Origin of the sequence: Aeromonas sp. BIGb0405, from assembly GCF_024807335.1 — a bacterium.
In the GTDB taxonomy this organism is placed as follows: Bacteria; Pseudomonadota; Gammaproteobacteria; order Enterobacterales; family Aeromonadaceae; genus Aeromonas; species Aeromonas rivuli.
Window position 1 is genome coordinate 1 of sequence record NZ_JANUEP010000017.1, and the last position, 41,606, is coordinate 41,606.

The 41,606-nt window shown below is 60.6% G+C and carries 26 protein-coding genes, 3 tRNA genes, 1 rRNA gene and 1 pseudogene; 14 read left to right on the forward strand and 17 right to left on the reverse strand.

Annotation, left to right across the window (positions count from 1 at the left end; translation table 11 throughout):
* Positions 1 to 104 precede the first annotated feature (104 nt).
* The 6 genes and pseudogenes from M2366_RS19185 to gltX all read right to left on the reverse strand — a co-directional run bounded on the left by M2366_RS19185 (position 105) and on the right by gltX (position 2,368).
* A tRNA-Ala gene (locus M2366_RS19185) sits at positions 105 to 180 on the reverse strand.
* 60 nt (positions 181 to 240) lie between these two features.
* Positions 241 to 316 (reverse strand) — tRNA-Ala (locus M2366_RS19190).
* A gap of 28 nt (positions 317 to 344) precedes the next feature.
* Positions 345 to 420, reverse strand: a tRNA-Ala gene (locus M2366_RS19195).
* A 238-nt stretch (positions 421 to 658) separates the two neighbouring features.
* A complete protein-coding gene (locus tag M2366_RS19200; protein ID WP_259270428.1) occupies positions 659 to 790 on the reverse strand; it encodes a glutamyl-tRNA synthetase in 132 nt (43 codons plus the stop codon).
* Positions 791 to 805: 15 nt separating this feature from the next.
* Positions 806 to 910: pseudogene (locus M2366_RS19205) on the reverse strand (glutamyl-tRNA synthetase); the annotation flags it as partial.
* 42 nt (positions 911 to 952) lie between these two features.
* Complete coding sequence (gene gltX / locus M2366_RS19210; RefSeq protein ID WP_259270430.1) at positions 953 to 2,368, reverse strand: glutamate--tRNA ligase; 1,416 nt, start codon at positions 2,366 to 2,368, stop codon at positions 953 to 955.
* Between the two features lie 426 nt (positions 2,369 to 2,794).
* Between gltX and M2366_RS19215 the strand changes: the two genes are divergently transcribed.
* The 3 genes from M2366_RS19215 to M2366_RS19225 all read left to right on the forward strand — a co-directional run bounded on the left by M2366_RS19215 (position 2,795) and on the right by M2366_RS19225 (position 6,159).
* Positions 2,795 to 4,897, forward strand: a complete 2,103-nt coding sequence (locus M2366_RS19215; protein ID WP_259270431.1) for a methyl-accepting chemotaxis protein — start codon at positions 2,795 to 2,797, stop codon at positions 4,895 to 4,897.
* Between the two features lie 100 nt (positions 4,898 to 4,997).
* A complete protein-coding gene (locus M2366_RS19220; RefSeq protein WP_224432127.1) occupies positions 4,998 to 5,663 on the forward strand; it encodes a LysM-like peptidoglycan-binding domain-containing protein in 666 nt (221 codons plus the stop codon).
* Between the two features lie 286 nt (positions 5,664 to 5,949).
* Entirely contained in the window at positions 5,950 to 6,159 is a 210-nt protein-coding gene (locus M2366_RS19225; RefSeq protein WP_005317918.1) for a cold-shock protein, read from the forward strand.
* A gap of 205 nt (positions 6,160 to 6,364) precedes the next feature.
* Here M2366_RS19225 and M2366_RS19230 read toward each other — a convergent pair whose 3' ends face one another.
* From M2366_RS19230 to M2366_RS19240, 3 genes are all read right to left on the reverse strand, one after another.
* A complete protein-coding gene (locus M2366_RS19230) occupies positions 6,365 to 20,515 on the reverse strand; it encodes an Ig-like domain-containing protein (RefSeq protein WP_259270432.1) in 14,151 nt (4,716 codons plus the stop codon).
* 234 nt (positions 20,516 to 20,749) lie between these two features.
* The gene (locus tag M2366_RS19235) at positions 20,750 to 22,411 is read right to left on the reverse strand and encodes a putative transporter (RefSeq protein ID WP_259270433.1); all 1,662 of its coding nucleotides are present in this window, start codon (positions 22,409 to 22,411) and stop codon (positions 20,750 to 20,752) included.
* Positions 22,412 to 22,569: 158 nt separating this feature from the next.
* A complete protein-coding gene (locus M2366_RS19240; protein ID WP_259270434.1) occupies positions 22,570 to 23,202 on the reverse strand; it encodes a hemolysin III family protein in 633 nt (210 codons plus the stop codon).
* Positions 23,203 to 23,437: 235 nt separating this feature from the next.
* On the opposite strand from M2366_RS19240, the gene M2366_RS19245 reads away from it, so the two are divergent.
* From M2366_RS19245 to M2366_RS19255, 3 genes are all read left to right on the forward strand, one after another.
* Positions 23,438 to 24,949, forward strand: coding sequence for an aminotransferase class V-fold PLP-dependent enzyme (locus M2366_RS19245; RefSeq protein WP_042041274.1), 1,512 nt, complete (start codon positions 23,438 to 23,440; stop codon positions 24,947 to 24,949).
* A gap of 95 nt (positions 24,950 to 25,044) precedes the next feature.
* A complete protein-coding gene (locus M2366_RS19250; RefSeq protein WP_259270435.1) occupies positions 25,045 to 25,608 on the forward strand; it encodes a septation protein A in 564 nt (187 codons plus the stop codon).
* Between the two features lie 24 nt (positions 25,609 to 25,632).
* Positions 25,633 to 25,929: a YciI family protein gene (locus M2366_RS19255; RefSeq protein ID WP_259270436.1), complete on the forward strand. Its 297-nt coding sequence runs from the start codon at positions 25,633 to 25,635 to the stop codon at positions 25,927 to 25,929.
* A gap of 113 nt (positions 25,930 to 26,042) precedes the next feature.
* Here M2366_RS19255 and cysQ read toward each other — a convergent pair whose 3' ends face one another.
* Entirely contained in the window at positions 26,043 to 26,798 is a 756-nt protein-coding gene (cysQ, locus tag M2366_RS19260; protein WP_259270437.1) for a 3'(2'),5'-bisphosphate nucleotidase CysQ, read from the reverse strand.
* Between the two features lie 193 nt (positions 26,799 to 26,991).
* Here cysQ and M2366_RS19265 point away from each other — a divergent pair, with 193 nt between their 5' ends.
* The 3 genes from M2366_RS19265 to M2366_RS19275 all read left to right on the forward strand — a co-directional run bounded on the left by M2366_RS19265 (position 26,992) and on the right by M2366_RS19275 (position 29,928).
* Entirely contained in the window at positions 26,992 to 27,309 is a 318-nt protein-coding gene (locus M2366_RS19265) for a ComEA family DNA-binding protein (RefSeq protein ID WP_259238029.1), read from the forward strand.
* A 93-nt stretch (positions 27,310 to 27,402) separates the two neighbouring features.
* Positions 27,403 to 28,314, forward strand: a complete 912-nt coding sequence (gene galU, locus M2366_RS19270; protein ID WP_042041261.1) for a UTP--glucose-1-phosphate uridylyltransferase GalU — start codon at positions 27,403 to 27,405, stop codon at positions 28,312 to 28,314.
* A gap of 213 nt (positions 28,315 to 28,527) precedes the next feature.
* Positions 28,528 to 29,928, forward strand: coding sequence for a peptide MFS transporter (locus M2366_RS19275; RefSeq protein ID WP_259270438.1), 1,401 nt, complete (start codon positions 28,528 to 28,530; stop codon positions 29,926 to 29,928).
* 74 nt (positions 29,929 to 30,002) lie between these two features.
* Here M2366_RS19275 and M2366_RS19280 read toward each other — a convergent pair whose 3' ends face one another.
* On the reverse strand, positions 30,003 to 30,974 hold the full coding sequence (locus M2366_RS19280) for a response regulator (protein ID WP_224432119.1): 972 nt from the start codon (positions 30,972 to 30,974) through the stop codon (positions 30,003 to 30,005).
* A 222-nt stretch (positions 30,975 to 31,196) separates the two neighbouring features.
* Here M2366_RS19280 and M2366_RS19285 point away from each other — a divergent pair, with 222 nt between their 5' ends.
* The 3 genes from M2366_RS19285 (at position 31,197) to M2366_RS19295 (ending at position 33,529) form a co-directional block, all read left to right on the forward strand.
* Complete coding sequence (locus M2366_RS19285) at positions 31,197 to 31,871, forward strand: DnaT-like ssDNA-binding domain-containing protein (RefSeq protein ID WP_042041259.1); 675 nt, start codon at positions 31,197 to 31,199, stop codon at positions 31,869 to 31,871.
* Positions 31,872 to 31,924: 53 nt separating this feature from the next.
* Complete coding sequence (locus M2366_RS19290; RefSeq protein ID WP_042041258.1) at positions 31,925 to 32,779, forward strand: DnaA ATPase domain-containing protein; 855 nt, start codon at positions 31,925 to 31,927, stop codon at positions 32,777 to 32,779.
* 114 nt (positions 32,780 to 32,893) lie between these two features.
* Positions 32,894 to 33,529 carry an SDR family oxidoreductase gene (locus M2366_RS19295; RefSeq protein ID WP_259270439.1) on the forward strand — a complete coding sequence of 212 codons (636 nt, stop codon included), beginning with the start codon at positions 32,894 to 32,896 and terminating at the stop codon, positions 33,527 to 33,529.
* Positions 33,530 to 33,578: 49 nt separating this feature from the next.
* Here the strand turns inward: M2366_RS19295 and M2366_RS19300 are convergent, their stop codons facing one another.
* The 4 genes from M2366_RS19300 to M2366_RS19315 form a co-directional block, all read right to left on the reverse strand.
* The gene (locus tag M2366_RS19300; protein WP_259270440.1) at positions 33,579 to 34,733 is read right to left on the reverse strand and encodes an ABC transporter permease; all 1,155 of its coding nucleotides are present in this window, start codon (positions 34,731 to 34,733) and stop codon (positions 33,579 to 33,581) included.
* A complete protein-coding gene (locus tag M2366_RS19305) occupies positions 34,727 to 35,869 on the reverse strand; it encodes an ABC transporter permease (protein ID WP_259270441.1) in 1,143 nt (380 codons plus the stop codon). The genes M2366_RS19300 and M2366_RS19305 overlap by 7 nt, the downstream gene beginning before the upstream one ends.
* Positions 35,869 to 36,873, reverse strand: a complete 1,005-nt coding sequence (locus tag M2366_RS19310; RefSeq protein ID WP_224432114.1) for an HlyD family secretion protein — start codon at positions 36,871 to 36,873, stop codon at positions 35,869 to 35,871. The genes M2366_RS19305 and M2366_RS19310 overlap by 1 nt, the downstream gene beginning before the upstream one ends.
* A gap of 136 nt (positions 36,874 to 37,009) precedes the next feature.
* Complete coding sequence (locus tag M2366_RS19315; protein WP_259270442.1) at positions 37,010 to 38,368, reverse strand: TolC family protein; 1,359 nt, start codon at positions 38,366 to 38,368, stop codon at positions 37,010 to 37,012.
* 349 nt (positions 38,369 to 38,717) lie between these two features.
* On the opposite strand from M2366_RS19315, the gene dusB reads away from it, so the two are divergent.
* Both dusB and fis read left to right on the forward strand, forming a co-directional pair.
* On the forward strand, positions 38,718 to 39,683 hold the full coding sequence (gene dusB, locus M2366_RS19320; RefSeq protein ID WP_224432113.1) for a tRNA dihydrouridine synthase DusB: 966 nt from the start codon (positions 38,718 to 38,720) through the stop codon (positions 39,681 to 39,683).
* A gap of 25 nt (positions 39,684 to 39,708) precedes the next feature.
* Entirely contained in the window at positions 39,709 to 40,005 is a 297-nt protein-coding gene (gene fis / locus M2366_RS19325) for a DNA-binding transcriptional regulator Fis (protein ID WP_005309538.1), read from the forward strand.
* Positions 40,006 to 40,136: 131 nt separating this feature from the next.
* Here fis and M2366_RS19330 read toward each other — a convergent pair whose 3' ends face one another.
* Together M2366_RS19330 and rrf are read right to left on the reverse strand one after the other, a co-directional pair.
* Positions 40,137 to 40,766, reverse strand: a complete 630-nt coding sequence (locus M2366_RS19330; protein ID WP_259238039.1) for a LysE family translocator — start codon at positions 40,764 to 40,766, stop codon at positions 40,137 to 40,139.
* A gap of 558 nt (positions 40,767 to 41,324) precedes the next feature.
* A 5S ribosomal RNA gene (gene rrf, locus M2366_RS19335) occupies positions 41,325 to 41,439 on the reverse strand.
* Between the last annotated feature and the right edge of the window lie 167 nt (positions 41,440 to 41,606).

The following is a 41,606-nucleotide window of genomic DNA, read 5'->3' on the forward strand; positions in this document are numbered from 1 at the left end:
CCTCTTGCATGCCATGCAAGCGCTCTCCCAGCTGAGCTATAACCCCGAAATCTTTACTCTTTAGACAATCGGTTCTGGTGTCCGTTTGCCTTACTGCGAAATAGTGGTGGAGCTACGCGGGATCGAACCGCGGACCTCTTGCATGCCATGCAAGCGCTCTCCCAGCTGAGCTATAACCCCACAAAGGTCGGCCTGGGTGATACACACCGCACTGCCCTGGGTATTCGTCAATCAAGAATCTGGTGGAGCTACGCGGGATCGAACCGCGGACCTCTTGCATGCCATGCAAGCGCTCTCCCAGCTGAGCTATAACCCCTTAGATTCCAGATTGTTCGAGGAGAATTTGGTGGAGCTACGCGGGATCGAACCGCGGACCTCTTGCATGCCATGCAAGCGCTCTCCCAGCTGAGCTATAACCCCAACTCACCTCGGCGCTACCAAAGTTATCTCCGGCAACGGAGGCGCATGATAGGCATCGACCGCTTTGCTGTCAACCCAAAAATACCCCTCGTCGATGCGTTTAGTCAAAATTCAGGCAGTTAGCTGTTTTTACCGGCAACCCTGTCGCTATCTTGCTGTTTTTGGTCACAAATCACTCTTGGATACAAACAACAAGGGCCCCCGAACGGGAGCCCTTTTTCTATGGCAATGAATCGACTTATTCGGCGGCCATCCGCGCTGCGATGTAGGCCAGCGCGAGGTCGATGCGAGCTAGCACCCGCTCCTTGCCGACCTGGGCCATCACGGCGTCGATACCCGGGGAGAGATTATCCCAGACCGGTGACGGCAATGTCCGACGGCAAGCTTACTCGGCGGCCATACGCGCTTCGATATACGCCAGGGCGCGATCGATGCGAGCAAGTACCCGCTCCTTGCCAACCAGTGCCATCACGGCGTCGATACCCGGGGAGAGATTATCCCAGACCGGTGACGGCAATGTCCGACGGCAAGCTTACTCGGCGGCCATCCGCGCTGCGATGTAGGCCAGGGCGCGGTCGATGCGAGCCAGTACCCGCTCCTTGCCGACCAAGGCCATCACGGCGTCGATGCCGGGGGACTGGCCCAGCCCGGTCACGGCGACGCGCAGCGGCATGCCGACTTTGCCCATGCCCTGACCCAGTTCGGCGGCGGTGGCTTCAATCAGCTCGTGCAGCGCCTCCGTGGTCCAGGTCTCCAGGGCCGCCAGCTTGGCCCTGGCCAGGGTCAGCGGCTCGGCCGCGACGCCGCGCAGGTGCTTCTTGGCAGCCGCTTCGTCCAGCGCTTCATACTCTTCGAACAGGTAGCGGCTCTGGGCGGCCATCTCCACCAGGGTGTTGCAGCGCTCGGCCAGCAGGGTCACCACCTCAGGCAAGGTCGGCCCCTTGCTGGTATCAATGTTCTGCTCCGCCATGTGCCATGCCAGATGCTTGGCGACATAGGCCGGATCCAGGCTGCGCATGTAGTGGTTGTTGAGCCACAACAGCTTGTCGGTGTTGAAGGCGGATGCCGACTTGGAGATGGCATCCAGGCTGAACAGCTTGATCATCTCGTCCAGGGTGAAGATCTCCTGATCGCCGTGGGACCAGCCCAGACGCACCAGGTAGTTCAGCAGGGCTTCCGGCAGGTAGCCGTCGTCGCGGTACTGCATCACGGACACGGCGCCGTGACGCTTGGAGAGCTTGGCGCCGTCGTCGCCCAGGATCATGGATACGTGGGCAAACTCAGGCACAGGTGCGTTCAGGGCCTTATAGATGTTGATCTGGCGCGGGGTGTTGTTGATGTGGTCTTCGCCACGCACCACGTGGGTGATCTCCATGTCCCAGTCATCGACCACCACGCAGAAGTTATAGGTGGGGGCGCCGTCGGTGCGGCGAATGATGAGATCGTCCAGCTCGCTGTTGGCGAACTCGATGCGGCCACGGACGTGATCATCGAACACCACTGAGCCTTCGGTCGGGTTGCGGAAGCGAATGACGTGGGGCGCATCGGCCGGGTGATCGTGAGCGGCATCCCGGCACTTGCCGTCATAGCGCGGCTTCTCGCCGCTGGCCATCTGACCTTCACGCAGCGCGTCCAACCGCTCCCGCGAGCAGAAGCACTTGTAGGCGCGGCTGTCGGCCAGCATCTCGTCGATCAGGGCGTTGTAGCGATCGAAACGCTTGGTCTGGTAATAGGGACCCTCATCCCAGTTCAGCTCCAGCCATTCCATGCCCTCGATGATGGCGTCGATCGCCTCCTGGGTGGAACGTTCCAGATCGGTATCCTCGATACGCAACACGAACTCACCGCCCTGGCTTTTCGCATAGAGCCAGGAGTAGAGCGCGGTACGGGCACCGCCGACATGCAGGAAACCGGTCGGGCTGGGCGCAAAACGGGTTTTGACTTTCATCTTTAAGCCTTGTGTAGAGGGCCTTGGGCCAATGCGTTAGAAAAACCGCCGCATTTTAGCACTCCCGCCCCCGGATGGGAAAACTGGACATTGATCACCCCCTTCAAGATGAGCAACCCGGATATGCAACAGGCTCTCCCCCGGGAGAATCGAACCTAAACCCCAGCAACGGGGCCGAACAACAGGACGGTAACGCTCAGCGCTCCCAATGGGGAAATCTGGGCCTGCGCAGGGTGCAGGGTGCAGGGTGCAGGGTGCAGGGTGCAGGGTGCAGGGTGCAGGGCAAGCATGAATCCCTTTCTCCCCGGACATGAGGAGGATCGCAAAACATCTCGCTATTTTCGGCTCTACTGCTAACAAAAGCTGGAGCTTTCAGCTAATCCGCCGATATTTCAGCCAACTTCACCCTACAACAAGGAACGCATGATGCAGTTTCGTTCTATTTCACACCGCATACTGGTGATGGCCGGGATCGCCATGACCCTCGCACTGGTGATCCTCATCTTGCAGACCCAATATTCGGGCCGCCAGACTCAGCAACTGACCGTCAGTTCCAGCCGTGAAGCCCTGCAAGAAGAGGCATGGCAGAAAGTCAGTGCCGAGGCCCGCGCCGAGGCGGCCGCCATCACACAACTGCTGCAAAAGGGGCTCTCTTATACCCAGCAGATGGCCAGTGTACTGACCCTGCAACAGGAGGGGCTGCTCAGCCTCAGCCGTCCACAGGTCAATGATCTGCTCAAGGCCCAGCTCGCCCTCGAGCCACAGCTCTATGGTGCCTTCGCCGGTTTCGAGCCCAATGGCTTTGCTGGCGATGATGCCCTCTTCGCCGGTCAGACTGAACTGGGCAGTGACCCCCAAGGCCGCTTCGTGCCCTACTTCTATCGTGATGGCACCAAGATAGGCTCGGATCTGCTGCTCTCCATCGAGAAAAGCGACACAGACAGCTTCGGCAACCCGGCCAACGACTACTATGCCTGCCCGAAACAGCAAGGCCAGGCCTGCCTCATCGACCCTTTCAAGGTCGACATCAACGGTCAGCAGGTGTTGGTGAGCACCATCACCAGCCCCATCATGGTCAAGGGTCAGTTCAAGGGGATAGCGGCGCTGGATCTGACGGTAGACTCCATCAATCAGCAGGCCAGGCACCTCAACAGCAACATCTATGACGGCAAGGGTGAGACATTGATCGTCAGCGCCGCCGGGGTGATCACCGGCACCAGTGGCGATGCGGCCCTGCTCGGTGGCCCGGCCGCACAACGGCTCGGTCAGGAGTGGCGTCAATACCTCAAGCCAGAGGTGCAGCGCCAGGAACTCAACGAGGCATTTCGGATCTCTGTGCCCATTCAGGTACCTGGCATGCACCGCAACTGGGCCATCATCGTCACCCTGCCCTATCAGGTGGTGCTGGCCCGTGCCGATCAGCTCGAAGCTCAGCTCAACGAGCTGAACCGTGCCGCCATGAGCCAGCAGCTGATAGGCGCCCTGCTGGTGCTGGGCTTGGCCCTGGCCGCCATGCTGTTTATTGCGCGCAGCATCACGGGTCCTATCCGGCAGATGGTCAGCCTGGTGGATGACATCGCCGATGGCGAAGGAGACTTGACCAAGCGACTCCAGGCTCACTCAGTCGACGAACTGGGGGATCTGGCCAAAGGCATCAACCGCTTCATCGACAAGCTACAGGGGTTGCTCGGCGATGTACTCGGTACCGCCAGCGAGGTGAACCGTCACGCCGGTGATACCGATCGCATCGCGGGTCAGACGGATCGCAACCTGCAATCTCATCAGGCGGAGATGGAGCAGATGCTGACCGCGGTCCAGGAGATGTCGTATGTCAGTCAGGAGGTAGCGACCCATGCCAACAACACCGCCGACTCCGCCAAGCAGGCCCAGAGCGCGGCCGATGAGGGCAAGGTACGCTTCCAGCAGGTGATCCAGTCGATGCACAAGGTCGCGACGGAGGCTGGCCGGGGGGCCGAGGTGGTCGAAGGGCTGGCCCGGGACAGCGCGCAGATCACCAGCATTCTCACCGTCATTCAGAATATTGCCGATCAGACCAACTTGCTGGCACTCAATGCCGCCATCGAAGCGGCCCGGGCCGGGGATCAGGGCCGTGGCTTTGCCGTGGTGGCCGATGAGGTGCGCCAGCTGGCCCGCAACACTCAGCAGGCGGTACAGAACACTCAGGAGCTGCTCGAGAAGATACGTCACAGCTCGACCAATGCCGTCTGTGCCATCAGTCTCAGCCAGCAATTGACGCAACAGGCCGTGACAGAGGCGGATCTGGCAGAGGCCGCCCTTGGCAGCATCTATCAGGCAATCGCCACCATCAATGACATGACCTACCAGATAGCCTCCGCCGCCGAGGAGCAAAGCTCTGTCTCCGAGACGGTCTCTGGCAATCTGGCCCAGACCAACGTCCTGGCAAATGACATCGCCCAGGATGCAGCCGAGACCGCCAACGCCAGTCAGGCGCTGCGTCAGGCGGCGGAACGATTACAGCAATTACTGGGACAATTCCGACTACGCTGATAATTTTCCTGTCACGGGCTCTCCCCCTCGGGGGCGAGTCCGTTTACCATAGGCGCCTGATTTGCCTGATGGCAGGCAATTGTAGTGAGAGGTAACTGCCGTGCCCACCCCGGATCGTCGCCCCCGTGGCCATAACAGACGAGCACAGCGTCATAAAGACGAGTCTCAAGGATCCCTGCTTGAACGTATCAACGCCGCCAGCCTGCCCCTGCGCCAGCAACTTGGCCAGACTCTGGGACAGCTGAGAAACCGGGATGCCAGCCGGCCCAAGACGGATCAGGGCCGCAAGTGGCAAACCCCTCTGCCCCGCAAGCACTGCATCGCACTGCTGATCCTGGTGCCAGTCTGGTTGATCCTGCTGGCCTGGGAACCTGCGCCCAGCGCGCCGCAAGCAGCCCCCTCCGGCGTGCTCAGCGTGCCCGTCGCCATCCCGGTCCAAGCCCAGAACGCGCTGCGACAGCCGCAAAATCAGGCAAAGGTTGCCGTCGAACCCGAACCGGTCAATGGCAAGTGGCTGCGGCACAAGGTGGCAGCGGGCGAAACCCTGTTCTCCCTGTTCCGCCAGTTTCAGTTACCCGGGGTCGAGTTGAGCCGCCTCATTGCCATTGAGGGGCCGGACAGACCGCTGACCCGGATGCAAACCGGCAAGTCACTCAACATCCTGGTCGGAGACGATCAACGGATCCAGCGTGTCGAGATCCGGGACGACTTCCAGGTACTCTATCGTTACGATCGCCAGGGTGAGGGTTTTGCGCTCAAGGAGTAAGGCATTCAAGGCGCCGAACAGAAAAAGGAGGCTTGATGCCTCCTTTTTCATGCTCAATCCCTGCCGACAACGGCTTGATTGACCAATAGTTTTACCTTGCTCAAAAAATGAATCCTCGAAAATTGACAAGGATCCGCGCTCACGTACAATCGTTTTTGCTTTAAACAGGGACTGTTGAGCACGACTGAGACGGTTAAACAGGTCAGTCATGCCCTCCCCCTGTCTTCTAGGCAAACCCTGCCTGTACCAGGCGTTAGTTTCATTTTGTTATAGATAGGACTTACACATGTCTGACATTCGCACCGGCCAAGTCAAATGGTTCAACGAGACCAAGGGTTTCGGCTTCATCGAGCAATCCCAGGGCCCGGACGTTTTCGTTCACTTCTCCTCCATCCAGAGCACTGGTTTCAAGACCCTGGCCGAAGGCCAGAAGGTTCAGTTCACCGTGACTCAGGGTCAGAAAGGTCCGCAGGCTGAGAACGTTACCCTTCTCTAAGCTGCCGCCTTGCTAGGAGGAGATCTCTCCTCCTATTTTGCTTCTATTGCCTTCCTATATTGCCTTCCGACTCCCCTCTTCTACCTGATGCTGTTCCTTGCCATGCAAGGCTCAAGTCACTGCTGCTCGCTCTCTCTTCCTGCTTGGCACCATGAAAAACGGTGGCCTGAGCCACCGTCTTGATACTTGCGGGTCCAGCACAGCCTTATTTATCGATCTCCAGCATATGGTTGTTCAACATGAAGTCGATCACCTGGGTCGAGGTCGCGCCCGCATTGCCCGTCAGGGTATCGAAGCTGTGATTCATCAGCACTATCTCCTGAGTCACCGGCGCCGCGCTGCTCTCCTTCACCTGCAGGTGCACCCCTTCGCTGTCCTGGAACACAGAGAGCAGGCTCTTCAGGGAGCTCTGGTTCTTGCTGCCATCGCTGTCGAGCAGATCGCTCAGGTCCAGCTTGTCCCCTTCGGACTTGGAGAAGTCGAGCACATAGTCCTTGGCGACCGAGCCTGCGACCGTATCCCCCTTCAGCCAGGTGAAGGCATCTGATCCCGCATCCCCCTTCAGAATGTCGTTGCCGAGGCCCCCAGTCAGGATGTCATTGCCCAAGCCACCGCTCAGGGTGTCGTTACCGGTACCGCCATAGAGGGCATCGTTGCCAGCGTCACCGGAGAGTTCGTCGTTACCTCCCTGGCCGAAGAGGATGTCGTCTCCCAGGCCGCCATACAGCTTGTCGTGCCCGCCACGAGTATCACCTGCGACATCAAATGACTTGGCATTGCCCTTGATATATTCGTACAGCTCTACGGTGCTGGGGGCATAGCCGTTCTTCAAGGTCAGGAACTGGGTCAAGCCATCCAGTCCCTTGCCATTGACCCAGTCCGTCGGCTTGGCCGGATTGCCCGCCGCGCCCCAGGGCAGATAATCGGTGTTAATGGCATCGCCAAACAGGATGTCGCTGCCTGCACCGCCCTTGACCGTATCCGAACCAACCTCTGCGGGAGTATTCGTCACCGAGCCACCCACAAGCACGGCCTGGAGATCCTCGGCCTTGGTGATAATGTCGGGTTGACCGATCGGCGGATAGTCCGTCACCTTGGCGAGGTTATCTATCACCAGCGTGGCCGACGTGTTATCCCAACCCCGACTCCAACTCCAACCGTCATCTATATCATTCAATGTAAAGACATAGCGATAATCGGCAGCGACTAAAGGACCACTGTCTATCATTCCGGTCGTATTTAAAGCACTACCGACATTGACCCAGCTCGAGCCATTCCAGCGCTGTAATTGCACCGAGAAACTGTCACCGGAAGAAAAATCGCTATCTGTAGACAAATCAAAGCGGATGCCATTACCCGCCGCCACCGCCAGTGTTGCACTGGTAAAGATCGACGCACCGGAAGAGGCTTTATCAGTCAACTCAATCTTGTCGTTGTCTCTCACAACGGTGCCGGAGCTATCACCAGCTTTACCCCAACTGCTCGCTCTCCACACACCACTATTACTCGAGAAGTCATTCAGTATTTGCGACTGGCCATATTGACTGCTCGCACCGGTCACCTGGGTATTGTCGAAATACTTCAGGTTACCCTCCGTCACACCGGTACCTATGCCAATCGCCTTGACCTCGCTCAATCCCGACAGAGACGTAAAGACATCGATGGCCTTCTGCATGTCGGCATCATTCGTGGTACCACCGGACGATGATTTGTCACCGTTGTACGTCGTGGGATCACCGTCGGTCAGGAAGTAGGTCAGGTTTTCGAATTTCAGGTCTGTCCCGCTCCCCGGCTTGGTATTGAACCACTCGGTCGCCTTGATGAAGGCATCCTCGTAGTTGGTGCCACCATCAGCAGACAAGGCCGTGATCTTGTTGATCAGCGTCTGCAGGTTTGCCGAGTTGAGATCTTCGATCTTCAACATATTGCTGGCCGACCCGGCGAAACCGATCAGCGTCACGTTGACCACGCCATCGTGGCTGGCCAGCTGGTTGGCCAACACTTTCAGTGCATTGATCGTCAATGTCATTCGATCCTGACCTCGGCTGGGCTCCTTATTCCCATCCAGGCCATATGCCATGCTGCCTGAGGTGTCCACAATCAGCGCGACATTGTAATTCTTGCCAGGCTCGACCGACGTCTTGATGCCACCTATATCCCCCAGCAGCACATCATCACCACCGCCGCCATCAAGGGTGTTGTCACCATTCGGATTGGCCGGTTTGATCATGAAGCCGGCGTCTGCCTCGGTAAATTTCACTTCACCCGAGATAGGTTGACCATTCATATCGTACTCTTGCGAGCCCGCCACAACGGTAACCTTGATATTCTGGCTACCGACCGGCAGTTCAATCTGCAGCGACAATTTGCCATCCTGATCCAGCATGCTGGCTGGCACCTTCCAACTGCCGTCAGCCTGCAGAGTACCGCCGGAGACCTCAGCCCCCTGCGGCAGTCCCTTGATGGTCAGCTCGGTAAAGCGCTCGCTACCGTCTGTGTCTATCAAGTCAGCATCAATCTTCAGGGTTGCAAGGTCGGCAACCTTGCTCAGCTGGCCACCCTCAAACTGGTACTTGCCATCTTGCAGATAGAGGGTTTCGACACTGTAGAAGTCATGGTTGGTCACCGCCCCAGTGACAGGGTCCGTATAGACAAGCCGGTAGTCGCAGCTGTTGGGCAAACCGGTCGTGACCAGTTTCAGCGCCTTCATCGAGCCGGGCATGTAGGCAACGTCCTGGCCGTCACCACCGTAATAGGAAGTGGTTGCCTTCAGACTTTGAGAGATAAGCGTATCGTTGCCCCCATCCCCCTGCAGCTTGACCGAGGACGTTGCATTCTTGCCACCGATCAGAATGTCATCTCCGTCACCGCCAATCAGGACCTCATTGACGCTGGCCCCACCGATCAGGGTGTCGTTGCCAGCCCCACCGATCGCCTGGAAGCTTGTACCGCTGCCGAACTTGATCGTGTCGTTGCCAGCCCCGCCATCTACCCAGCTGCCATTGCTGGACACCAGATAATCATTCCCTCCGGTCGGGTTCGATGATGGATTTTTGCCTTGCAAGGAGTCCAGGATCTCTTCCACCTTCGCCGCACCCTGAGTCAAACCGCCACTCACCAGCTCAACCTTGAGGGTCACGCCATCAACCACTGGCTTGATATCAATAACGAACTTGGCGTTGTCACTGGCATTGACACCATCGCTGACCAGGTAATCAAAGGCGGCATAATCGCCAAGCTTGTTGCCCGGAGTGCCGCCATTGTTGCCCGCAGCCGAGCTCGACTCATGAAGGTCAGGCAAGAACTGCAGCTTGCCTGCATCAATATCCCCCTTGCTGAATGTCAACCCGCTATTCACCAGAGCCTGTGTCACTGTCTGCCATTTACCCTCAGCATCCTTGTACTGGAGCAAGCCATCGGCTGGCAGTGAAGTGACCCTGATCGACAGCTGAGCATCTGGTGTATCGGCATCGCTGGCCTTGAAATCGCTCCACTTCAGGGAAAGCGGGGTGTCTTCGGCGCCACTGGCGTAGCCGCCGGAAGTGACGGGAACGGCCAATACCAGCGCAGTATCGCTGCCCGGCAGGGAGGTGTTGCCCGCCTGGTCGGTCTGGGTCGCGGTCACCGTCAACGATGTTCCATTGCCCGGCGTCGCTTCAGTCCAGCTGATAACGCCGTTCTGATAGCCATAGCTCTTGCCATTGTTCGATTGCAGCGTGCCATCGGCTTTCAACGTCAGCTCAACCGTACTGCTGACGGCACCATTGTTGATGGTCAGCGTCACCTTGCCGCCCGCAACCAAATCAGCATGGCTGACCCCGGCACGCACCTGGATCTGATCGTTGCCGATCTCGGCCTTGGTCAGCATCTGGTCGTTGTTCACGTCGTCCACGATAACTACCGTCGGCGCGCCGGTGGCGGTGGTATCGCCCATAGTCGCGCTGTCGCTACCCGGCAGGGATTCGTTGCCCGCCCCGTCGACGATGGTGGCGGTCACGGTGAGCTTCACCCCGTCCGCCGGACGGTCAAACTCGTAAGCCACCTTGCCCGCCGTGATGTCGGTATCGCTCAGCACCCGGTCGGCCTGGCCGCTCACCTTGAGGGTGTCGCCGGCCTTGGCTTCCGCTGGCAGACCCACCTCGACGTTTACGGGGCCTGAAATCTCGCTGTTGCTGATGGTGCCGTCGTTGTTGGCATCTTCGGTGATAACCACGGTCGGCGCGCCAGTGGCGGTGGTGTCGCCCATGGTGGCGCTGTCTTTACCTTCTGCCGAGACGTTACCGGCGGCATCGACGATGGTGGCAGTGACGGTAATCTTCTGGCCATCAGCCGGACGGTCAAACTCGTAAGCAACCTTGCCCGCCGTGATGTCGGCATCGGTCAGCACCCGGTCGGCCTGGCCGCTCACCTTGAGGGTGTCGCCGGCCTTGGCCTCGGCCGGCAGGCCGACCTCGACATTCACTTTGCCGTTGATTTCGGTGCGGTCGATGGTGCCGTCGTTGTTGGCATCTTCGGTGATGACCACGGTCGGCGCGCCGGTGGCGGTGGTATCGCCCATGGTCGCGCTGTCGCTACCCGGCAGGGATTCGTTGCCCGCCCCGTCGACGATGGTGGCGGTCACGGTGAGCTTCACCCCGTCCGCCGGACGGTCAAACTCGTAAGCCACCTTGCCCGCCGTGATGTCGGCATCGCTCAGCACCCGGTCGACCTGGCCACTCACCTTGAGGGTGTCGCCGGCCTTGGCATCGGTCGGCAGGCCGACGTTCACGTCTACCTTGCCGCTGATTTCGGTGCGGTCGATGGTGCCGTCGTTGTTGGTATCTTCGGTGATAACTACCGTCGGCGCGCCAGTGGCGGTGGTGTCGCCCATGGTGGCACTGTCGCTGCCCGGCAGGGATTCGTTGCCCGCACCGTCGACGAGGGTGGCGGTGACAGTCAGTTTCACGCCATCAGCCGGGCGGTCAAATTCGTAAGCCACCTTGCCCGCCGTGATGTCGGCATCGCTCAGCACCCGGTCAGCCTGGCCGCTCACCTTGAGGGTGTCGCCCGCCTTGGCTTCCGCCGGCAGACTCACCTCGACGTTGATTGCACCATTTATCTCGCTGTTGCTGATGGTGCCGTCGTTGTTGGCATCTTCGGTGATGGTCACGGTCGGCGCACCGGTGGCGGTGGTGTCGCCCATGGTGGCACTGTCGCTGCCTGGCAGGGATTCGTTGCCCGCCCCATCCACAATGGTGGCGGTGACAGTCAGACCGGCGCCGTCGGCCGGGCGGTCAAACTCGTAGCCCACCTTGCCCGCCGTGATGTCGGCATCGCTCAGCACCCGGTCGGCCTGGCCGCTCACCTTGAGGGTGTCACCCGCCTTGGCTTCCGCTGGCAGGCCTACCTCGACGTTGATTGCCCCATTTATCTCGCTGTTGCTGATGGTGCCGTCGTTGTTGGTATCTTCGGTGATGACCACAGTCGGCGCGCCGGTCGCGGTGGTGTCGCCCATGACCGCGCTGTCTTTACCTTCTGCCGAAACGTTACCGGCGGCATCGACGATGGTGGCGGTGACGGTGAGCTTCACCCCGTCCGCCGGACGGTCAAACTCGTAGCCCACCTTGCCTGCGCTGATGTCGGCATCGGTCAATACCCGGTCTGCCTGGCCGCTCACCTTGAGGGTGTCACCGGCCTTGGCATCCGCTGGCAGACCCACTTCCACGTTCACCTTGCCGCTGATCTCGGTGTTGCTGATGGTGCCGTCGTTGTTGGTATCCTCGGTGATGACTACCGTCGGCGCGCCAGTGGCGGTGGTGTCGCCCATGGTGGCACTGTCGCTGCCTTCGGCCGAAACGTTGCCGGCGGCATCGACGAGGGTGGCGGTGACGGTGAGCTTCACCCCGTCCGCCGGACGGTCAAACTCGTAGCCCACCTTGCCTGCGCTGATGTCGGCATCGCTCAGCACCCGATCGGCCTGGCCGCTCACCTTGAGGGTGTCGCCCGCCTTGGCATCGGTCGGCAGGCCGACGTTCACGTCTACCTTGCCGCTGATTTCGGTGCGGTCGATGGTGCCGTCGTTATCGATGTCCTCGGTAATGACCACGGTCGGCGCACCGGTCGCGGTGGTGTCACCCATGGTGGCACTGTCGCTGCCTGGCAGGGATTCGTTGCCCGCACCGTCGACGATGGTGGCGGTCACGGTCAGCGTCACGCCATCGGCCGGGCGGTCAAACTCGTAAGCCACCTTGCCCGCCGTGATGTCGGCATCGCTCAGCACCCGGTCGGCCTGGCCGCTCACCTTGAGGGTGTCGCCGGCCTTGGCTTCCGCTGGCAGACCCACTTCGACGTTGATTGCACCATTTATCTCGCTGTTGCTGATGGTGCCGTCGTTGTTGGCATCCTCGGTGATGACCACGGTCGGCGCACCGGTGGCAGTGGTGTCGCCCATCACTGCGCTGTCTTTACCTTCAGCCGAGACGTTGCCCGCCCCATCCACCAGGGTGGCGGTGACGGTCAGCTTCACGCCGTCCGCCGGGCGGTCAAACTCGTAAGCCACCTTGCCCGCCGTGATATCGGCATCGCTCAGCACCCGGTCTGCCTGGCCGCTCACCTTGAGGGTGTCACCGGCCTTGGCTTCCGCCGGCAGACCCACCTCGACGTTGATTGCACCATTTATCTCGCTGTTGCTGATAGTGCCGTCGTTGTTGGCATCTTCGGTGATGACCACGGTCGGCGCACCGGTGGCGGTGGTGTCGCCCATGGTGGCACTGTCGCTGCCTGGCAGGGATTCATTGCCCGCCCCATCCACAATGGTGGCGGTGACGGTCAGTTTCACGCCGTCGGCCGGACGGTCAAACTCGTAAGCCACCTTGCCGGCGCTGATGTCGGCATCGCTCAGCACCCGGTCGGCCTGGCCGCTCACCTTGAGGGTGTCGCCGGCCTTGGCTTCCGCTGGCAGGCCGACGTTAACGTCTACCTTGCCGCTAATCTCGCTGTTGCTAATGATGCCGTCATTGTTGGCATCTTCGGTGATGACCACGGTCGGCGCGCCAGTGGCGGTGGTGTCACCCATGACTGCGCTGTCGCTGCCTTCAGCCGAGACGTTACCCGCCCCATCCACAATGGTGGCGGTGACGGTGATCTTCTGGCCGTCGGCCGGGCGGTCAAACTCGTAAGCCACCTTGCCGGCGCTGATGTCGGCATCGCTCAGCACCCGGTCAGCCTGGCCGCTCACCTTGAGGGTGTCCCCGGCCTTGGCATCGGTCGGCAGGCCCACTTCGACATTCACTTTGCCGTTGATTTCGGTGCGGTCGATGGTGCCGTCGTTGTCGGCATCTTCGGTGATGACCACGGTCGGCGCGCCGGTGGCGGTGGTGTCACCCATGGTGGCACTGTCTTTGCCTTCAGCCGAGACGTTACCGGCGGCATCGACGATGGTGGCGGTGACGGTCAGCGTCACGCCATCGGCCGGGCGGTCAAACTCGTAAGCCACCTTGCCCGCCGTGATGTCGGCATCGCTCAGCACCCGGTCAGCCTGGCCGCTCACCTTGAGGGTGTCGCCGGCCTTGGCTTCCGCTGGCAGACTCACCTCGACGTTGACTGCACCATTTATCTCGCTGTTGCTGATGGTGCCGTCGTTGTTGGCATCTTCGGTGATGACCACGGTCGGCGCACCGGTGGCGGTGGTGTCACCCATGGTGGCACTGTCGCGGCCTTCAGCCGAGACGTTACCGGCGGCATCGACGATGGTGGCAGTGACGGTCAGCTTCACCCCGTCCGCCGGGCGGTCAAACTCGTAAGCCACCTTGCCCGCCGTGATGTCGGCATCGCTCAGCACCCGGTCGACCTGGCCACTCACCTTGAGGGTGTCGCCCGCCTTGGCATCGGTCGGCAGGCTGACGTTAACGTCTACCTTGCCGTTGATTTCGCTGTTGCTGATGGTGCCGTCGTTGTTGGCATCTTCGGTGATGACCACGCTCGGCGCACCGGTGGCGGTGGTGTCGCCCATGGTGGCACTGTCGCTGCCTGGCAGGGATTCATTGCCCGCCCCATCCACAATGGTGGCGGTGACGGTCAGTTTCACGCCGTCGGCCGGACGGTCAAACTCGTAGCCCACCTTGCCAGCGCTGATGTCGGCATCGCTCAGCACCCGGTCTGCCTGGCCGCTCACCTTGAGGGTGTCGCCGGCCTTGGCATCGGTCGGCAGGCCCACTTCGACATTCACTTTGCCGTTGATTTCGGTGCGGTCGATGGTGCCGTCGTTGTTGGCATCCTCGGTGATGACCACCGTCGGCGCACCAGTGGCGGTGGTGTCGCCCATCACCGCGCTGTCGCTGCCTTCTGCCGAAACGTTGCCGGCGGCATCGACGAGGGTGGCGGTGACGGTGAGCTTCACCCCGTCCGCCGGACGGTCAAACTCGTAGCCCACCTTGCCTGCGCTGATGTCGGCATCGCTCAGCACCCGGTCAGCCTGGCCGCTCACCTTGAGGGTGTCGCCGGCCTTGGCCTCGGCCGGCAGGCCGACGTTCACGTCTACCTTGCCGCTGATTTCGGTGCGGTCGATGGTGCCGTCGTTATCTGTGTCTTCGGTGATGACCACGGTCGGCGCGCCAGTGGCGGTGGTGTCGCCCATCACTGCGCTGTCTTTACCTTCTGCCGAGACGTTGCCGGCCCCATCCACAATGCTGGCGGTGACGGTGATCTTCTGGCCATCAGCCGGACGGTCAAACTCGTAGCCCACCTTGCCGGCGCTGATGTCGGTATCGCTCAGCACCCGGTCAGCCTGGCCGCTCACCTTGAGGGTGTCACCCGCCTTGGCTTCCGCCGGCAGACTCACCTCGACGTTGATTGCACCATTTATCTCGCTGTTGCTGATGGTGCCGTCGTTGTTGGCATCTTCGGTGATGACCACGGTCGGCGCACCGGTCGCGGTGGTGTCACCCATCACCGCACTGTCGCTGCCTTCTGCCGAGACGTTACCGGCGGCATCGACGATGCTGGCGGTGACAGTCAGCTTCACGCCATCGGCCGGACGGTCAAACTCGTAAGCCACCTTGCCGGCAGTGATGTCGGCATCGGTCAGCACACGGTCAGCCTGGCCGCTCACCTTGAGGGTGTCACCCGCCTTGGCATCGGTCGGCAGGCCGACGTTAACGTCTACCTTGCCGCTGATTTCGGTGCGGTCGATGGTGCCGTCGTTGTTGGTATCTTCGGTGATGACCACGGTCGGCGCACCGGTCGCGGTGGTGTCACCCATGGTGGCACTGTCTTTGCCTTCAGCCGAGACGTTACCCGCCCCATCCACAATGGTGGCGGTGACGGTGATCTTCTGACCATCAGCCGGGCGGTCAAACTCGTAAGCCACCTTGCCGGCGCTGATGTCGGCATCGCTCAGCACCCGGTCAGCCTGGCCGCTCACCTTGAGGGTGTCACCGGCCTTGGCTTCCGCCGGCAGACCCACCTCGACGTTGATTGCACCATTTATCTCGCTGTTGCTGATAGTGCCGTCGTTGTTGGCATCTTCGGTGATGACCACGGTCGGCGCACCGGTGGCGGTGGTGTCGCCCATGGTGGCACTGTCGCTGCCTGGCAGGGATTCGTTGCCCGCACCGTCGACGATGCTGGCGGTGACGGTCAGCGTCACGCCATCGGCCGGGCGGTCAAACTCGTAAGCCACCTTGCCCGCCGTGATGTCGGCATCGGTCAGCACCCGGTCTGCCTGGCCGCTCACCTTGAGGGTGTCGCCCGCCTTGGCTTCCGCCGGCAGACCCACCTCGACGTTTACGGGGCCTGAAATCTCGCTGTTGCTGATAGTGCCGTCGTTGTTGGCATCTTCGGTGATGACCACAGTCGGCGCGCCAGTGGCGGTGGTGTCGCCCATGGTGGCTCTGTCGCTGCCCGGCAGGGATACGTTGCCCGCCCCATCCACCAGGGTGGCGGTAACAGTCAGCGTCACGCCGTCGGCCGGACGGTCAAACTCGTAAGCCACCTTGCCCGCCGTGATGTCGGTATCGGTCAGCACCCGGTCGGCCTGGCCGCTCACCTTGAGGGTGTCGCCCGCCTTGGCTTCCGCCGGCAGACCCACCTCGACGTTGATTGCACCATTTATCTCGCTGTTGCTGATGGTGCCGTCGTTATCTGTGTCTTCGGTGATGACCACGGTCGGCGCACCAGTAGCGGTGGTGTCACCCATGACTGCACTGTCGCTGCCTTCGGCCGAGACGTTGCCCGCCCCATCCACCAGGGTGGCGGTGACGGTCAGCTTCACGCCGTCCGCCGGACGGTCAAACTCGTAAGCCACCTTGCCCGCCGTGATGTCGGCATCGCTCAGCACCCGGTCGGCCTGGCCGCTCACCTTGAGGGTGTCGCCGGCCTTGGCTTCCGCCGGCAGACCCACCTCGACGTTTACGGGGCCTGAAATCTCGCTGTTGCTGATGGTGCCGTCGTTGTTGGCATCTTCGGTGATGACCACGGTCGGCGCGCCGGTCGCGGTGGTGTCGCCCATGACCGCGCTGTCTTTGCCTTCTGCCGAGACGTTGCCCGCCCCATCCACGAGGGTGGCGGTGACGGTCAGCGTCACGCCGTCCGCCGGACGGTCAAACTCGTAAGCCACCTTGCCCGCCGTGATGTCGGCATCGCTCAGCACCCGGTCGGCCTGGCCGCTCACCTTGAGGGTGTCACCCGCCTTGGCATCGGTCGGCAGGCCGACGTTAACGTCTACCTTGCCGCTAATCTCGGTGCGGTCGATGGTGCCGTCGTTGTTGGCATCTTCGGTGATGGTCACGGTCGGCGCGCCGGTCGCGGTGGTGTCGCCCATGACCGCGCTGTCTTTGCCTTCTGCCGAGACGTTGCCCGCCCCATCCACGAGGGTGGCGGTGACGGTCAGCGTCACGCCGTCCGCCGGACGGTCAAACTCGTAAGCCACCTTGCCCGCCGTGATGTCGGCATCGCTCAGCACCCGGTCAGCCTGGCCGCTCACCTTGAGGGTGTCCCCGGCCTTGGCTTCCGCTGGCAGGCCGACGTTAACGTCTACCTTGCCGCTGATTTCGGTGCGGTCGATGGTGCCGTCGTTGTTGGCATCTTCGGTGATACCTACCGTCGGCGCGCCAGTGGCGGTGGTGTCGCCCATGGTGGCACTGTCGCTGCCCGGCAGGGATTCGTTGCCCGCACCGTCGACGAGGGTGGCGGTGACGGTGATCTTCTGGCCATCAGCCGGACGGTCAAACTCGTAGCCCACCTTGCCAGCGCTGATGTCGGCATCGCTCAGCACCCGGTCAGCCTGGCCGCTCACCTTGAGGGTGTCCCCGGCCTTTGCTTCCGCTGGCAGGCCGACGTTAACGTCTACCTTGCCGCTGATTTCGGTGCGGTCGATGGTGCCGTCGTTATCGGTATCTTCGGTGATAACTACCGTCGGCGCGCCAGTGGCGGTGGTGTCGCCCATGGTGGCACTGTCGCTGCCCGGCAGGGATTCGTTGCCCGCACCGTCGACGAGGGTGGCGGTGACGGTGATCTTCTGGCCATCAGCCGGACGGTCAAACTCGTAAGCCACCTTGCCCGCCGTGATGTCGGCATCGCTCAGCACCCGGTCGGCCTGGCCGCTCACCTTGAGGGTGTCGCCCGCCTTGGCATCGGTCGGCAGGCCGACGTTAACGTCTACCTTGCCGCTGATTTCGGTGCGGTCGATGGTGCCGTCGTTGTCGGTATCTTCGGTAATGACTACCGTCGGCGCGCCGGTGCCGGTGGTGTCGCCCATGGTGGCGCTGTCGCTGCCTTCTGCCGAGACGTTACCGGCGGCATCGACGATGGTGGCAGTGACGGTCAGTTTCACGCCATCAGCCGGACGGTCAAACTCGTAGCCCACCTTGCCCGCCGTGACATCGGCATCGCTCAGCACCCGGTCGGCCTGGCCGCTCACCTTGAGGGTGTCGCCGGCCTTGGCTTCCGCCGGCAGACCCACCTCGACGTTTACGGGGCCTGAAATCTCGCTGTTGCTGATGGTGCCGTCGTTGTTGGCATCTTCGGTGATGACCACGGTCGGCGCGCCGGTCGCGGTGGTGTCGCCCATGACCGCGCTGTCTTTGCCTTCTGCCGAGACGTTGCCCGCCCCATCCACGAGGGTGGCGGTGACGGTCAGCGTCACGCCGTCAGTCGGGCGGTCAAACTCGTAGCCCACCTTGCCTGCGCTGATGTCGGTATCGGTCAGCACCCGATCGGCCTGGCCGCTCACCTTGAGGGTGTCGCCGGCCTTGGCATCGGTCGGCAGGCCGACGTTGACGTCTACCTTGCCGCTGATTTCGGTGCGGTCGATGGTGCCGTCGTTATCGATGTCCTCGGTAATGACTACCGTCGGCGCGCCAGTGGCCTGGGTGTCGATGGCCGCGCTGTCGCTGCCGCCGCTTCCTTGGTTGCCGGCCAGATCGGTGTAGCTCTCCGGCTTGACGGTGACGGAGGCGGTGCCTTCAAAGTTGGCATCCGGGGTGAAGGTCCCGCTCCACGTCTTGCCGCCGTCGGAAGTAGTCAGCCCGGTCACGGTGCCGCCGACCACGGTCAGGTCACTCGGATCGAACCCGGTCACCTGCTCGCTGAAGGTGAAGGTGACGTCACTGGTCTCGCCCACGGTCAGCTGGGTGTCGACGATGTCGACCAGCACGCTCGGGCCCTGGGTGTCCACGCTGTAGCCTTCGCTGCCAGTTGCTGTGGTGCTGTTGCCCGCCGCATCTGTGGTGGTCACTCTGGCGTCGATCAGCTTGTCGCCATCCGTCACCAAATCCGCACCCGGCACCTTGATGTTGAAGGTCTTGTCAGCCAGCACCAGGCCGGTAAACGTCTTGCCGTTCACCGTCAGGATGACGGTGTCGCCCACCCTGACGTCACCACCCACAGTGCCGGTGATCGCGATGTTCTGGTTCGCTTCCGCCGCGTTGATGATGTCATCCGGCGTGATGTCGGCATCCAGGGTGATACGAGCATCCGGCGCCGTGGTGTCGAGCGAGGTGGTGTCATCACGGGCGTCAGCACGGTTGCCCGCCGCATCTGTGGCACTGGCCACGACGGTCAGATTGCCATCCGCCAGCCCGCTCAGATCCGCGGTGGTGCTGTAGTTGCCATTGCCATCGATGACGGCTGTGACAGTCACCTTGTCACCGTTGGCATCAGTGATCACCAGGGTCACGGTGCGACCCGGGCCGACATCGGAGGTGCCAGTGATGGGCGCGTTGCCCACATTGTCGCCGTTCACGTCATCCAGGCTCACCGTGATGTTGGCGGTGGTGTCCACGCTGCCATCATCGGCGGCAGTGCCGGTGTTGCCGGCGGGATCGGTCACGCTGGCAGTCACCTCATAGCCGCCATCCGGCAGAGGGGTGACCACATTCGAGCTGTAAGTCCCATCCGGCTGAACTGTGGCCGTCAGGGTCTGTTGGTTGCCATTGGCATCGGTCACCACCAGGGTCACTGTGCTGCCAGGGGCCGCATTGGTGGTCCCAGTGATGGTCGGGGTGCTGTCGTTGGTGTTATCCGGCGCAGTCACAGTGACGGAAGGCGCCGTGCTGTCCACGCTGCCATCGTCGGCGGCAGTGCCGGTGTTGCCGGCAGGATCGGTCACGGAAGCCGTCACCCTGTAATCGCCATCAGCCAGGGGCGTCGCCACATCCACACTGAAACTGCCATCCGGATTGACCGTGGCGATCAGGACCTGCTGATTGCCATTGGCATCGGTCACCACCAGGGTCACTGTGCTGCCGGGGGCGGCATCCGTGATGCCGGTGAGGGTCGGGGTAGCGTCCTTGATATTGTCGGGAGCCGAGACCGAGATCTGCGGTGCTGTCGCATCCAGCAGCAGTTCATCTGCTGCGGCAGGAAGATCCTCTCGCCGCACAATGGCGCTGGCTGGTTCGTCCGTATCGAAACCACCCTGAGCCAGGGTCGAATCGGCGCTGCGATCAACCACGATAAAGCCCCCGTTGCCGCTTCCTCCCGCCACACCGCCACCCGCCGCCGGGGCCCCCCCCGCTGCTGACGCTTCGAATGCCTTGGTCGGATCCACGCCGTCAAGAATGGCAGCCTGCAAGGCTGCAATGTCATCGCTGACAGCCCCCGTGGCCGAGGGTTCACCCTCTCCCTGGTTGAGGGCCAACAGTACACCGTCACCTGCGGGATCCAGCTCATCAGGATGGAGGTCGGCCACTGGCAGCGAGATCTGCAATGTACCGGCACCAAGGGTGCCTCCCTCAGGCGAGAGCAACTGTGCGCCTTTGGCGACGGCATCCCCTTCGGCCAACTGACGCAGGCTGCCATCCTCACCGACCAGGTATACCGGCTGGGTCAAATGGGTCACGACTATGTCCTGTTCCAAGGTGATGGTATTGGCGCTCATGCTCTCTCCTGATGAGTAATTCCCGATGACGGGCATACAATTTTCCAGCATCCACTTTATTCGAATGAGTCACTAGCAACCAGTGAGAAATTTAGAACGAATGAGGGCTTTTTGAGAGGGAACAGGCTTAGAAACCGGAGGGTTGGCATCTGTTATGCCTACTGATAAAAAACTATTTATTTCAATTGGTTGAAATGGGTCAGTTGGCATCATGCCGTGATGCCAACTGATACGTCAGATGCCGGCCCAGAGCAGTATGGCCAACAGTTGCGGCGAGATGATGCGCAGGAACATCACCAGGGGATAAACCGTCGCGTAGGCAAGCGCACTGGCACCGCTGTTGCTGTGCATGGCGTTGGCAAAAGCCAGGGCCGGAGGATCCGTCATCGAACCCGCCAGTAAACCGCACAGGGTCAGGTAGTTGAGCTTGCCGTAGTGACGCGCCAGTACGCCAACGACCAGCAGAGGGATCAGGGTCAGCGCCATGCCATAGAGCACCCAGGCAGGGCCATCACCGTGAAGCAGGGTATCAACAAAACCCGCACCGGATTTGAACCCGACCACGGCCAGAAACAGCACTATGCCTATCTCTCGCAGGGCAAGGTTGGCGCTGGGAGGCATAAACCAATAGAGCTTACCTATGCTGCCGATCCGGGCGAGGATCAGAGCCACCACCAGAGGGCCACCAGCCAGGCCCAACTTGAGCGCCGCCGGGAAACCGGGCAGATAGAAGGGAATTGAACCAAGCAACACCCCGAGCCCGATGCCGATGAATACCGGCAGCATCTGCACCTGTTGCAGTTTTTGCTGCACGTTGCCCACGACGCAGGTCACGGCTTCTATGGCGTCTAGCCGGCCGACCAGGTTAAGGATGTCACCAAATTGCAGGCTGGTCTGGCTGGTGGGAACCAGCTCGATCCCGGCCCGGTTGAGGCGCGAGATGACCACATCGTATTTCTGCTTGATGTCGAGATCGCGGATCTTCTTGCCGAGCACCTGCTCGTTGGTCACCACCACACGCTCGACCCGTAATTCGGTCCCCCGGGTCGAGAGGGAGGTATCGACCTCCTCCCCCAACACCAGCAATACCTTGCGCAGGGCATGGCGCTCTCCGACCAGATGCAGCAGATCCCCGGTCTGGATGCGGGTATCCGGGCGCGGCACCATCAGCTCATCGCCCCGCTTCAGACGTGAGCAGATCACATCCGTCTCATCCAGACTGGGGATCTCCTTGAGCATGAGTCCGTGCATGTTGGGGTTGCGTACCGCGATATTGATGGTCTGTAGACTCTCGCGGACTGTGCCGGATTCTTGCTCGAAACGAACGGCTTCATCCTCGATCTTGATGTGAAAAAATACGCGCACCAACCACATGGTCAGCAGTATGCCGCAGATCCCGAATGGGTAGGCCACCGCATAGCCCATCCCCATCAGCGCCGTGGAGCCGGGAGCGGCGCCCAGCTCGGCCAGGATCTGCTGACCCGCCCCCAGGGAAGGGGTATTGGTCACGGCCCCGGAGAAGACCCCGAGGATCACCGGCAGCGGCACGTCAAACAGCTTGTGAAGTCCCAGCGCCACCACGCAGCCGAGCACCACCAGCAGAGCGGCAAAACCATTGAGCTTGAGCCCGGAACTGCGCAGGGAGGAGAAGAACCCGGGACCGACCTGGATGCCGATGGTGTAGACAAACAGGATCAGTCCGAACTCCTGGATGAAATGCAGGGTGTGGTCATCGAAGCTCACCTGCAAAATACCGGCGAAGTGGCCGACCAGTATGCCGCCAAACAGCACCCCCCCTATCCCTAATCCCACCCCGTGGATCTTCCAGTTGCCCAGCCAGAGCCCGAGCACCGCCACCAGGGATAGCATGCTGATAGAAAGCGCGATCTCACTCATTTTCCGCCATCCTTGTTCCGAATTTGACTCGGCCTAGCTTGTCAGCAAAGGAGGGGGATGACTGTGTGGCGGCGCACGATTCTGGCGTAACTAGGAGCAAAAATTACCAATTAAGGGTTAGATTTAATGCCCCTGATATGGGGGCTCGCGCTATCGCCTCAGGGTAGAGAGGCCACGTAGCCATAAATGGCCCCGAAGTGGCACAGGCTCCCCCCCAGTACAAACAGGTGCCAGATGGCATGGTTGTAGGGGATCCGCTTGTTGGCGTAGAAGATGACGCCCAGACTGTAGATGAGGCCACCCAGCGCCAGCAATGCCAAGCCGCCAACGGCCAGATTGAGGTAGAGCTGGTAGACCACCAGCAGAGAGAACCAGCCCAGGATCAGATAGGTGACAAGGGACAGTCGTTTGAAACGATTGATGAAAATAAGTTTGAACACCACCCCGAACAGAGCCAGCAGCCAGATCACCGCCATCAGCCAATCGGCGAGAGGGCTATCGAGCGCGACCAGCAGGAAGGGGGTATAGGTGCCGGCGATCAGCAGATAGATGGCGCAGTGATCGAAGATCTTGCACCAACGCCGCCAGGGCCCCTCCCCCATGCTGTGATAGAGGGTGGAGGCGAGGAATAGCAATATCAGGCTGGCGCTGTAGAGGCCATAACTGAGCCGGGCCAGGGGCCCTTGATCCCACCCCTTGAGCAACAGGCAGATCCCGCCCACTATCCCCAGCCCCAATCCCAGGCCATGACTCCAGCGATTCGCCCACTCTTCACGGGGGGAATAGTCCATCGCACCCACTCTCGATACCAATGATTAGAGGCTTCACTCTAGCTCAAGAGGATTTAAGAGTACAAGTGTTAGCTGAAAAAAGGGAGTGGCTGCCAGCCGCGCCCCTTTGGTGTATCCTCTGCCGCCAGCCCATTGCCCCTGAGTGGTTCTGGTGATGACCCGTATTGATGCCGCCGCGACCCCTTGGCCCATGCGCCCGGATGGCGTGGTCCGCCGGCCTGGTCTGGAGACCCCGATGACGTTGACCGAACTCTTTGCCAAACCGGACCCGGCCTTGGCCGCTGCCGTGACCCGCCTGCTGGAGCGCTTTCACCGCGCCGATGACAGCGAGGCGCCCTATAGGCATGAGCAGTTTTGCCAGCAACTCGATGATGCCACTGTGCCCGGCGAGGGCATGGATACCCAGGCCTATCTGGCGCGGCTCGAACAACTGGTGCCTGGCGCTTCCCATCTCGCCTCCCGTCACTACATGGGCCACATGACGGCCCCTCTGCCCGCCTTCACCGGCGAGCTGGCCCGGCTGCTGGTGATGCTCAACCAGAATCCGATGAAGATGGAGTCCTCCCGCCTGCTGAGTTTCCTCGAGCGGGAAGTCCTGGCCAAGCTGCACCGCCTCGTCTACCGGGATGAGGATGCGTTTTATCGCAGCCAGATGCATGCCAAAGACGCAGCCCTCGGTGTCATGACCAGCGGCGGCACCATCGCCAACGTCACCGCCCTCTGGCTGGCCCGCAACCATGCAGTGGGCGATAACCTCTTCAATCTGGTCGAGCAGGGTTACCGCGGTGCCGTCATCCTCGGCTCACGCCTGATGCACTACTCCTTCGACAAGGGGATGGACTTGCTGGGGCTGGGTGCGGCCAGTGTGCATCGCCTGGACACGGATGCCGACAATCGCCTCAGCCTGCCCGCCCTGGAGGCCGCCTTGCTCGCGTGCAAGGCCCAGCGCCTCAAGGTGCTCGCCATCATAGGGGTGGCGGGCAGTACCGACTTTGGCTCCGTCGACCCCCTGGTTGAACTCGCCGCCATCGCCCGCCGGGAAGGGGTGCATTTCCACGTGGATGCCGCCTGGGGCGGTCCGACGCTCTTCTCTCCCCGCTATCGGTCGCTACTGGCGGGCATAGAGGCCGCCGATACCGTCACCCTGGATGGCCACAAGCAGCTGCTGATCCCCCTTGGTACCGGCATGCTGCTCTGCAAGCGACCGGATCTGGTGATGGCGGTCAAGCGCGAAGCCCCCTACGCCATTCGTGCCAGCTCCTTCGATCAGGGCCGCTTCACCCTGGAAGGCACCCGTCCCGCCAATGCCCTCTATCTGGATGCCGCCTTTCAACTGCTCGGTGAGGCGGGCTATCGCACCCTCATCGAAGCAAACTATGACAAGGCGCGCTGCATGGCGGCGCTGATAGACGCGGATCCTGCCTTCGAGTTGATGTCTGCGCCGGTGATGAACCTGCTCTCCTATCGCTGCATCCCGCCCCACCTGCAGGGTCAGCCCCTGGACGAGGCGGCCAACGACCAGATCAATGCCTTCAACATTGCGCTGCAAAAAGCCCAGCGCGCCGAGGGGCACAGCTTCGTCTCCCGCACCCAGCGCGCACTGAGCCGCTACGACGATCAACCCCTGGTACTGCTGCGCGCCGTGCTGCTCAATCCTCAGATTGAGGAGTCTGACATCCGCGACTTGCTGGCAGATCAGACCCGATTAGGGTTGAGGGTCGCCGCCGAGCTGTTCGTCGATGCATAAGCAAGGGAACTCAGGCCCCCGGGGCGGGTCTTATTCATTTGCCGTTGTCTGTCGGACAGGTAGACTGGATGAAATTTCGAGGTGAATGAGCCAGCATGAAGCAATTTTTTGAATTTATTCCGCTTATCGTTTTCTTTGCCGTCTACAAGATGGTGGACATCTATGCCGCAACCGGCGCCCTGGTGGTGGTCACGGGTCTGCAGCTGCTCTATAGCTGGCTTCGCTATCGCAAGGTCGAGAAGATGCAGCTGTTCACCTTTATCCTGGTCGGTTTCTTCGGCGGTCTGACCGTCTTCTTCCATGATGACTCCTTCATCAAGTGGAAGGTGACCGTCATCAATGCCCTGTTTGCCCTCGCCCTGCTCATCGCGCGCTACGGCTTTGGCAAGAACCTGATCAAGCAGATGCTGGGCAAGGAGTTGCAGGCACCGGATCCCATCTGGGACAGGGTCAACCTGGCCTGGGCCGGTTTCTTCGCCCTCTGCGGCCTGCTCAATCTCTATGTCGCCTTCAATCTGCCTCAAGAGGTCTGGGTCAACTTCAAGGTGTTCGGCCTGCTCGGCCTGACCCTGGTCTTCACCCTGCTCTCCGGCGTCTATCTCTACCGCCATATGCCGGCGGAGCAGAAAGAGGCCCAAAAACTCGAACAGAAAAAATAACCGCAACCCGAAAAGGATCCTCTCATGTGGTATCTGATCTACTCCGAAGACGTGGCCGCCAGCCTGGCCCTGCGCAAACAGGCTCGCCCCGCCCACCTCGCCCGGCTGCAGGCGCTGCAGGATGAAGGGCGCCTGCTGACTGCGGGGCCCAATCCCGCCATCGATGCCGAGGATCCGGCCGATGCGGGCTTCAGCGGCTCGACCGTCATCGCCGAGTTCAACAGCCTGACCGATGCCCGGGCATGGGCAGATGCTGACCCCTATGTCGCCGCCGGCGTCTATGACAAGGTCACCATCAAGCCATTCAAGAAGGTGTTCTAAGGGAACACGGGCAGCTCAGCACCAACCAACAGGCCGGACATTGTCCGGCCTGTTTTTTTGAGGGAAGGCTGGCAGCCATCCCCCGCCCATTCACTGCTTGCCAGAACGGTGCCTCAGGCTCGCGCCACAAACCAGGGATTGAGGATATCCGGCTTGTTGTATACGAGGGGGGTGCCATCGAGCTGGGTGACACTGCCCCCCGCCCCTTCCAGGACCGCCTGCGCGGCGCCGGTGTCCCATTCGCAGGTCGGCGCCAGTCTGGGGTAGAGCTCGGCTCCGCCCTCGGCGATGACGCAAAACTTGAGGGAGCTGCCCATGGAAACCAGCGCGATCTCCCCAAGGGGGGCCAGAAAATCGAGGGTCTCCTGAGAGAGGTGATTGCGACTGCCCACCACACGCCAGGGGGTTCCCTCCTGGTGAGGCCGGGTCTGGATAGAGCGACTGACGCCCCCCTCGCGGCAACATGCCCCCAGCCCCTTGCCGCCATACCACAGCTTGTTCAGCACGGGAGCATAGACCATGCCCCAGACCGGACGGCCCTCTTCGACAAGCGCTATGTTGACGGTAAATTCACCGTTGCGGGAGACAAACTCCTTGGTGCCATCCAGGGGATCCACCAGCCAATAGCGTTGCCAACCTAGCCTGGCCTGCAACACCTCCTCCCCGGACTCCTCGGACAACACGGGGATATGGGGGGTCAGACGCGCCAAACCGGCCACTATCACGTCATGGGCCCCCCTGTCTGCCGCCGTCAGCGGGCTCTCGTCGGCTTTGTACTCCACGGTGAAGGCTTGCTGGTAGATGGCCAGTATGGCATCGCCTGCGGCCCGGGCGATGGCTTCGAGTGCGGCAATTGGGGGAAAGGACATAAAATAGCTTCCAAGTCAAAAAGATAGCTCAGTCTACCCGAATCAGAACCGCCAGCTTATAGCCGTTTATCATGAGTTATTCCCTGTCAGAAATGGCAGCCCTCCCCTGTCATTTCTGACAGACAGAAACGGCCACCGCTGAGCTAAACATCAAGACGGCGCAACCCGCGTCCTTGCTCAAGGAAGAGAGTCGATGAAACGTCTCACACTCACCTGTGCCGTGCTATTGGCAACCCTGCCGTTACTCGGCCAACCCGCACTGGCGGCAGAGAAAACCGCAACCCAAGCCGTCACCAGCAACGCCGCCAACCAGGCGGGCAAGATCAACCTCAATACGGCCAGCCTGGACGAGCTGACCGCCCTCAAGGGCATTGGCGACAAGAAGGCGCAATCCATCATCGACTACCGCGAGAAGCAGGGGAAATTCAACTCTGTGGATCAGCTGGCCGACGTGAGTGGCATTGGCCCGGCGACGCTGGAGGCCAATCGGGATCTGATCATCGTCAAGTAAGACAGGAGCGGACTCATGTCCCGGGGCAGCCAGTGGCTGCCCCATTTTTCTTCGGGTATCATGTGCCCACTTTGTCTCACCGGATATATCTCCATGAAAAAGACACCGCTCGTTGTTCGCAAGGCCGTGCTACCCGTTGCTGGCCTGGGTACCCGCATGTTGCCCGCCACCAAGGCCATCCCGAAAGAGATGTTGCCAGTGGTCGACAAACCCCTGATCCAGTATGTGGTGCGTGAAGCCATCGCCGCCGGGATCAAGGAGATCATCCTGGTCACCCACTCCAGCAAGAACTCTATCGAGAACCATTTCGACAAGAGTTTCGAGCTGGAAGCGACCCTGGAGAAGCGGGTCAAGCGCCAACTGCTGGAAGAGGTGCAGCAAATCTGTCCCAAGGACGTGACCATCATGCATGTCCGCCAGGGAGAAGCCAAAGGGCTGGGCCATGCGGTGCTCTGCGCCCGTCCGCTGATCGGCGACAACCCCTTTGCCGTGCTGCTGCCGGACGTACTGATCGACGAGATGGCCAGCGATCTCAAGCAAGATAACCTGGCCGAGATGGTGCATCTGTTTGAGGCAGACCAGATCAGCCAGATCATGGTCGAGACCGTGCCCCAGAGCGAGGTCGACAAATACGGCATCGCCGACGTCAAAGGGGAGGAGCTGACCGCTGGCATGTCCCTGCCGATGCAGGCCATCGTCGAGAAGCCGCCCCGGGATGAGGCCCCCTCCAACCTGGCGGTGGTGGGTCGTTATGTGCTGTCGGCCAACATCTGGCCGCTGCTGGAGAAGACGCCCGCCGGTGCCGGCGACGAGATCCAGCTGACCGACGCCATCGCCATGCTGATGGAGCGCGAGCAGGTCAACGCTTACTCCATGAAGGGCAGAAGCCATGATTGCGGCAGCAAGCTCGGTTATATGAAAGCCAATGTCGAGTACGCGGCCCGCCATGGCGAGCTCGGCGCAGAATTCAGACAGTGGCTGGCTCAGTTTGCCAAACAGTTGTAAACGCTGAATTTTTCGCCATTAAACAGAATATTAAACGGGGCATCATTTGATGCCCCGTTTTCATTTTATCAACAAATATTCAGCTTTGAGCAAACAATTAACTACCAAATCATGACCTTGTAATTCAATCACGCTTGTTTTATAAGGTTTAAGGCTTGTTCCGAGCCCTTGCATAAAATTCCTAAAAAAATAAAAGATACAGGTGGAAGTTCCATGAATAATCCGTCAAAAGGGACCTTTTTAGGTCACCCTAAAGGGCTCTTTTTGCTCTTTAGTACCGAACTGTGGGAGCGGTTCTCCTACTACGGCATGCGTGCTGTACTGGTGCTCTATCTGACCGACCTGACCGCCAACGGCGGCATGGGCTGGAGTCAGGCCGATGCCCTCAAGCTCTACGGCATCTACACGGGTCTGGTCTATATCACGCCGCTCATCGGTGGCTGGCTGGCCGACACTGTACTCGGACAACGCCGCTCCATCCTGATCGGTGCCATCCTGATGGCCGCGGGGCAATTCACCCTGGCCCTGCCCCATGCCATGTTCCCGGACATGGTCAATAGCGTCTTCTACGCGGGCCTCGCCCTGCTGATCGTGGGCAATGGCCTGTTCAAACCGAACATCTCCACCATGGTGGGCGATCTCTATCAGGAAGGGGATCACCGTCGTGACGGTGCCTTCACCATCTTCTACATGGGTATCAACCTGGGCTCCCTGCTGGCCGGGGTGATCTGTGGGGCTGCTGCCACCGCCTATGGCTGGCAGGCCGCCTTCGTCGGCGCCGGCATCGGCATGCTGCTCTCCCTGGTGCTGCAAGCGACCATGGCGCAGAACTTCCTCGGCGACATTGGCCGGGTTCCTGCGGCCAAGCTGGCTGCCGCCAAGCGCTCCAAAAACCAGAAGGCTCCCCTGACCAAGCAGGAAGTGGATCGTATCAAGGTCATCCTCATTCTGGGTCTGTTCACCATCATCTTCTGGGCTGGCTTCGAACAAGCTGGCGGTCTGATGAACCTCTACACCCAGGAGTATACCGACCGCATGATCGGCAGCTTCGAGGTGCCGACTGCCTGGTTCCAATCCCTGAACCCCTTCTTCATCATCACCCTGGCCCCCCTGGTTGCCGCCATCTGGATCAAGCTTGGCAAGAAAGAGCCAAACTCCCCGGTGAAGTTCGCTATGGGCCTGCTGTTCCTGGCCATAGGTTTCCTGTTCATGATCGGTGCCGTGCTGGAGCAAGGTGGCGATCAGAGCGTCAAGACCTCCATGTTCTGGCTGGTTGGCGCTTACCTGTTCCACACCCTGGGTGAGCTCTGCCTCTCCCCCATCGGCCTCTCCATGGTGACCAAGCTGGCTCCCCTGCGCCTGGCCTCCCTGATGATGGGTGCCTGGTTCGGCTTTGTTGCCCTGGCCAACTATGCCGCCGGCTTCATTGGCTCCTTCGTGGGCGAGTCCGGTGCCATTGCCATCTTCGGTGGCATCGCCGCTGCCGCCGTGCTCAGTGCTCTGCTGCTGCTGACCATGGCCAACCGCCTGGTCTACTGGATGCACGGGGCCGAAGGCCATACCGAGGCACCTGACGAGCAAGATGACAAGAAACTGCACTCAGCGACCGTCTGATTGCCCATAGCGACCGTCATGACAAAGAGGGCACCCATTGGGTGCCCTCTTTTTATGGATTGGGTGGCGAGAGGCTAGTGGTGGCGCACCTGCATATGCAGGGCACAACCCGTGTCACTGCGGATCTGCAGTTCGAAGGGATCGTGCCAACTCCGTTTATGAAGCCGGTAGTGGCCATCCCGCATCAGACCAAGGGGAAGCCCGCCGCTACGCATCAGCCAATGGGGGGAAGTGATCCCGGCATTGGCAAAGCTGAGGCCCTCTTCTTCGTCAAACAGCAGAGCGGCCATCGAGAAGGAGTGACGCAGGCCAGACTCCATCAACTGCCAATTGAGATAGGCCAGCAATCGGTGGGGCTGAGCCAGTAGCTGGCTCTCCCTCTGTTGATACTCGCGATAGGGGACATTGAGCAGTGAGCGCACCAGGGCGCCGCAGAAGGCGGCATCCGCAGCCAACACCGGCAGCTCCATCACCAGCACCAGAAGGCGGTTGTCCACCCTGAACGTATCCGGGATGAAGAGGTTGCCCATTCCCTCGAACGTGACCTGCCAGGGGCCCCACTCCTGCAAGACCGGGGTCGATAGATTGCCAAGCAAGCGGGTTGCCGCGCCGTCATGGTGGCGAAAGTAATGGAGGTGTTCGACCAATTCCAGCTGCGGGCTGGAGAGATCTGGGGCCGACAGGCACTGATTGATGCTCTGCGCCACCTGGGGCCAGTCACGAATGGGCTTGAGCAGAAAATCCCGGGCGCCACCGCGCAGGGCACGGCCGACCTCTTCCATCCGGTTCTGGCCCGAGATGACGATGATGGGGATCTGGGGGTAACGCGCTACCAGGCAGGCAATCACCTCATGACCATCCAGATTGGGCATGCCCAGATCGCACAGCACTATATCGGGATGATAGAGGGCAGCCCCGGACAATCCCTCGATGCCATCCTCGGCCTGGAACACGCAAGCTCCTTCATTCTCTAGATAATTCACCAACATGTGGCGAAAGACAGCTTCGTCCTCCACCACCAGGATCCTGATTCCGGCTCTTAACATCTTGCTACAACTCTTGTGGTTCATGCCGATTAGAGCCTAATCCTAGACCACAGCCGTCCCCCGCGGACGGGGTGACCCCGCAAAAATACGCATGATTATTAATCCCTGTCTAGAGACGGGTTATTCGCAGCAGCCAATCAGAATGCGCCCAGGATCAGCCCTTAATTGTGCCCAGCCAGCCCATGGGGGATAATGGCGCCATCCTAGCTAGCGAAGAACGCCATGACTCCAGCCGAATACAGCGCCCTCGCCCATCCCAGATTGTCTCATCCGGCTCGCAGCCTCTACAGTCTGCAGTTGCGGCGACTGATCATGGAGAACCAGCCCCCCCGGCTCAGTTATCCTGAACTGGGACGCACCTTGGCGGTGGTCGATCCCATGGATGCCAGCGGCTTCAGTTATCAGGTCAATGCCCGCCAGCTCACCGCCCTGTTTGACGAGCTGATCGAGGCAGGCTTGCTGCATATTGAGAGCCCGGTGGAGAGTGAGCACTATCACCAGTGCACCTTTACTCTGCCCCTGCTGAACCAACGCAGCCGCAGCCCCTTGCCTGAGCGGCCCTTCCAGATGCACCTGCACTGGCGTCCGGACGAGGAGCTGCCCGCGCTGGCGCGCCTCTGTGGCGTCATAGATGCCAGCTACAGCGAGGAGGATCTCGGCGAGTTCATCGCTTACTGGCTGGGGCGTCCCGAGGTTTTTGACTCCCAGCACCAGTGGATGCTCAAATTCATCCGGGCCCTCAAGACCCGTCGCTATGTTCGTCGCTCGCAAACCGAGGTACAAGGCTACCAGCAGGTGAGCGCAGATCCCGTCTCTTCCGGCCCGAGCAAACGCGCCCAGGAGATGATAGAGCAGGCCAAACGGCTGGCCGAGCAGCAAGAGAGCGAGCATGATTGAGCTAGCCCCAACCCGAACAATGATCGCCACCCCGGCACCAGGAGCATATCAAGATGGCAGATGAACAGGATCCCCTGCGCCAGGAGCTGGCCGAGATCGAAGCCAAGCGGCAACGTATCGCCAAGGCCAAACAGGACAACCGAGTCCATGACCCAGAATTGAGCCGTCATGTGGGCGGTCTGCTCGAGCGGATCCGCAAGCTGCAGGCCGAGACCGGCGGCGGCCAGTACGACTACGAAACCCTGCGTAAAGAGTACGACGCCAAGGCCAATGCCGAGGTGCGCCAGCTGCAGAAAACGGCCCGTCAGGAGCGCATTCAGAAACTGATCGCCCAGGCCGACCTCAATCCGGAATGGGTCTTCGAGCGCATGGATAGCGGGGATCCCAGCCTGCAATACCCCATGGAGACCGCACGCTACTTCATCAGCGGCTTCGAGCATTGGGAGAAGAGCGGTGGCGGTTGCATGCTCATCTATGGTGACTATGGCACCGGCAAGTCGACCCTGGCCGGGGCCGTGGCACACGAACTGATCGAGCAGCACCAGAAATCGGTGATCTTCCAGCAGTGGGCCTCGGTGGTGGACAGGCTCTTCTTCAACGTCATCCAGGATCAGGAGGAGCGCAACCAGTATCGCCGTGCCCTGGAAGAAGTTGATCTGCTGATCCTCGACGAGGTGGCCGCCAACAGGGCCAAGATGGCGGAGAGCCAGTCCAGCTTCCTCGGCCACCTGCTGCGCCGGCGCCGCAACCTCTCCAAGAGCGTCATCATCATCACCAACCACAGCCCCCAGAGTCTGCATCAGGCCATTGGCGACTTCAGCTTCGAGGCGATCAAGGCATTCAATCCGGTGGATATTCAGCTCAGTGGTCCGAGCCGTCGCCCCAGTATCGGCCACTACAACGGCTAAACACCCTGCGGGCCCCGGTGGCCCGCTCTGCTACACCCCTCAAATAATAACAGCTCTCATTTACACCTCCATCATGAACCCTTAGGCTAACCTTTTCGCAAACAGGAGAGGGTCATGCCCACCATTCTTATCTTCGGAGCCAGCCGGGGGCTGGGACTTGCCTTCGCAAACGTGGCCAGGGCCCAGGGGCATAAGGTCCATGCCATGGTGCGTTCATCCCAAGCGGCCGAGGCGTTGAATGCGATCGGGGTCGATGTGCTGTTGGGGGATGCGCTCGATAAAGAGGCGGTGAGCCATGCCTGCGCATTGGCGGGGAAGGATAGCTGGGTCGTCTCAACCCTCGGCAGCTTTCGCAGCCCGGAGCCGGTGGATTATGAGGGCAATCGCCATCTGATCGATGGGATGGAAGAGGCTGGGCTCAAGCGTCTGCTGCTGGTCACCTCCCTTGGGTGCGGCGACAGCTGGCAGCATCTCCCCGAGCGCGCCAGGGCGGCCTTCGGCCACGAGGTCCGCCTCAAGAGTCTGGCCGAAAGCTGGTTGCAGACCAGCACCCTGACCTGGACCATATTGCGCCCTGCTGGCTTGCAGGATGGCGAACCAACCGGTCAGGCACGATTGAGTCAAGGTCAGGAGACCCACGGCCTGGTACGACGCCATGATGCTGCCATTCAAGGACTGAGCCTGCTCGCCGACAGCACGGCCGCCGGCCAGATCTACGCCATCAGCGACCCCGGTCTCCAGCGGGGTTGACTGTTCCCACCACTCAACAAGGGTCAGCCTCAGTGCTGGCCCTTGCCGTTCAGGCTCTTGGCCGCTGACGCCGGGCCAGCCAGTAATAGGAGAGTGCGCCATAGAGCGCCGTCAGCCCCCAGAGCTGCCACCACAGTGGCGCCACCTGCACAAAGTCGGCCCCCATCTGGTTGAGTCGCAGGAAACCGGCGATGGCCGGGGTGCTCGGCAGCCACTGGGCCAACCAATTCAGCGGTGCCGGGATCAACTCCACCGGCCAGATGAAGCCCGCCAGAAACACCAGGGGCAGAGATGAGAGCAACACTATCTGGCTCGGCAGATCCCGCCTGGACAACAGGGCTCCCAACAGCACGCCCAGCATGGTGGTCGCCAGCACGAAGGGCAGCACAAATAGCCAGAGCGCCACCGGTGAAGCGCTGCGGGTTATCTGGTAGTGATCCAGACAGAAACCGAAGAAGTAGCTGACAGGGATCAGAAAGAGCCCCCCCATCACCAGAGTCCGCGCCAGTAACAGGGACAGCACCGGCGCCCTTTGCCAATAACCCGCCTCTCCCCGCTCGCTTTGCTGATTCTGGGTGGCCCCCAGGATGCCGGCCCCCATCAGCAACACCTGATGCAGGATCAGCACGAACACCGCTGGCACCACATAGTTCACATACCCCATGGTCGGGTTGAATACGGGTAGCACGTTGAGCCCCACCGCACTCCAGCCCGTGGCCGCCTGGGGCAGTGCCTGCCCCTCGACCAGCAGACGCGCCACCTTGATCTGGGCCGCGAGCGTGCCGCTCGCCTGTGCCAGCCCTTCGGCGATGGTGCCATACACCAGGAAGTAGGAGGCGTCACCGCTATAGCTTAAGGTCACGCTCTTGCCCTGCAACAAGTCCCGATAGAAGTGGCGGGGGATCAGCAGTATGCCGCTGGCCCGACCCTCCATGAGCCACTGACGCGCCTCATCCAGACTGCTCACCCGAGCGACCAGGCGAACCTGGGCCGTCGCATCGGCCATAAACTCAAGCTGGCGCGAGAGCTGGCTGCCATCCTCGTTGATCACCACCACCGGCTCTTCCCGAGGCAGTTGCTGCAAATAGGGTTGGGGATAGAGGAAGGAGTAGAAGAGCACGCCGCCAAACAGGGTCAGCATGATGGCCCGGTCCGATAGCAGGGTACGCAGCTCGAGACGTACCAGATCCCAAAAACCTAACATGGACCAGGCTCCTTCCCATGGGGGGACGGGGAAAGGACGTCGGTCCGATAGCGGCGTGCCACCACCCAGAACAGTGGCATGAACAGGAGCAGCGGCGCCAGTTGGGGCAAGGCTTGAGCCAGAGACTGGCCATAGTTGGCCTGACCCACCTGCAACTCGATATAGTGGGAGACTGGCAGCAGGCTACGCCACCCTTCGGCGAAACTGCCCATGGCGCTGGTCGGAAAGGTGACCCCCATGAAGGCAAAACCGGGGGCCGTCAGGGCCCCCGCCATGGAGAGTGCCCTCGCCGCATCCCTTAGCAGGGCATAGAGCAAGGCGCCCACGCTGAGGCAGGCGGCTGTGGTGAGACCCAATCCAAGAGTCAACACAAGCCAACTGCCCTGCATGGGATAATCCAGCACCTTGAACAGCATCAGGCTCCATCCCAGCCCCCAGCCCCACCCGATGAGCAGATTCGGGGCCAGCTTGCGCCACAGGCCCTGCCAGACCCCTTCAGCGCGCCATCTCTGGCCCAACCTGTCGGCACGGGCCAGGGAGTTCAAACCATAGAGCACCACCAATATCTGCCAGACCGCAGGCAACACGGCGCTGAGCAGGAACTGGGCATAACTGGAGTTGAGGTTATAGAGCGCCGTGATCTGATTGTTGATGGGCAGCGCCTGGCCCATGGCCCCCGGCAGTGCCTGCCCCTCGGCCAGGGCACTCAATACCCCGACCTGGCCATTGAGGGTGCCAACGACCTGGGCCAGTGCCGAATTGACCAGTTTGGCAATCAGGATGAACTGGCCATTGTTGAACACTGTGACCTGGGGCTGAAGACCCTCACGGGCATCCCGATCCAGATGGTGAGGGATCACCACCAGGGCGTAGATATCCCCCCCACGCAGGGCGTGACTGCCCTCGCTGACAGTATCAAACTCGGCCCCCAGCTTGAGACCCGAGGAGCCGTCCAGAGAGAAGGCAAGCTGGCGGGAGAGCTGACTCTTGTCCAGATCCACCAGGCCTATGTTGAGATCCCGTGCCAGACCGGCGGAAAAGATCCAGCACAGCAGCCCCATCAGCAGCAGGGGCAGCCAGCTGGCCAATGCACGGCCGAACGGATCACGCCAGAGCTGGCGCAGCTCCTCTCTCATCAGAGTTGAACCAGGACGCTCATGCCGACTCTCAACCCATCTACGGGCTGCAGCGGCCGGGCTTCGACCTGGAAGCTCTTCATATCAAACCCCTGACGGGTATCAGTCGCACGCCAGGTAGCAAAGTCCCCCATCACGGCGACATGGGTCACCTTGAAGCGCACCGACTGATCGCCCAGACCGGGAATACTGGCATCGAACTCGCTGCCGACCTGGAAGCGGGGCAGCAGATCTTCGCGCACATGGAACTGGGCCCAGGCATCTTGCATATCGAGCAGGGTCACCACGGGGAAGCCCTGAGGAGCCAGCTCGCCGCTTTGCAGCAGCACCTGGGCAACCTCACCGGCATGGGGGCTGGTGATGCGGGTATCGGCCAGATAGGCCTCCACTTCGGCCACGGAGCCCGCCGCCATCTTGACCTTCTCCCGCGCCGCCAGCTTGGTTTCGGCTCGCGCCCCTTCCAGGGCTAGTTGATACTGCTGCCAGGCCATGCCTTCGCTGTACTTGGCCGCCTGCCAGGCAGTCCAGGCCTCATCGCGTTTTTGCAACGGCATGACGCCATCCCTGTGCAAGTTGGCGACCCGCTGATAGGTTGTTCCCCGCAGGGTGGCCGCCACCTTGGCTTGCTGCCATTGATCCTTGGCGGCCGCTATCTGCTGGGCACGAGCGCCATTTTCGGCCTCTTGCGCCAGGGCTCCGGCCGCCGCCTCGCCCGCCTTGGCCTGGCTCAACTTGGCCTCTATTTCAGGGCTAGCCAGGGTGAACACCAGCTGATCCTTGTCCAGCTTATCCCCCTTTTTCACCAGCACCTGATCGATTCGCCCGGCCACCTTGGAGGAGACCGCATACTGCTGCGCTTCTATCTGACCCTGCAACCGCACCGGTTCAGGCTGATACGCCAGCCAGAAGCGCCAGCCAAGCCAGATAACCAGCAATGCCAACGCCAGGAGCAACAACAACGGCCGACCTTGGCGCATCTTCTGCCGTATGGGGGAGTGACTCATGCTGATACCTCGATAACGGGGCCAGTGCGGCCGACACAGAAACAGACAATGGATAAGGCTGGCGCCGTGGCCTCCAGGGAGTGAGGGTGCTCATTGAAACGGCAAGCCGGTGCACCTGCACTGCAAGGCAGGTGCTTCATGAGCGCACCTCGGTGGCCTGGGCATACTGGTATTGATTGAAGCTGTTCATCTGGCCGGAGAGCGCCAACAGCCGCGCCAGCGATACCACGTACTGGTAAGCCGCTGCGGCGCGCTGAGTCTTTACCCCGGCCAGCTGATTGCGGGCATCCACCACATCCAGCGAGGTGGAGAGCCCCTGGGCGAATGCCTTGTCGCGCAGGGAGACATTCTCCTGTGCCAATTGCTGGGTCGAGTCGAGGGCCTGATACTCCTCCATCCCCTGGGCCGCTTCGCGCCAGGTCTTCTCGACCAGCAGCTCCAGATCCTCGCGGGTCTTGGCTTGGAGCAGATTGACCTGCAACTCGGCACTCTTGGCCGCCTGCACGGTGTCGGAGCGGCCATCCCGGCTCACCAACGGCATGCTGACGCCGACCCCGACCAGCCAGTCCGGGGTCAGGCTGGAGGTGATGGAGTCATCTTCATAGAGGTTGTAATTACCAAACAGGAACAGCTCGGGGGCGTACTTGCCCTTCTCCAGCTTGATGAGCCCCTGAGCCTGCTGCTTCTTCGCCGCCAGCAGCTTGAGCCCGGGGTGCACCGTCAGGGTCTCCTGCACCAAGGCATCCATCGGTGGCATCTTGGCATTGATAAACAGGGGGTTGCCGGGCTCGGCACCCTTGAGTTTGAGCATCCGGGCCAGGGCCAGTTCAGCGATCTCCAGGCTACGGCGATACTTCTGGGTATCGATACGCGCCCTGTCATAGGCCGACTGAGCCGAGAGCCGCTCCACCTTGGCTATCTGGCCCTGCGCCTCCAGCTTGCGGGCATGATCGAGGTGATGGGCCAATCCCTGCTCGATCTCCTGCTTGGTCTGCACCACCTGCGCCGCCAGCACCACGCCGAAATAAGTCTGGGAGAGGCTCTCGAAACTGGCCTGCTGTTTGAGCACCAGTTGCTCCTGAGCCTCCAGCACCTGAGCCTGGCGGATATCCTGAGCGGCATCGATGCGCCCACCGACGAACAGCGGCCACAGCATCTTGACCGAGCTGGTCACCACGTTCTGCTTGGTGAGAGGGGTGACAAAATCGCTGGCACCGATCTGCAATGCCTGCATGACGGGCCCCAGGATCTGACCAAACTCGGGATGATTGGCAATGGGATTGAGATCCAGCATGTCCAGCTCGACCGGTTTGTCGAGATGGGTGTAGCTTGCCCCAAGGTCCACCTTGGGCAGATACATGGCCTTGGCCGCTTCCCGTAGCTGCTTGGCACGGTCGACACCGGCTTGCTCTGCGGCCAACCCCTCGTCTTGCTGCAACACCGTGCTCCAGGCCTGGCTAAAGCTGAGTGACTGCGCCTGGGCCGGCGTCAGCATGAGCCATAACAGGCAGGATGCCAGCTGGCAGATAACGCGTGATCTCATACTTCCCCAATCTGTTGGTCGTGCTGTTTATAATAAAAATGTTTGGAGTTTTTACTCAACGCAGGGCAATTATCATAACGCAATGCCCGGGGATCTGGTCACGGGTAATTCGATTGTATCCCTTCACCCAAGCTGACGGCAGCCCCCATCACAATTTGCCCGATTTTCAAGCACTCCTGAATTTGCAAGGGCTCGCTGGCCGTTTTTTTCATAAAAAAATGCCTGACGCTCAAATACTAACCTTTTATCCTGACTAAAAAATGCGTAATATACGCCGCCCTAAGCCGATGGTAACCGTGGAATGCAGATAGGTCCCCACACGCTTGAAACTCCCTTGATTGTGGCCCCCATGGCCGGTGTAACAGACCGACCATTTCGTGAGCTTTGCTTGCGATTGGGAGCTGGCATGGCCGTTTCCGAGATGCTGCTGGCCAATCCGGACGTCTGGGATACCCAGAAGACCAGGATGCGGATGGATCACTCTGCCGAAGCGGGACTGCGATCGGTCCAGATTGCTGGAGCCGACCCGGAGATGATGGCGTTTGCCGCCCGCTACAACGTGGAGCAGGGCGCTCAGATCGTCGACATCAACATGGGGTGTCCAGCAAAAAAAGTGAATAAGAAGTTGGCAGGTTCCGCCCTGCTGCGCCAACCCGATCTGGTCAGAACTATCTGCCGGGCCGTGGTCGATGCAGTGGAGGTGCCTGTCACCTTGAAGATCCGCACAGGATGGGATCCGGATAACCGCAATGGCGAGGAGATCGCCCGAATCGCCGAAGATTGCGGTATCGCGGCCCTTGCCGTGCATGGTCGCACTCGCTCCTGCCTCTACAAGGGCGAAGCCGAGTACGACACTATCAGGGCGATTAAGCAGGCCGTATCGATTCCTGTTGTCGCCAATGGCGACATAGACAGCCCGGAGAAGGCCCGGTATGTCCTCGACTATACCGGCGTCGACGCCGTGATGATCGGCCGTGCAGCGCAAGGACGACCGTGGATTTTCCGGGAAATCCGTCATTTTCTTGAGACAGGAACCAAGCTGCCACCTCCCGGAAGGGATGAGGTTCGCACCCTGATGAACGAGCATGTAACCAATCTGCATCAGTTTTACGGTGCCTTTCTGGGAGCGCGCATTGCCCGTAAACACGTGGGTTGGTATCTGGATGAAGAAGAGACGGGCCGAGAATTCCGTAAGCACTTCAATGCGTTGGATTGTGCAGATGCACAGCTAAGCGCACTTGAAGTGTATTTCGATGGATTAGGTTAACGCATAACTAAAGAGCCGACCGAATATGTTCGAACAAACCCTGACTTCTGATGCATTGGTAACAACTACTCACAATCATGCCGCCGAGCCCACCCAGCGCCCCCTGCGTGACTCTGTGCAACAGGCCCTGCGTAACTACCTGGCCCAGTTGAACGGTCAGGAAGTGATTGATCTGTATGATATGGTCCTCTCCGAAGTCGAAGCTCCCATGCTGGACGTGATCATGCAGTACACCCGTGGTAACCAGACTCGCGCCGCCGTGATGATGGGGATCAACCGCGGTACCCTGCGCAAGAAACTCAAACGTTACGGCATGAACTGATCCTTCGATCATGTCTGTGCAGGACAAGGCGCATTCCAGCGATGGAATGCGCCTTTTCTATTGCACTGCGCTGTGTGATACAGCGTACATGACCGCTCGTTTAACCAAACGACTGTCCCCTTCCATCCCTCCTATTCCGTCGCCAATCGTATCCCCAGCGCGACAAAAAGCCCCCCCATCACCCGATGGAGCCATTGGCTCAACCTGGCAGATAACCTCAGCTTGCTGCTGGCAAATGCGGTCGACAGTGCCAGTAGATGGCACCAGATCATCCCGTTCAGATTGAAGATGCAACCGAGCAAGATGAACGCCAGCGCCTTCTGGGGAGCATCCGGGGCAATGAACTGCGGCACGAACGCCAGAAAGAACAGCGCCACCTTAGGATTGAGAAGATTGGTCAGAAATCCTTGCCAGAAGAGGCGGCCATAAGGCAAAGGAGCCAACTTGAGCGCTCCGTTATCCAAGGGGGCGCCAGGTCGTGCGCACAGCAAGCCAATGCCCAGATAAATGAGGTAGAGCGCCCCCAGCAGCTTGATGACGCTGAACAGGCTGGCAGAGGCACTCAGCAAGGCCGATAGACCTAATGCCGCCGCCAATACGTGCACCATGGTGCCAGTTCCAATTCCAAGCGCCGCCATCGAGCCTGCTCGCCATCCCTGGGAGCCACTGCGCAACATGACCAGCAAGGAGTCAGGTCCCGGCATGATATTGAGCAGCAGGCCAGATACGATAAACAATGCCAAATCATGGATCCCTAACATGAACGCGTCCTCCCGTGGAAAGGGATAGTCTAAGGGGGCCAGAGCGATTGTCATCCCTCACCCAGGCTATAACGACTATCAATGCCGGTGATAACGACCGGATAGGAGGCGAGTCACTGTGCATTACCCCCCTTCTCCACTACATATCTCCCAAAGGAAAATAGAGACGCTCACCCTACCCGATGCTAAACGGTCGTGTTCCTTTGGCATGGGGAATAGAGACTGCGAGAGGGCACCTTGCTGCAATGGCGATTCAGCCAAGCGGCTTGGTTTTCACATCGATATGCTGTTGAAAGAGGGAGTGGTGGAGATGCTGCTGCCGTGTGGCGGGTCAGGGGAATAAGCCGAGCTCCCATCGGTTAGCTCAGCATGGCAGTCTGGCTCGGCAGACCCGCTGGCAAGCACTTGCCAGCCCGTTGAATGGGGGCGCCGATGTGCTGTCACAACACATTTCAGGCATGAAAAAAGCCCGCTCGTGAGAGCGGGCTTCAGGGTCTTGCTACCAGCCAAATGCGTCTGCATTTGTGGCCAATCACATCGCTGTGACCGTAATTAGGAGCCTGGCAGTGTCCTACTCTCGCATGGCGAATGCCACACTACCATCGGCGCTACCGCGTTTCACTTCTGAGTTCGGCATGGGATCAGGTGGTTCCACGGCGCTATGGCCGCCAGGCAAAAAACTTCATCCGGAAAGCTGATGTGAATAACGACTTAGCCTGTTTGCTTCGTCACTATCACTGAATTTGTAAGTAGTCTCGCACTTGCTACAAGTCTCAGAACACTTCTTGGGTGTTGTATGGTTAAGCCTCACGGGTAATTAGTATGGGTTAGCTCAACACG

Bases quoted from the DNA above. Each gene is read 5' to 3' on its own strand.
- M2366_RS19245 (WP_042041274.1), top strand. From the start codon at position 23,438: ATGACGTTGACCGAACTCTTTGCCAAACCGGACCCGGCCTTGGCCGCT.
- M2366_RS19295 (WP_259270439.1), top strand. From the start codon at position 32,894: ATGCCCACCATTCTTATCTTCGGAGCCAGCCGGGGGCTGGGACTTGCC.
- dusB (WP_224432113.1), top strand. From the start codon at position 38,718: ATGCAGATAGGTCCCCACACGCTTGAAACTCCCTTGATTGTGGCCCCC.
- M2366_RS19330 (WP_259238039.1), bottom strand. From the start codon at position 40,766: ATGTTAGGGATCCATGATTTGGCATTGTTTATCGTATCTGGCCTGCTG.
- M2366_RS19315 (WP_259270442.1), bottom strand. From the start codon at position 38,368: ATGCTGACGCCGGCCCAGGCGCAGTCACTCAGCTTTAGCCAGGCCTGG.
- M2366_RS19230 (WP_259270432.1), bottom strand. From the start codon at position 20,515: ATGAGCGCCAATACCATCACCTTGGAACAGGACATAGTCGTGACCCAT.
- M2366_RS19275 (WP_259270438.1), top strand. From the start codon at position 28,528: ATGAATAATCCGTCAAAAGGGACCTTTTTAGGTCACCCTAAAGGGCTC.
- M2366_RS19310 (WP_224432114.1), bottom strand. From the start codon at position 36,873: ATGAGTCACTCCCCCATACGGCAGAAGATGCGCCAAGGTCGGCCGTTG.
- galU (WP_042041261.1), top strand. From the start codon at position 27,403: ATGAAAAAGACACCGCTCGTTGTTCGCAAGGCCGTGCTACCCGTTGCT.
- fis (WP_005309538.1), top strand. From the start codon at position 39,709: ATGTTCGAACAAACCCTGACTTCTGATGCATTGGTAACAACTACTCAC.
- M2366_RS19215 (WP_259270431.1), top strand. From the start codon at position 2,795: ATGCAGTTTCGTTCTATTTCACACCGCATACTGGTGATGGCCGGGATC.
- M2366_RS19300 (WP_259270440.1), bottom strand. From the start codon at position 34,733: ATGTTAGGTTTTTGGGATCTGGTACGTCTCGAGCTGCGTACCCTGCTA.
- M2366_RS19240 (WP_259270434.1), bottom strand. From the start codon at position 23,202: ATGGACTATTCCCCCCGTGAAGAGTGGGCGAATCGCTGGAGTCATGGC.
- M2366_RS19290 (WP_042041258.1), top strand. From the start codon at position 31,925: ATGGCAGATGAACAGGATCCCCTGCGCCAGGAGCTGGCCGAGATCGAA.
- M2366_RS19235 (WP_259270433.1), bottom strand. From the start codon at position 22,411: ATGAGTGAGATCGCGCTTTCTATCAGCATGCTATCCCTGGTGGCGGTG.
- gltX (WP_259270430.1), bottom strand. From the start codon at position 2,368: ATGAAAGTCAAAACCCGTTTTGCGCCCAGCCCGACCGGTTTCCTGCAT.
- M2366_RS19285 (WP_042041259.1), top strand. From the start codon at position 31,197: ATGACTCCAGCCGAATACAGCGCCCTCGCCCATCCCAGATTGTCTCAT.
- M2366_RS19255 (WP_259270436.1), top strand. From the start codon at position 25,633: ATGTGGTATCTGATCTACTCCGAAGACGTGGCCGCCAGCCTGGCCCTG.
- M2366_RS19265 (WP_259238029.1), top strand. From the start codon at position 26,992: ATGAAACGTCTCACACTCACCTGTGCCGTGCTATTGGCAACCCTGCCG.
- M2366_RS19305 (WP_259270441.1), bottom strand. From the start codon at position 35,869: ATGAGAGAGGAGCTGCGCCAGCTCTGGCGTGATCCGTTCGGCCGTGCA.
- M2366_RS19250 (WP_259270435.1), top strand. From the start codon at position 25,045: ATGAAGCAATTTTTTGAATTTATTCCGCTTATCGTTTTCTTTGCCGTC.
- cysQ (WP_259270437.1), bottom strand. From the start codon at position 26,798: ATGTCCTTTCCCCCAATTGCCGCACTCGAAGCCATCGCCCGGGCCGCA.
- M2366_RS19280 (WP_224432119.1), bottom strand. From the start codon at position 30,974: ATGTTAAGAGCCGGAATCAGGATCCTGGTGGTGGAGGACGAAGCTGTC.
- M2366_RS19225 (WP_005317918.1), top strand. From the start codon at position 5,950: ATGTCTGACATTCGCACCGGCCAAGTCAAATGGTTCAACGAGACCAAG.